The 57,671-nt window shown below is 64.3% G+C and carries 45 protein-coding genes and 1 pseudogene (1 of these 46 running past the window's edge); 30 read left to right on the plus strand and 16 right to left on the minus strand.

Annotation, left to right across the window (positions count from 1 at the left end):
* The 4 genes from D5687_RS05965 to D5687_RS05980 all read left to right on the plus strand — a co-directional run.
* Positions 1 to 1,451, plus strand: a 1,451-nt coding sequence (locus D5687_RS05965; protein WP_125198863.1) for an outer membrane beta-barrel protein, incomplete at its 5' end; no start/stop codon positions are given.
* A gap of 18 nt (positions 1,452 to 1,469) precedes the next feature.
* On the plus strand, positions 1,470 to 2,600 hold the full coding sequence (locus tag D5687_RS05970; protein WP_125198864.1) for an outer membrane protein: 1,131 nt from the start codon (positions 1,470 to 1,472) through the stop codon (positions 2,598 to 2,600).
* A gap of 289 nt (positions 2,601 to 2,889) precedes the next feature.
* Positions 2,890 to 4,068, plus strand: a complete 1,179-nt coding sequence (locus D5687_RS05975; RefSeq protein WP_125198865.1) for a hypothetical protein — start codon at positions 2,890 to 2,892, stop codon at positions 4,066 to 4,068.
* A gap of 127 nt (positions 4,069 to 4,195) precedes the next feature.
* On the plus strand, positions 4,196 to 5,356 hold the full coding sequence (locus D5687_RS05980; RefSeq protein ID WP_125198866.1) for a hypothetical protein: 1,161 nt from the start codon (positions 4,196 to 4,198) through the stop codon (positions 5,354 to 5,356).
* A 98-nt stretch (positions 5,357 to 5,454) separates the two neighbouring features.
* Here the strand turns inward: D5687_RS05980 and D5687_RS05985 are convergent, their stop codons facing one another.
* On the minus strand, positions 5,455 to 6,459 hold the full coding sequence (locus tag D5687_RS05985; protein WP_125198867.1) for a M48 family metallopeptidase: 1,005 nt from the start codon (positions 6,457 to 6,459) through the stop codon (positions 5,455 to 5,457).
* A gap of 11 nt (positions 6,460 to 6,470) precedes the next feature.
* Entirely contained in the window at positions 6,471 to 7,067 is a 597-nt protein-coding gene (locus tag D5687_RS05990) for a LemA family protein (RefSeq protein ID WP_125198868.1), read from the minus strand.
* Positions 7,068 to 7,311: 244 nt separating this feature from the next.
* Here D5687_RS05990 and djlA point away from each other — a divergent pair, with 244 nt between their 5' ends.
* From djlA to D5687_RS06005, 3 genes are all read left to right on the plus strand, one after another.
* Complete coding sequence (gene djlA, locus D5687_RS05995; RefSeq protein ID WP_125198869.1) at positions 7,312 to 8,094, plus strand: co-chaperone DjlA; 783 nt, start codon at positions 7,312 to 7,314, stop codon at positions 8,092 to 8,094.
* 30 nt (positions 8,095 to 8,124) lie between these two features.
* A complete protein-coding gene (locus D5687_RS06000) occupies positions 8,125 to 8,577 on the plus strand; it encodes a CopD family protein (protein ID WP_125198870.1) in 453 nt (150 codons plus the stop codon).
* Between the two features lie 379 nt (positions 8,578 to 8,956).
* The gene (locus D5687_RS06005; RefSeq protein ID WP_125198871.1) at positions 8,957 to 10,003 is read left to right on the plus strand and encodes a class I fructose-bisphosphate aldolase; all 1,047 of its coding nucleotides are present in this window, start codon (positions 8,957 to 8,959) and stop codon (positions 10,001 to 10,003) included.
* Between the two features lie 109 nt (positions 10,004 to 10,112).
* Here the strand turns inward: D5687_RS06005 and D5687_RS06010 are convergent, their stop codons facing one another.
* Positions 10,113 to 11,009, minus strand: a complete 897-nt coding sequence (locus D5687_RS06010) for a DMT family transporter (RefSeq protein ID WP_125198872.1) — start codon at positions 11,007 to 11,009, stop codon at positions 10,113 to 10,115.
* A 166-nt stretch (positions 11,010 to 11,175) separates the two neighbouring features.
* Here D5687_RS06010 and D5687_RS06015 point away from each other — a divergent pair, with 166 nt between their 5' ends.
* A complete protein-coding gene (locus tag D5687_RS06015; RefSeq protein ID WP_125198873.1) occupies positions 11,176 to 11,523 on the plus strand; it encodes a 4a-hydroxytetrahydrobiopterin dehydratase in 348 nt (115 codons plus the stop codon).
* A gap of 109 nt (positions 11,524 to 11,632) precedes the next feature.
* On the opposite strand, the gene D5687_RS06020 is transcribed toward D5687_RS06015, so the two are convergent.
* Positions 11,633 to 11,839 (minus strand): dodecin family protein, encoded by a 207-nt coding sequence (locus D5687_RS06020; protein WP_240031436.1) that lies wholly within the window; start codon positions 11,837 to 11,839, stop codon positions 11,633 to 11,635.
* 166 nt (positions 11,840 to 12,005) lie between these two features.
* On the opposite strand from D5687_RS06020, the gene D5687_RS06025 reads away from it, so the two are divergent.
* The gene (locus D5687_RS06025; protein ID WP_125198874.1) at positions 12,006 to 12,839 is read left to right on the plus strand and encodes a ZIP family metal transporter; all 834 of its coding nucleotides are present in this window, start codon (positions 12,006 to 12,008) and stop codon (positions 12,837 to 12,839) included.
* A gap of 23 nt (positions 12,840 to 12,862) precedes the next feature.
* Here D5687_RS06025 and D5687_RS06030 read toward each other — a convergent pair whose 3' ends face one another.
* The 3 genes and pseudogenes from D5687_RS06030 to trpB all read right to left on the minus strand — a co-directional run bounded on the left by D5687_RS06030 (position 12,863) and on the right by trpB (position 16,225).
* Positions 12,863 to 13,801, minus strand: coding sequence for a zinc transporter ZntB (locus tag D5687_RS06030; protein ID WP_125198875.1), 939 nt, complete (start codon positions 13,799 to 13,801; stop codon positions 12,863 to 12,865).
* 27 nt (positions 13,802 to 13,828) lie between these two features.
* Complete coding sequence (purT, locus tag D5687_RS06035; RefSeq protein ID WP_125198876.1) at positions 13,829 to 15,040, minus strand: formate-dependent phosphoribosylglycinamide formyltransferase; 1,212 nt, start codon at positions 15,038 to 15,040, stop codon at positions 13,829 to 13,831.
* Positions 15,033 to 16,225 (minus strand): annotated as a pseudogene (gene trpB, locus D5687_RS06040) (tryptophan synthase subunit beta). The gene purT and the pseudogene trpB overlap by 8 nt, the downstream one beginning before the upstream one ends.
* A gap of 242 nt (positions 16,226 to 16,467) precedes the next feature.
* On the opposite strand from trpB, the gene D5687_RS06045 reads away from it, so the two are divergent.
* From D5687_RS06045 to D5687_RS06055, 3 genes are all read left to right on the plus strand, one after another.
* A complete protein-coding gene (locus tag D5687_RS06045) occupies positions 16,468 to 17,769 on the plus strand; it encodes a PAS domain-containing methyl-accepting chemotaxis protein (protein WP_125198877.1) in 1,302 nt (433 codons plus the stop codon).
* 230 nt (positions 17,770 to 17,999) lie between these two features.
* The gene (locus D5687_RS06050; protein WP_158611777.1) at positions 18,000 to 20,369 is read left to right on the plus strand and encodes a diguanylate cyclase domain-containing protein; all 2,370 of its coding nucleotides are present in this window, start codon (positions 18,000 to 18,002) and stop codon (positions 20,367 to 20,369) included.
* Positions 20,370 to 20,618: 249 nt separating this feature from the next.
* Positions 20,619 to 22,991 carry a diguanylate cyclase domain-containing protein gene (locus tag D5687_RS06055; RefSeq protein ID WP_125198879.1) on the plus strand — a complete coding sequence of 791 codons (2,373 nt, stop codon included), beginning with the start codon at positions 20,619 to 20,621 and terminating at the stop codon, positions 22,989 to 22,991.
* Between the two features lie 23 nt (positions 22,992 to 23,014).
* Here the strand turns inward: D5687_RS06055 and D5687_RS06060 are convergent, their stop codons facing one another.
* On the minus strand, positions 23,015 to 24,208 hold the full coding sequence (locus tag D5687_RS06060) for an ammonium transporter (RefSeq protein WP_125198880.1): 1,194 nt from the start codon (positions 24,206 to 24,208) through the stop codon (positions 23,015 to 23,017).
* Between the two features lie 227 nt (positions 24,209 to 24,435).
* Here D5687_RS06060 and D5687_RS06065 point away from each other — a divergent pair, with 227 nt between their 5' ends.
* Entirely contained in the window at positions 24,436 to 26,439 is a 2,004-nt protein-coding gene (locus tag D5687_RS06065; protein WP_125198881.1) for a protein-L-isoaspartate(D-aspartate) O-methyltransferase, read from the plus strand.
* 317 nt (positions 26,440 to 26,756) lie between these two features.
* Positions 26,757 to 27,629, plus strand: a complete 873-nt coding sequence (locus D5687_RS06070) for an ABC transporter substrate-binding protein (RefSeq protein ID WP_125198882.1) — start codon at positions 26,757 to 26,759, stop codon at positions 27,627 to 27,629.
* Positions 27,630 to 27,640: 11 nt separating this feature from the next.
* On the opposite strand, the gene D5687_RS06075 is transcribed toward D5687_RS06070, so the two are convergent.
* Positions 27,641 to 29,104: a phospholipase D-like domain-containing protein gene (locus D5687_RS06075; protein ID WP_125198883.1), complete on the minus strand. Its 1,464-nt coding sequence runs from the start codon at positions 29,102 to 29,104 to the stop codon at positions 27,641 to 27,643.
* A 400-nt stretch (positions 29,105 to 29,504) separates the two neighbouring features.
* Between D5687_RS06075 and katG the strand changes: the two genes are divergently transcribed.
* Positions 29,505 to 31,724 carry a catalase/peroxidase HPI gene (gene katG, locus D5687_RS06080; protein WP_125198884.1) on the plus strand — a complete coding sequence of 740 codons (2,220 nt, stop codon included), beginning with the start codon at positions 29,505 to 29,507 and terminating at the stop codon, positions 31,722 to 31,724.
* A 124-nt stretch (positions 31,725 to 31,848) separates the two neighbouring features.
* Here the strand turns inward: katG and D5687_RS06085 are convergent, their stop codons facing one another.
* On the minus strand, positions 31,849 to 33,654 hold the full coding sequence (locus D5687_RS06085; RefSeq protein ID WP_158611778.1) for a Na/Pi cotransporter family protein: 1,806 nt from the start codon (positions 33,652 to 33,654) through the stop codon (positions 31,849 to 31,851).
* Positions 33,655 to 33,823: 169 nt separating this feature from the next.
* Between D5687_RS06085 and D5687_RS06090 the strand changes: the two genes are divergently transcribed.
* Positions 33,824 to 34,489 (plus strand): hypothetical protein, encoded by a 666-nt coding sequence (locus D5687_RS06090; RefSeq protein WP_125198886.1) that lies wholly within the window; start codon positions 33,824 to 33,826, stop codon positions 34,487 to 34,489.
* 111 nt (positions 34,490 to 34,600) lie between these two features.
* Here the strand turns inward: D5687_RS06090 and D5687_RS06095 are convergent, their stop codons facing one another.
* The 3 genes from D5687_RS06095 to D5687_RS06105 form a co-directional block, all read right to left on the minus strand.
* Complete coding sequence (locus D5687_RS06095; protein ID WP_158611779.1) at positions 34,601 to 36,667, minus strand: choice-of-anchor F family protein; 2,067 nt, start codon at positions 36,665 to 36,667, stop codon at positions 34,601 to 34,603.
* Positions 36,654 to 36,920, minus strand: a complete 267-nt coding sequence (locus D5687_RS06100) for a hypothetical protein (RefSeq protein ID WP_125198888.1) — start codon at positions 36,918 to 36,920, stop codon at positions 36,654 to 36,656. Before D5687_RS06100 ends, D5687_RS06095 begins: the two co-directional genes overlap by 14 nt.
* 369 nt (positions 36,921 to 37,289) lie before the next feature.
* Positions 37,290 to 38,540 (minus strand): YeeE/YedE family protein, encoded by a 1,251-nt coding sequence (locus tag D5687_RS06105; protein WP_125198889.1) that lies wholly within the window; start codon positions 38,538 to 38,540, stop codon positions 37,290 to 37,292.
* Positions 38,541 to 38,787: 247 nt separating this feature from the next.
* Here D5687_RS06105 and D5687_RS06110 point away from each other — a divergent pair, with 247 nt between their 5' ends.
* From D5687_RS06110 to D5687_RS06125, 4 genes are all read left to right on the plus strand, one after another.
* Entirely contained in the window at positions 38,788 to 39,789 is a 1,002-nt protein-coding gene (locus tag D5687_RS06110; protein ID WP_125198890.1) for a glutathione S-transferase family protein, read from the plus strand.
* Complete coding sequence (locus D5687_RS06115; protein WP_125198891.1) at positions 39,786 to 40,514, plus strand: pirin family protein; 729 nt, start codon at positions 39,786 to 39,788, stop codon at positions 40,512 to 40,514. The genes D5687_RS06110 and D5687_RS06115 overlap by 4 nt, the downstream gene beginning before the upstream one ends.
* A gap of 76 nt (positions 40,515 to 40,590) precedes the next feature.
* On the plus strand, positions 40,591 to 41,271 hold the full coding sequence (locus D5687_RS06120; RefSeq protein ID WP_125198892.1) for a hypothetical protein: 681 nt from the start codon (positions 40,591 to 40,593) through the stop codon (positions 41,269 to 41,271).
* Positions 41,264 to 41,482, plus strand: coding sequence for a hypothetical protein (locus tag D5687_RS06125; RefSeq protein ID WP_125198893.1), 219 nt, complete (start codon positions 41,264 to 41,266; stop codon positions 41,480 to 41,482). Before D5687_RS06120 ends, D5687_RS06125 begins: the two co-directional genes overlap by 8 nt.
* A 101-nt stretch (positions 41,483 to 41,583) precedes the next feature.
* Here the strand turns inward: D5687_RS06125 and D5687_RS06130 are convergent, their stop codons facing one another.
* Complete coding sequence (locus tag D5687_RS06130; RefSeq protein WP_125198894.1) at positions 41,584 to 42,528, minus strand: MBL fold metallo-hydrolase; 945 nt, start codon at positions 42,526 to 42,528, stop codon at positions 41,584 to 41,586.
* Positions 42,529 to 42,708: 180 nt separating this feature from the next.
* Here D5687_RS06130 and ppsA point away from each other — a divergent pair, with 180 nt between their 5' ends.
* The 9 genes from ppsA to D5687_RS06170 all read left to right on the plus strand — a co-directional run bounded on the left by ppsA (position 42,709) and on the right by D5687_RS06170 (position 54,812).
* Positions 42,709 to 45,102: a phosphoenolpyruvate synthase gene (ppsA, locus tag D5687_RS06135; protein WP_125198895.1), complete on the plus strand. Its 2,394-nt coding sequence runs from the start codon at positions 42,709 to 42,711 to the stop codon at positions 45,100 to 45,102.
* A gap of 95 nt (positions 45,103 to 45,197) precedes the next feature.
* Positions 45,198 to 46,310, plus strand: a complete 1,113-nt coding sequence (apbC, locus tag D5687_RS06140; RefSeq protein ID WP_125198946.1) for an iron-sulfur cluster carrier protein ApbC — start codon at positions 45,198 to 45,200, stop codon at positions 46,308 to 46,310.
* Positions 46,311 to 46,313: 3 nt separating this feature from the next.
* The gene (locus D5687_RS06145) at positions 46,314 to 46,784 is read left to right on the plus strand and encodes an HAD family hydrolase (RefSeq protein ID WP_125198896.1); all 471 of its coding nucleotides are present in this window, start codon (positions 46,314 to 46,316) and stop codon (positions 46,782 to 46,784) included.
* Positions 46,785 to 46,880: 96 nt separating this feature from the next.
* The gene (gene tpx / locus D5687_RS06150) at positions 46,881 to 47,378 is read left to right on the plus strand and encodes a thiol peroxidase (protein ID WP_125198897.1); all 498 of its coding nucleotides are present in this window, start codon (positions 46,881 to 46,883) and stop codon (positions 47,376 to 47,378) included.
* A gap of 116 nt (positions 47,379 to 47,494) precedes the next feature.
* Positions 47,495 to 48,412, plus strand: a complete 918-nt coding sequence (locus D5687_RS06155) for an ROK family protein (protein ID WP_125198898.1) — start codon at positions 47,495 to 47,497, stop codon at positions 48,410 to 48,412.
* 411 nt (positions 48,413 to 48,823) lie between these two features.
* Positions 48,824 to 48,976, plus strand: a complete 153-nt coding sequence (locus tag D5687_RS11270) for a hypothetical protein (RefSeq protein WP_158611780.1) — start codon at positions 48,824 to 48,826, stop codon at positions 48,974 to 48,976.
* A gap of 375 nt (positions 48,977 to 49,351) precedes the next feature.
* Positions 49,352 to 51,466 (plus strand): diguanylate cyclase, encoded by a 2,115-nt coding sequence (locus tag D5687_RS06160; RefSeq protein ID WP_125198899.1) that lies wholly within the window; start codon positions 49,352 to 49,354, stop codon positions 51,464 to 51,466.
* An 89-nt stretch (positions 51,467 to 51,555) separates the two neighbouring features.
* Positions 51,556 to 53,850: a 5-methyltetrahydropteroyltriglutamate--homocysteine S-methyltransferase gene (gene metE / locus D5687_RS06165; protein WP_125198900.1), complete on the plus strand. Its 2,295-nt coding sequence runs from the start codon at positions 51,556 to 51,558 to the stop codon at positions 53,848 to 53,850.
* Positions 53,851 to 53,927: 77 nt separating this feature from the next.
* Complete coding sequence (locus D5687_RS06170; RefSeq protein WP_125198901.1) at positions 53,928 to 54,812, plus strand: alpha/beta hydrolase; 885 nt, start codon at positions 53,928 to 53,930, stop codon at positions 54,810 to 54,812.
* 21 nt (positions 54,813 to 54,833) lie between these two features.
* On the opposite strand, the gene D5687_RS06175 is transcribed toward D5687_RS06170, so the two are convergent.
* Complete coding sequence (locus tag D5687_RS06175; RefSeq protein WP_125198902.1) at positions 54,834 to 56,081, minus strand: multifunctional CCA addition/repair protein; 1,248 nt, start codon at positions 56,079 to 56,081, stop codon at positions 54,834 to 54,836.
* Positions 56,082 to 56,190: 109 nt separating this feature from the next.
* Between D5687_RS06175 and D5687_RS06180 the strand changes: the two genes are divergently transcribed.
* The gene (locus tag D5687_RS06180; RefSeq protein WP_125198903.1) at positions 56,191 to 57,162 is read left to right on the plus strand and encodes a sigma-54-dependent Fis family transcriptional regulator; all 972 of its coding nucleotides are present in this window, start codon (positions 56,191 to 56,193) and stop codon (positions 57,160 to 57,162) included.
* A gap of 195 nt (positions 57,163 to 57,357) precedes the next feature.
* Here the strand turns inward: D5687_RS06180 and D5687_RS06185 are convergent, their stop codons facing one another.
* On the minus strand, positions 57,358 to 57,671 hold the 3' portion of the coding sequence (locus D5687_RS06185; protein ID WP_125198904.1) for a TonB-dependent receptor domain-containing protein. 1,738 nt of this gene lie beyond the right edge of the window; 314 of the gene's 2,052 nt are visible here — the last part of the coding sequence; the start codon falls outside the window, past its right edge; its stop codon occupies positions 57,358 to 57,360.

Here is a 57,671-nt window from a genome sequence, read left to right on the forward strand (position 1 = left end):
GACTCAGGCCTTGGTGCCCGCCTAACCAACCGTCCAACTTTTGGGGGTCAGTTCACGCGGGCGGTTTTCTTTTCTTCCCCCAGGTGACCGTCACCACGCTGTACGACACCAATATCTACGGCGTGAACGGGTCAGTTCCGATCATTAAGGAACAGGATCCACCTGCACCGATCGAAGACGAGACAGCGGATACCGTCGGCATTCTCTCGCCGAGCCTCGCGGTGCGCTCGGACTGGGACAACCACGAACTGAACTTCAACGCTGGGGCGGACTTGGCGCGCTATCGCGACAACAGCGACGAGAACTACGACGACTTCTGGCTCAACACAGACGGCCGCTACGACATCAATGCCGTCTCCAACGTGTTTGGCGGGCTGGGCTACACCCGGACGCACGAGGATCGCACCTCGCCGGAAGGGGCGGCCGGGGTGGAACCGGTGCAATACGACAGCCTGGATGCCCATGGCGGCTACGCGCGTCGTATTGGTCAGACCGTGTTGCGACTGGGCGCGACGGCGCAGCAACTGGATTACGAGAGCGGCATCGATGCAACTGGTGTGCCGATCAACCACGACGACCGTGATCGGGATATTTACGCCCTCGGTGCGCGACTGACCTACCTGCGCTCGCCGCAAATCCAGCCGTTCGTGCAGGGCTCGGTCGAGACCCGACGCTACGAGCAACTAACCAACCATTTCGAAACCACTGCTCTACCCGGTGAGGACGTTGACCGTGATTCGGACGGTTATCGAGTAGCGGCGGGCCTGGCTTTCCGCCAGGGCACAAGTCTCGATGGCGAGGTCTATGCGGGGGTGTTGCATCAGAACTTCGATGATCCTCGTTTCTCGTCGATCACGACGCCGGACATCGGAGCTCAAGTGAACTGGCAGGTTACGCCATTCACCAAGTTGCGTGGATCGCTCGATCGTTCGCTCGAAGAGACGACATATTGGGTAATGCCCGATGGGGTGCAGCCGATTTTTTCGTCGAGCTACCTCTACAGCCGTGCCGAGGCCAGTGTCGAGCACCGCCTCACGCCCCGCACGACCTTGTCGGCCCTGGCCTCCTATGGCCAGGTGGACTATCAGGAGGTGGATCGCACCGACGACCTGATCAGTGCCGGCGTCGGGATCGAGTACCGGCTGACGCGCAACCTGTTGCTGCAGTTCGACTACCGCCACTTTCAGCGCGACTCCGACTTCCGCGATCCGTTCAACGAGAAGCAAGATCAGTTCAACGGTGACCTGTTCGATGGCAATTACCAGCGAGACCAGTTCTACCTGCGTCTCAAGGCGTTGCTGTACCCGGTACGCGAGCCGGCGGTGGTCGCCGGCACCTTCTCCGGGCTGGCCGACACGCGTGGCTCGGGGCTCGGCGGTGGCTTCTACGCCGGTGCGCAAGCCGGCGTGAGTGGCTTGGCCACCGATACCATCGGGCCGCGTGGCGAGTAGGGCACTGATACCGCCACCATGGTCGGCAAGGGCTGGAACACGGGTCTGTTCGCCGGCTGGGGCCTGACCACCCGGAACAACTGGTACGGCGGCATCGAGATTGAAGGCGCGCGCAGCGGTGCCGACTGGGATCACTCCAAGAACAAGTCAACCAGCCGCACCTTTTCGCTCGACATGAACGACAGCTGGGGCGCGAGCCTGCGCGGCGGTCGCGTGCTGGCCAACGGGGCGTTGCTTTCCGGCCAGCTCGGCATGGTTCGCAGCGAATTCGATACCTTCTACCAGGCCAACGACGCCCCGCAGAACGCCGCAGACGACTCGGACGACCAGAACGGCACCCGCTACGGGGTGGGCGTCGACGTGCCGGCGGGCAAGCACCTGTTCTGGCGCATGGGCTACAGCATCACCGATTACGACGGCTACGATGTGGTCTACGACACCACGCCCGATGGCGTCGACCGGTTCGAGACACGTGAAGGGCTGTTCCGCATCGGTCTAGGCTGGCGCTTCGGTGGCCAGGACTACGCGCCGGTCGACCCGACCGAGGGAGATATCGGCGGCTTCTACGCCGGTGGACAGGTCGGCCATACCCTGCTCACCAGCGACCTCGACGCCGAGCATTACGACTCGGACGAGGGGCCGTATCGTTTGCAGGCCAGTTTCGGTAATGACGGCGCAAGCACCGGCGTGTTCGCCGGTTACGGCTGGCAGTGGGATCGGATCTATCTCGGCCTGGAACTGGACGTCGAGAACAGCGGCGCGGAATGGGAGCACGTGCGCGAGCCGACGGGCCGCCAATTCTCCGCCGAGCAGAAGGGTGGACAGGCGCTCTCCGCTCGTCTGGGCTACCAGCTGGACAACGGCACGCTGCTCTACGCCCGTTTGGGCAAGGCGCGCAGCCAGTTCAACTACCGATACCGCAAGGGCGAGAATCCCGATAACGACATCAACCGCGATGTCAGCGAGATCGGAACCCGTTTCGGCCTGGGTGCGGAAGTGCCGTTGACGCCCAATACCTTCGTGCGAATGGACTACAACCGCACGGACTACGGCGACATTGATTTCGCGACCACCCATGGCAACACCGACACGGTGAGCCTGGACAACGAAACCGACCAGTTCCGGCTCGGGGTGGGCTACCGCTTCTAGCTTGGGGGCGCTCCATTTTCCTGTGCGAAAAGAACCCCGCCGTCGAGCGGGGTTCATTGTTTTTGGGGCTGATCCGGGCGGTGGATAGTGGCGTTTGGACCCGCAAATGGCGTCCGCCGGACGATAAAATAACTGACTGATATGCTGTGATTTTATTCGATAGTAGGTTTGATAAATCGATATTGGTCTGGCCCGTAAAATTTGATCGGCTAACTACCTTGTACGAAGTAGTTTATGGGCATATAAGTGTATTGGGACAGCTGAGAAAGGAGGCTCCCTCTTACTGAACATGAAATCGCTTTTCAATACCAACCAGAAACGCTTGACCGTCAGCCTGGTGGCTGCCGGTGTGTTTGCCGTGCCCATGCTGGTCGGCAATACCTACACGCACAACCTGATGCCAATCTCGTCGGCCCATGCGGCCTCGGAACAAGGCCAAGGCGGCCAAGGGGCCGGTGGTGCCATGAAAGGCCAGGGCGGCATCGGTGGCGCTGGCGGCGTCTCCGGAGGCCAACAGAGCCTGGACGTCAACGACGTGCTGCGCGGCAAGGGTACCGGTGGCCGGGATGCCGGCATCACGGGTCGACCCGACGACAAGGGCCCGCCGGAAGGTGATGGACCGACTGGTGACATGGGCGGCGGCAATCCGAATGCCGGTACCACCAAGGGGGATCTCTACGGTGATCTCTACGTGGTGCTGCGAGACCCCCTCACCGGCGCGCCGATCCTTGATGACGAGGGTCGCCTGCAGTTCCTCGATGTCGATGGCAACGTGATCGCTTATGCATCGGATGATCCGGAAGACGAGGGATATACCGAGGTCGTCGATGAAACGCTGTTGCAGGAGGTCTCGTTTGACCGCCTGAACCTGGCCCGTTCGCCGCAGGCCGTCCTGAGTCACTCTCTCGACACGGCGCTCGAGACGATCGCCCTGGATGCCGATGGTGTGCTCGAGTTCGATGCCGCCGGTCGTGTGGTGATCGTGGATGCTGACGGCGTCGTCTACACGATCGATTCGCCGCTGGAAAACCTGGCGCTTTACCAGGATGCCATCGTGCGACTGAACGATGACATCGACGGGAACGAGACGTTCACCCTCGACCAGACGGACTCCCTGCTGGCCGCCGCGGCGAGCAAGTTCGGTACGGTGAGCCTCGACATGGTCGTCTACCTGAACACCATCCTTGGCCTCAACACGGTGACCGATGCGGGCACAACGGACTATGTGGACCTGACAAGTTTCACCTATGACCGTACCGATGCCTACACCAATCCGGATGGGACTCCTGTCGAGGTGACATACCTCTCCGACCCGGAGGGTGATGGGACTTACATCACCGTCACCGAGTCGCTGCTGGATGCGGTGTTCGACGGCGAAACCGCGACGGCTGACGGCGCCACGGGCTACGCCTTGTCGACGGACGACGCCCTGCAGGTAATCGAGTTCATCCACGAACCGATTCACTGATTCGCTTGGTGAGGTGGAATGGCTGGTAGCCATTTTCAAGGCCCCCGTTCCGGGGGTCTTTTTTTCGCCTCGACTCTCAAGCGAAGCGACCGATCAGTGCAGAAGGGCAATCTCCAGGGAGATTCACATGACTATCAATAATTCGTTCAAGAAAACACATCGCCCGTTACTCGCCAGTCTGGCCGTCGCCGGGCTCGTCTCCGGATCGATGCTCATCGACGCGGGCCCGCTCGCGCCGGTTACCGCCATCTCGACTGTTCAGGCCGCCGAGGGCGGCCATTCCAGCGGTGGTCGGGGCGGCTCGGCGGGCGGTGGCCACGATACCGGCACGACGCACACCGATGACGGTACCGATGATCACGCCGACAGCGACCACGGCAAGAAAGGCCCGGGTGGCAAGGGTGGTGCCGGCGGCAAGGGCGGCAAAGGCGGTGGCCACGCCGGCGCAGGCAGCCAGCAACTGGTCGACAGCGTGTTCCGCGGCAAGGGGCGCGACAGCCTCGACGCGATGCCAGGAACGTCGGGTCGAGGTGCGTCCGGCAAGGGTGGGCTGTACGGCGATCTCTACGTGATCCTGCGCAATCCGGACGGATCCCCCGAGCTCGACGACCTCGGTCGCGTGCAATTCCTCGATGCCGATGGGAACGTGATCGCGTACACCTCAGATGATCCGGATGCCGAAGGCTTTACCGAGGTGGTCAACGAGGCGGCGTTGCAGGAAGTCGAATTCGAACGGCTGAACGTGGTCCGGGCGCCGCCAACGGTGCTTGATCACTCGCTTGAAGAGGCACTGCGCACGCTTGCCCTGGATGCCGACGGCGAACTGGACACCGATGCCGCCGGCCGGCTCGTGGTGGTGGATGCCGCCGGCAACGAGTTCACCATCGACTCACCGCTGGCGAACCTCTCGCTCTATCGGGCGGCCCTGACCGATGGCAGCTGGACCCTGCAGGACGCCGCGGTGTTCCTGGGTAGTGCCTCGTCCAAGACCAACGGCATCACGACGGACACGGTCGTCTACCTGAACACCATCCTGGGCATCAACAACCCAGAGGACGGCTACTACGACCTGTCCGGGTTTGCCTACGAGCGCACCGGTGTCCACACGGGGACCGTTACCTACCTGACCGACCCGGATGGGGACGGCACCTATGTCGAGCAGACCGAGTCGATCATGGATGCCGTGTTCGACGGCACGGGGTACAGCGGCACCGGGGCCGATGCCTTTGCCCAGGCGGCCGACGATGCCCGGGCGGTGATCGAGTTCACTCACGAGCCGATTCACTAACAACGGCAATGGTCGGCGAGCCATCGCGTCTCGCAGGAGCGCCTTCAGGCGCGATGGTTTGACGGTGCCACCCGAATGTTTCGCGGCTGAAGCCGCTCCTATGGTGACGGCTGGCCCTCGAGCCGCCGAATCCGTTCGTCGAGCGGCGGGTGGGTGTCGAACAGGCGGGCGCCGCCGGCGCGGAACAGGAAGGCGTGGTTCATCTCCGCGGCGGCATCGGACTCCACCCGGGAGGAGGCGCCGCCCTTGAGCTTCTCGAAGGCGCTTTTCAGGCCGTCGGGATAGCGGGTGAACTGCACGGCCGAGGCGTCGGCGAGAAACTCGCGCTGGCGGCTGACGGCCGCCTGCAGGATGCGACCGAAGAACACGGTCAGCAGCCCCACCAGCGCGATGGCCGCCGCACCTGCCAGCATGGCGATGCGCAGGCGAGCGTCTCGCCGGCCTGGTCCGATGCCGACGTGGAACCACCAGCGGGCGACGAAGAACAGGAAGGTGAAACCGAACACCATTGCCGCCACGCGCACGGACAGCTTGATATCGCTGTTGGCGATGTGGCCGAACTCGTGGGCGACCACGCCGGCCAACTCGTCACGGCTGAGGTTGTCCAGCGCGCCCTGGGTCACGGCCACCGCGGCGTTCTCCGGCTTCGTGCCGGCGGCGAAGGCATTGATACCGGCCTCCCGGTCGAGCACGAATACCCTCGGCCGGGGCAGGGAGGAAGCGATCGCCATCTCGTCGACCACGTTCACGTACTGGCGTTCGGCCGGGCTGAGGTTGGTTTCGCCCGCGCCGGTGAGCTCGCGGCCGCCGAGCGACTGAGCCACCTTGGCGCCGTCCGAGCGGGTGAACCAGCGAAACAGGGTGACCAGGAGAATGCCACCGCCGGTCAGTCCGGCGGCCCAGGCAAACGCCTCCCACGTTGCATCTACCGGCATGCTGGACGGACCGCTGCCCTGAGCCGCCTGTGCCTGTTCACCCAGTGTCAGCCCGAGCCACATCAGCCCGCCCACGGTTGCGGCAGCGGCGAGAAGTAGCAACACGTACAGTCCGACCAGTATTCGGGTCTGTCGTCGGGCGAGGTCCTGCTGTTCGCGAAAATCCATGAGTTACCGGCTCAGAAGCTGACTTCGGGGGGCTTCTGGATGGCCTCGCTGTCCTCGAACTCCAGCAATTGGGCATCCTCGCCATGGCCGACCAGCTTGCCGATCACGACCGGCGGGAAGGAGCGGCGGTACTCGTTGTACTTCTGCACCAGGTCGTTGTAGGCCTGGCGGGAGTAGGCGACGCGGTTTTCCGTGGTGGCCAGTTCCTCGGCGAGCTGGCGCATGTTCGCATCGGCCTTGAGATCCGGGTAGGCCTCGAAGGTGGCGTTCAGTCGGCCCAGGCCACTGGTGAGCGCGGATTCCGCGCGGGAAAGCAGGTCCATGGTCTCGGGGTTTCCCGGCCGGTCATGCGCCGCGTCGACCGCCTTTTCGGCGGCGGCACGCGCCTCGGTGACCTCCTTGAGGACCGAGGCTTCGTGGTCCATGTAGCCCTTGGCCGTGTTGACCAGGTTGGGAATCAGGTCATGGCGACGCTTCAATTGCGTCTCGATTTGCGCAAAGCCGTTCTCGTACTGGGTCTGGTACGAGGTGAGCTTGTTGTAGAGGTAGATGACGTAGACGGCGGCGATCACGACCAGCGCGATCACGATCCAGATTTCGGTTCCCATGGCGGCTTCTCCTTGCTTAAGCGCGACGAATGGTCGCGGGCCGTTTGACCAGGATTGGATGGACCCGCACGAGTGTACTCGTCTCGCTGGGTAGTTGCGTGGCAGTCGAGAGTGGATCGGCTGGGTACACGGCGTTTGCTGGTGGCGAACTGCGGTTTCGGGAAAACAGGGCGGGGCGTTCGGCAGCAACGTCAATCGTCGGTTTTTGGCACACTGCACGCTTGGTTCACTGATGGGAACACGCATGTCCTGGATTGGAAAAGCGGTGGGGGCCGGGCTTGGCTTCTGGATATTCGGTTGGATCGGAGCGGGTATCGGGCTGTTGCTCGGGCACTTTCTCGATCGATTCTTCGGCCGGATCAAGCGGGTCGGTGGGCGGCTGCTCGAGGTGCAACAGACCTTCTTCGAGACGACCTTCACCGTGCTGGGTCACGTCTGCAAGGCGGATGGCCAGGTCACGCAGGCGGAGATTCGTGCCGCCGAGCAGATCATGACGCAAATGCGCCTGACCAAGGCACGGCGCAGACGCGCGATCGAGGCCTTCAATCGCGGCAAGGCCAGCGATTTCGATCCCGAACACATCATTCGCCGATTCGTGCGCGTTTGCGGCAGCCAGCCGACGCTGCTGCGGGTCTTTCTCGAGATCCAGATCCAGGCGGCGTTCGCCGATGGCCAGATTGCCCCGGCCGAGCGCGAGGCGTTGATGCGTATCGCCCATACCCTGGGCGTGTCGGATGCCGACTTTTCCCGGCTCGAGGCGCTGCTGGCGGGCCACTATCAACGTGGTCCGGGTGCGCCGACCACGGCCGCGGCCCTGGACAACGCCTACCAGGCGTTGGGGGTGGAGCGCTCGGCGACCGATCCCGAGGTCAAGCGCGCCTATCGAAAGTTGATGAGCGAGCACCATCCGGACAAGCTGATTGCCAAGGGGTTGCCGGATTCAATGGTCGAGTTGGCCAAGGAGCGCAGCCAGGAAATCCAGAACGCCTACGAGACCATCCGTCGGTCGCGTCAGGCCCAAGGGTAAGAGCCGTTTTTACAACGAAGGAGTGACGTGATGACCGGTTTATTGATGGTGATCCACCTGCTGTCCGCGGTCCTGTGGATCGGTGGTGTCTTCTATGCCTACGTGATCCTGCGCCCGTCGGTGGGGTTTCTTTCCGGCCCTGAGCGGGTCTCGCTCTGGGATCGGGTGTTTACGCGCTTCTTTCGTTGGGTGTGGGTCCTGATTGCCGCCCTGTTGATCAGTGGCTACGGGATGCTGTTCTCGGCGTTCGGTGGGTTCGGTTCGCCGGGCTACCTGCACGGGATGCAACTGTTCGGCTGGTTGACGATCATCGCGTTCGTCGTGCTCGCCTTCGGGCCGTATCGGCAGTTGCACATCGCGGTGGCGGCCGAGGACTGGTCACGGGCCGGGGAAATGATTCCGCGCATCCGCCGGCTGGTGCATATCATCATGTGGCTGGGCCTGGTGAGCATCGCGATCGGTGGGGGCGGCTCCTACCTGTAAGGCGGTGCGTCGGGCGAGCGCTGGTTTGAAAAACCGCCCGGCCAGGGACTATGGTCTCGGGAAACTCTTCACGATTCGATGACGTCTCTGCGGGACCTCCAAGGGCCCAGATGCAAGGCGCAGTCCGCCGTGAAGGGCCGTGGCCCTTTACAAGGGCTGCAACGCCGCAGATGGGCCCTTGGAGGCCCGCCCGGACGGGGCTCGCGGGTTTGTCCGCACTCGGCGTTACCGTCCCTCGACGGGCAACGAGCCCGTCTTCGGTCCGGCGCCTTGATTGCGGACAAACCCGCAAGCCAGAGATGCCATCGAATCGTGAAGAGTTTCCCTAGAGCGGTCACTTTTCACGACATGATTTCACACGGAATCAAGGAGTTCGCGCATGACTACCTATCGTCCCGAGAAAGCCGACGAGTTGATCAAGACGGCCAAGGCGATGGTCGCGCCCGGCAAGAGCATCCTGGCGATCGACGAGAGCAATGGAACCTGCAACAAGCGTTTCGAGGCCGTCGGCATTGATGCCACGGAGCAGAAGCGGCGCGAGTATCGCGAGTTGCTGCTGACCACGCCGAACCTCGAGGAGTACGTCAGCGGCGCGATCCTCTACGACGAGACGATTCGTCAGTCGGCGGCCGACGGCAAGTCGTTCATCGACGTGATGCGTGAGCGCGGCCAGGTGGTGGGCATCAAGGTCGATACCGGGGCCAAGCCGTTGGCCGGCTCGGATGGTGAGAAGGTCACCGAGGGCCTCGACGGCTTGCGCGAGCGCCTCGCGGAGTACTACGAGATGGGCGCGCGCTTTGCCAAGTGGCGGGCGGTCATCGCGATCGACACCGCCAAGGGCCTGCCGAGCCGCGGCTGCATCGAGGCCAATGCCCATGCCTTGGCTCGCTACGCTGCCCTGTGCCAGGAGGCCGGCCTGGTACCGATCATCGAGCCGGAGGTGCTGATTGATGGTGACCACGACATCGCCACCTGCGAGCGGGTCACCGAGGAGGAGCTCAACGAGGTCTTCCGTCAGCTTTATCACCAGAACGTGATGCTCGAGGGCGTGATCCTCAAGACCAGCATGGTGATCTCGGCCAAGAACGCCGCGAACCGGGCGGGCGTCGACGAAGTGGCCGACCGCACGGTCGAGACCCTCTTGCGCACCGTCCCGGCGGCGCTGGGTGGCGTGGTGTTCCTCTCCGGCGGGCAGGGCGTCGAGGAATCCAGCGCACATCTGAACGCCATGCACACCCGCCACGGCGATCATCTGCCATGGCCGCTGACCTTCAGCTACGCGCGTGCCATCCAGGGCCCGGCGCTCAACTTCTGGAAGGGCGAGCCCGCTAACGTCGAAGAGGCCCAGAAACGGGCCTTCACGCGGGCGAAGTACAACGGCCTGGCCAGTCTCGGCAAGTACAGCGAGGACATGGAAGGCGCCTGATTCAGGCAATCCGCACGGTCGACAAGACAATCCCGCCGATCCGGCGGGATTTTTTTGGTGCCAGAGAACGACCGGCTAACGAGCGACCAGGGCGTTCGTCGGCGCTTGCTCAGGGGTGGGCGTCGGCCGGTCGTTCGCGGATCACCACCAGGCCGGCGGCAATGATGATCAGCCCCCCGAGGATCGTGAACGCATCCGGCCACTCGGCGAAGATCAGCCAGCCGAGGATCGTGGCACCGAAGATCTCCAGATACTGCAGCGGGGCGAGCAGGCTGGCATCGCTGCGGGCGAAGGCCATCGCGATCAGCACATGGGCGAAGGCGGCGAGCACCCCGGCGGCGGCCAGCCAGAACCATTCGTGCGGCTCCGGCATGTCCCAGCGGGCGATCGACCAGCTGAGGCCCTGGCCCAGGAGCACGAAGCCCAGCATGATCAACGAGGCGGCGGCCCCCACCCAGAATTGCAGTACCAGCGCATCGCGGGGCCGAGGTGCGCTGGTCCAGGCCCGCGTCGCGGTCAGGTAGCCCGCATAGCAGGCAGCGGCGGCGATCGGCAGCAGGGAGGCCAGTCCGAAGGCGCCCCAGTTCGGGCGCAGGATGACCACGGCACCCACCAGCCCGCCGAGCACGCCGATCCAGCGCCTGGCGGTGATGCGCTCGCCCAGGAACAGGGCGGAGAAGATGACCAGGATCAACGGCTCGACGAAGAACAGCGCGATATTGTTGGCCAGTGGCAGGTGGGCCAGCCCCCAGAAGAGGAACAGGATCGAGGCGGCAATCAGTGCGCCCAACAGGAGATGGATCGGCCGCAGCCGTCCGCCGCGCCAGTACATGGCGACAAACGGCAGCAGGAAGAGGGTCTGGAACACGAACCGAAGCCAAGCGATCTCGCCCACCGACAACTCGGTCGACAGCCACTTGGCGATCGTGTCGGACATCGGGATGGTCAGAACGGCGAGGGCCATCAGGATCAGGCCCAGACGGTGATGATGTTGGCTCTCTGTCACGGTGCACCCATCGAACAGTTAGGTAGCTAAGCAAACTAACATGCTCTCGCAGATAAGGACAGCGATGGACGCGGCGGTACTCGTTGCCTACAGTCCATTGCGACGCCAGAAGCCCTTTTCCATGGCGCGGACACCCTGAAATTGAAGTCGATGAGGTCTTGACGAGATGAGCGAACTGGCCACGAATCGCTGTGAGGCATGCCGGGCCGATGCGCCCACCCTGGACGACAACGAGATCGCTGCACTGCAGAAGGAATTGCAGGATGACTGGCAGGTGATCACCCGCGACGGGGTACGACAGCTCGAGCGCGTGTTTCGATTTGACGATTTCGCGAGCGCCCTGGCCTTCACCAACGCCGTGGGCGAGATTGCCGAGGCGGAAGGCCATCACCCCGCGCTGCTGACCGAGTGGGGGCGGGTGACCGTCACCTGGTGGAGTCACAAGATTCGCGGGCTGCATCGCAACGACTTCATCATGGCCGCGCGTACCGACAAGCTCGCCGCCGAGCACTAGGTCACTTGCCTGTCTTGCAGACATTGCTCCTCTGCGCTTGTCTGGCCAGAAGAAAAAAACCGGCCCCGCTACGCGGAGGGCCGGTCTATCGGTCCGATCAACGTATCAATCAGTCAAGTTGGAACGTGATTTTGGCGTTGATGCGGTACTTGGTGATGCGGTTGTCCTCGACCTTGGCCTCGAAGTCCTTGATGTAGATCGACTTGATGCCGTGGACACTGCGGCTGGCATTGGCGATGGCCTGGTTGGCCGCGTCTTCCCAGGACTTTTCCGACTCCGCGAGGACCTCGACGACCTTCAACATGTCGTTGCTCATGGCTTCCCTCCTGCCTTGTACGTGGATGGATAACGCCACTAACAAGGGTAGATGGTGAATCGGTATCCTGTCAGAGGCAGTCGGGTCCTCGTGGCGCGGGCCCGACGTTCAACCTGACCCAAGCAAAGGCGATACATGTTGCCCAGTTCAGACCCGGTGAGTGGCGATGATTGACTGGTTTCTCACGCCGATCGACGCCTTCGTGAGCGCCTCCCCGGTCGTGCAGGCACTGATCGCCACGCTGTTCACCTGGGGCATGACCGCCGCCGGGGCGCTGCCGGTGTTCTTCACCGATCGCGAGAACCGTCGGCTGCTCGATGTGCTGCTGGGATTCACGGGCGGGGTGATGATTGCGGCCAGCTTCTGGTCGTTGCTGGCGCCATCGATCGAGATGGCCGCGGATCTGTCCGTGCCCGCCTGGTTCCCGGCGGCGGTGGGGTTCGCGCTGGGTGCGGTGTTCCTGCGCGGGGCGGATCTGATCCTGCCGCACCTGCATCTCAATGCCCCCATGCACGAAGCCGAAGGGATGCCGACGACCTGGCGGCGAACCACGTTGCTGGTCCTGGCGATCACCCTGCACAACATTCCCGAGGGGCTGGCGATCGGGGTGGCCTTCGGCGCACTGGCTTATGGTTTTGACAATGCCAGCCTCGGTGCGGCGGTCGCGCTGGCCATCGGCATCGGTATCCAGAATTTCCCCGAGGGCATGGCCGTAGCGATGCCGCTGCGCCGCGAGGGGATGAGCCGGCGAAAGAGCTTCTGGTACGGCCAGCTATCCGGCGTGGTCGAACCGATCGCGGGGGTGATTGGGGCGGCGGCGGTGCTGTTCTGGCAACCCATCCTGCCCTATGCGCTGGCCTTCGCCGCCGGGGCGATGATCTTCGTGGTGGTCGAGGAGGTGATCCCCGAGGCCCAGCGCAGTGGCCATGCCGATGCCGCGACGCTGGGTGTGGTTGGCGGGTTTATCGTGATGATGGTGCTGGACGTGGCCTTGAGTTGAATGACCTGGCCCGGATGCCAGGGCTAGAACCAACGCCTTCTCTTGAGCCAGAACCCTAGCCCGGCGCCAAGGGCGACGATCAGCAGCATCACCCACCAGAATCCCATCTCGGTCTCCACCCACGGCATGCCGCCGACATTGATGCCGAATAGCCCGGTGACGAAGCCCAGCGGCAGGAAAATCGCCGCCACGATCGACAGGATGTACATGCGGGTGTTGAGCTGATCGGACAGCCGCGTGAGTAGTTGCTCGTGGATCATGGCGCCGCGCTCGCGGGCCATGTCCAGGTCCTCAACCAGGCGCGTGAGCGCATCGGCCTGTTCGCGGACGCGACCGCGATCCAGCGAGGCGAGCAGCGGGCGGTTGATTGTCGAAAGGCGGGCCAGCGCGTCGCGCTGGGGTGCGAGGTAGCGGCGGATGACGATGATGCTGCGACGTATCTGGCCGATGCGACCGCGCAATTCGCGGTCGGCCCCCTCGAGCAGTTGTGCCTCGAGCTCGTCGATTTCCTCCTCGATCGACTCGATCAACTCGTCGGTGCGTTCGGCCAGGCCCTCGACGAGTTCCATCAGCAGTTCGCCGAGATCGGCAGGCCCGGTGCCTTCCTCGATCCGGTGCGCGATCCCCTCGACGGTGCGCAGCGGGGAGCGCGAGGTGCTGATCAGCCGATCGCCGTCGAACCACAGCCGCAGCGAGATCATGTCTTCCGGTCGGCTGCCCGCGTTTAGGTTGACGCCGCGCAGGATCAGCAGCAGGCCGTTGTCGTGCTCGACCACGCGCGGGCGGGTGTCCTCGGCGAGCAGGCTGTCGACCACCAGCTCGTCGACGCCGGCGTCCTGCTCCAGCCAGGCGCGATCGTCTGGGTCTTCCCAATTGAAGCGGATCCAGGTGCCGACCGGTTGCTGGTGTGGGCCGGCCTGGCCACCGCCACCATCGAGACGGATGCAGTCACGCGTGCTCATGGGTGCCTCTCCCGGTATCGCGATGGGTCACGGTTTGAGCTGGATCGAGCCGGCCGAGCGACGGGCACGCTCGCGTGCCTGCTCGATCGACTCGCCACGGGCCAGCGCCACGCCCAGGCGACGCTTGCCGGCCAGCGAGGGCTTGCCGAACAGGCGCAGTTCGGTGCCGGGTTCGGTCAGCGCGGCGGCCATCCCGGTCAGTATCGGGTGCGTGCTTTCGCCCTCGCGCACGATGGCGCAGGAGGCCGACGGGCCGCGCTGGCCGATCTCGTGGACCGGCAGACCGAGCATGGCCCGCAGGTGCAGGGCGAATTCCGACAGGTCCTGCGAGACCAGGGTCACCAGCCCCGTGTCGTGCGGGCGTGGCGAGACTTCGCTGAACCACACCTGGTCCTCCTTGACGAACAGCTCCACGCCGAAGATGCCGTAGCCGCCCAGCTCATCGACGATGGTGCGCGCGATCTCGCCCGCCCGTGCCAGCGCCGTCTCGCTCATCGGGTGGGGCTGCCAGCTTTCGCGGTAATCGCCGTCGACCTGGGTGTGACCGATCGGCGGGCAGAGGGTGATGCCGTCGCGATGGCGGACGGTGAGCAGGGTGATCTCGTAGTCGAAGTCGATGAACGATTCGACGATCACCCGTCCGCGTCCCGCCCGGCCGCCGGACTGGGCGAACTCCCAGGCGCGCAGTGCCGTGCTCGGCTCGCGCACCAGCGACTGGCCCTTGCCCGATGAACTCATCACAGGTTTGACCACGCAGGGGGTGCCGATCTCGTCGATGGCGGAAAGAAATTGCGCCTCGGTCTCGGCGAAGGCGAACCGGCTGGTCGGCAGGGCGAGGGCCTCGGCGGCCAGTCGGCGGATGCCCTCGCGATCCATGGTCAGCCGCGCCGCGCGTGCATTCGGGGTGACCACGAAGCCCTGTGCCTCCAGCTCGATCAGTGTCGGGGTGGCAATCGCCTCGATCTCCGGGACGATCAGGGCGGGCATCTCCTGGGTGATCACGCTCTTCAAGGCCGTGCCGTCGAGCATGTCGATCACGTGCGAGCGGTGCGCAACCTGCATGGCCGGCGCGTTGGCGTAGCGGTCGACGGCGATCACCTCCAGGCCCAGCCGCTGGGCCTCGATGGCGACCTCCTTGCCGAGCTCGCCGGCGCCCAGGAGCATCAGCCGGAGGGCCTCGGGCGAACCGGGGGCGCCCAGTTGCGCCGCGCGGGTGTCGATGCTGCCGTGATCAGCCATGGCCAAAGTTCTCCGTGACGTAGTCGATGTCCTTGTCGCCACGTCCGGAGAGGTTGGCCAGGATGGTGGTGCCGGGGTTCTCCCGGCCGAACTTCATCGCCCAGGCGATCGCGTGGGCCGATTCCAGCGCCGGGATGATGCCCTCGCGGCGCGAGATCTTGTAGAACGCATCCAGGGTCTCGTCGTCGCTGATGGCGTGGTAGTTCACCCGCCCGGAGGTCTTGAGGTGCGAGTGCTCCGGGCCGACGCCGGGGTAGTCCAGCCCCGAGGCGATCGAATGCACCGGCGCCGGGTTGCCTTCCTCGTCAGCCAGCAGCAGGCACTTGAAGCCGTGGATCATGCCGGGCTTGCCGAAGGTCATGGTGGCCGAGTGCTGGCCGAGCTCGGTGCCCTTGCCCAGCGGCTCGACGCCATGGAGCTGCACGTCGTCATCGTCGATAAAGCCGGCGAACAGGCCTAGGGCGTTAGAGCCGCCACCGACGCAGGCAGTGACGTGATCTGGCAACTCGCCGGTCATCTCCAGGTATTGCTCGCGCGCCTCGATGCCCATCACCGACTGGAAGTTGCGCACCATCTTGGGGAACGGGTGCGGGCCGACCACCGAACCGATCGCGAAGATCGCCTCGTCGGCCTGCGAGAGATAGCTCTGGAAGGCCGAGTCGACCGCTTCCTTGAGGCTGCGCCCCCCGAACCCACCGGCACCACGTTGGCTCCGAGAAGCTTCATGCGTGTGACGTTGGGTGCTTCCTTGGCGATGTCGATCTCGCCCATGTGGATCTCGCACTCCATGCCGAAGTAGGCCGCGGCGGTCGCGAGAGCCACGCCGTGCTGTCCGGCGCCGGTCTCGGCGATCAGCTTCTTTTTGCCCATGTGCTTGGCCAGCAGCGCCTCGCCCATGCAGTGGTTGAGCTTGTGCGCGCCGGAGTGGTTGAGGTCCTCGCGCTTGAAATAGATATGGGCGCCGACATCGGCACTAAGGTTGTGTGCGTAATAAACGGGGGTGGGGCGTCCCTGGTAGTGCTTGCGGATGTAGCGCAGCTCGTTGAGGAAGTCGGCCGATCGCATCAGGCGCAGGTAGGCATGTTCGATCTCGGCAAAGTGTGGCTCGAGCTCTGGTGGCAGAAAAGCGCCCCCAAATTCACCGAAGTAGCCTTCCTTGTTCGGAAAAGCCTTTAGATAGGACATTCAAACTTCCTGCCTGGTGATTGTGTTGCGTGCCTGCATGATCCAACGCCAGAGAAGCGTTGCCAAGTCCCCGGCATCCGGTCTGTCCCTTCCGTTTCGTGTTCGCCAGCGAACTCGGCACTCCCCGTGCTGGTGCACTAAGCTGCACATCGGTTGTACAAGACATGTACAATAACGATACAAAAACGCCGATCTTGACCCCCTGCATCTGTCGGGAGCGAGGCGGCCGGGAGGAATCGAAGATGTTCAATCGTCGTCTGCACAACGAACTGGCCGAGTGCCAAATCCAGCTGCGCCAGCGAAATGCCGTGTTGGATGCGGTGCGTGGCTCGGTCGCCTACATCGAGTTCAGCCCGGACGGCCACGTGCTGGACGTCAACGAGCGCTTTCTCGAGACGGTGGGCCGCTCGCGCGGCGAGGTGGTGGGGGCAAACCACCGCCTGTTCTGCGACCACGATTACGCCGAGTCGACCGCCTATCGACGTTTCTGGGACATCCTGCGCAGCGGGGAGTCGCACTCGGGCACGTTCCCGCGGGTGACGGCCGGGGGCGATCGTCTCTGGCTGGAAGCGACCTACTTCCCGGTCAAGTCGGCGGATGGCCGGGTCGAACGGGTGGTCAAGATCGCCTCGGACGTCACCGAGCGTGCCGAGGAGCTCCGTGAACACGAGGCGATGTTCAAGGCGCTGGATCGATCCATGGCGGTGATTTCGTTTACCCCGGACGGCACGATTATCGATGCCAACCGCAATTTCCTCGACACGGTGGGCTACACGAGCGACCAGGTCCGCGGCAAGCACCATCGCCTGTTCTGCGACGACGCCTTCTATCGCGAGCACCCGGACTTCTGGTCGGAGCTGGCCGGCGGGGCGTTTCGGTCGGGCAAGTTCCGACGTTTTCGTTCCAACGGACAGGAGGTCTGGCTGGAGGCGACCTACAACCCGATCCTCGACGAGGACGGGCGCGTGGAGAAGGTGATCAAGTTCGCAACAGACATCACCGAGTCCGTGCTGGCGGCCGAGCAGACACGCGATGCCTCGTCGGTCGCGTGCTCCACCGCGCAGCAGACCGCCGACATCGCCGCCCGGGGTGCCGATTCGCTGCGCACCTCGATCGAGACCTCGGAACAGATCCGCGAGTTGATTGCCGAGGCCAAGGCGGTGATCGGTAATCTCAACGATGAATCCAAGAACATCGAGACCATCGTCGCCACCATCAGTGCCGTGGCCGACCAGACCAACCTTTTGGCGTTGAATGCCGCCATCGAGGCCGCGCGGGCCGGTGAGCAGGGGCGCGGCTTTGCCGTGGTGGCCGACGAGGTGCGCCAGCTGGCCGCGCGCACCAGTGCCGCCACCGGCGAGATCGCCGAGGTGATTCGCGGCAACCTCGACTACACCGGCGATATCGTGCAGCGGATCGAGAACGCCAGCCGGGTGGCCGATCTGGGTCGAGAGCAGGTGCGCTCGGTCGAAGCGATTGTCGAGGAGATCCGCGAAGGCGCCTCGCACGTTCTCGATTCGGTGTCGTCCATCCCGCGCGGCTAGTCGATACCGGGTCGCGAACATCTCTGCATCCCCCGGGTCATGGTGACCCTGCCTTCCGGGCTGTTGTTGCCACCGAGTGCCTTCCGGTGAGTGTTGCAAAACGGCAGTGCGTTTGACTCGCACGAAAGTGGTATGGCGTGGTTCCTTTTAACGATGAACTATGCTCGGCCTTTGGCAACCACGAGCGATCACGGACGGAGTTTGCCGTTGCGCCATCCGGGAGGGATAGCTTGCCGATTCAAGAATCGATCGCGAGACGGAATGCGCGTCACTGGGTCACGCTGGTGTTGGGCCTTGTCGGTTATGGCCTGCTTGTATTGAGCTTTTGGCAGGGGTATCGGGAACTCGAGCATACGACCACGCAGAAGGCCTTGAGCCACCTGCATGCCGAATACGAGGCCTGGGCCGACTGGCAAGGGTTACTGGCCGACCAGATCTATGAGGATCGGCTGCAGCGAGATCAAGTCACGGACATTCTGGCCGAGGCTGCCAACACGACCGATACCAAGCGACATTCGTTGCTTCGGGAGCGCCTGTCCCACGCGCTCGAGGACCTTTACCCGCGCCTGCAGGAGAAGGGGGTCCGGCAATTTCACTTTCATCTGCCGGGTGCCGTCAGTTTCCTCCGTTTCCATCGGCCAGACCGTTTTGGCGATTCCCTTTGGGATGTCCGGCCCAGCCTGCGTCTGGTGAACGAGCGGAAGGTGCCCATCTCCGGTTTCGAGGAAGGTCGTCTCTTCAACGGGTTTCGGCACGTCTATCCCCTGTTCCACGATGGCGAGTTTGTCGGCTCGGTGGAGGTCTCGTTCTCGTTTCGCGCCGTGCTGGACCATCATTCCGAGTTGGATCACGGGCTTTATCGGCTTTTGGTCGACCGGGCCCTGGTCCGCAAAAGGGGTTGGCAGGAGCAAACCTCCAAAAACTACCTGGCATCGGGGCTCAATTCACAGTTCGAGGTCGACTTATATGCCGACCTGGTGTCCCTTCCCGATCTCACCCCTCCTGAATACGCATGGCTCGTCGACAGCCTGCCTGCTTACGACCAGCAACTTGCCTCTAGGGTGCAGGCGCGCATGGCCGAGTGGGAGGCGTTTGCCCTGACCGTGGGCCAACCGCGGCCCTTGGTGGTGTCCTTTCTACCGATCCAGACCATCGGGGGAGAGTGGGGAGCGTACATCGTGCGCTATGAACAAGCGCCCGGGATGGGGCGTGAATGGGGTTACCTGTGGTTCAAGATCCTGTTCACGGGTGTACTTCTCTTGGTCGCTATCGTGCTGGTGGTAAACCTCGACCGGCGGGAGACGCGTTTCGCGCGCGAGCGGGAGGCGCTGCTGGCCTCGCTCCAAGAGCGCGAACAGAGCCTCAAGGAGGCTCAGCAATTGGCTCACGTCGGTAACTGGGAATTTCGGCTGCCCTCGGGTCAGGTTCAGTGGTCGGATGAGATATATCGGATATTCGGTTACGAACCCGGCGAGATAACACCAAGTTACGAGCGTTTTCTCGAGGCGGTTCACCCCGCCGACCGGGAACGCGTCCGGGCGGCGATCGAGGGCGCGCTGACCAGCGGAATACCCTACAACGTCGAACACCGCATTTATCGCAAGAACGGCCGTGTCCGCTACATCCAGTCCCGGGGGCAGGCTGAGCCAAAAACCTCTCCCTGTCGCCTTTACGGGACCGTCCAGGACCTTACCGCGCGCCGCAAGGCCGAAGAGGAGCGCCGTCAGGCCGCGGCCATCATCGAATCCACCCACGAAGGGATCATGGTGACCGACGAGAATGGGCTGATTCTCCGGGTCAATCCCGCGTTCACCGACTTGACGGGTTACGCCCCGGATGAATTGATCGACCGCCCTGCGTCAAGCTTGTGTGTGGACCAGCCCGGGGAATTGCGTTGCGAGGATATCTGGAAGGAGCTCGAGCGCGACGGGGCCTGGGAGGGCGAGATCTGGCAGAAACGCCGAAGTGGCGAGCCGTTGCCCATGCGTGTGTCGCTCACGTCGCTCAGCTCGGAGTGGGGGGCAACCCATTACGTGGGAGTGCTTACCGACATCTCGTCGTTCAAGGCGCGCGAAGCGGCGATGTGGCGGAGTGCTCACCATGATGCGCTTACCGGCCTGCCTAACCGGGTGTTGCTCCGTGAGCGGATGTCGCGAGCCATCAAGGAGGCCCGGCGCCACGGCGACCTGGTCGGTCTGCTCTACATCGATCTCGATGAGTTCAAGCCGGTCAACGACACCTGGGGGCATGACGCGGGTGATTATCTGTTGTCTGAGGTGGCCAATCGGATGCAGGGCGTGATGCGCGAAACCGACACGGTCAGCCGGTTGGGTGGTGATGAGTTCGCCGTGTTGATCGCTCGCCCGACGACAGATGACGATGTCCAGACCGTGGTAATGAAGCTCCGGGACGAGCTGGGGCGCGCCGTGGTCTGGCGTGGCCACGATCTCAAGATCAAGCCGAGTATTGGGGTGGCGCTCTACCCGGACGACGGTGAGACCGCAGAAGAGTTGCTCAAGGTGGCCGATCGTGCCATGTACGAGGAGAAACGGCGTCACAAGCAGGCCGAAGAATCGGGGGCGTCCGAGACTCGTCGTTAACGTGAGGCGACATCACGCTTACCTGGGCTGTGCCGGTGGCGTTTTTTGCCGGTTTGTTCGGGTGGTCGCGAGTTCGCCCGATTGTAGTCGTGAGCGGTGTCCTAAAGCGCCTGGAGGCGGACACCTCGTCGCTGCCCCGACCACGTCCGGTGTCGGTTCCGGTTTTGTGGGCATGTTATAAATTCGCTTGTATTCCCTCCTCCCGATACGAGCTCTGGATGAGGGGCGTTCATCAACCACGGACGACGGATGCCGCAGACTCAAGCACCCATCAGGCGCCTCTACCTTCGCCACGCGCTGGTTTTCCTGACCGTGCTGGTGGGGTTTTCCGTGCTGGTGTGGACGTTCACCGACTCACACCGTGAACTCAAGCGTTCGCTCGGCAAGGAGGCGTTGAGCCACCTCGTCATGGAGTACGACCTCCTCAAGGGCTACCAGCGCACGCTGGCCGAGGAGGTGGTGATCGCTCACTTGCGCGCACCGGCTGTGGTCGACCTGATGCACCGTGCGGCTACCACCGAGGATCAAGCCGAGCTCGCACGGTTGCGTGAGCAATTGCATACCCGTCTCGTGCCTGCCTACGAACGGATGAAGGGCAACGGCTTTCGCCAACTTCACTTTCACCTGCCCGGTGCGGTGAGCTTCCTGCGCTTTCACTTGCCGGGGTCGTTCGGCGATGATCTCTGGGACGTGCGCGCCGGCTTGCGACTGGTCAACGAGACCCGGCGCCCGGTCTTCGGTTTCGAGGAAGGGAGGGTGTACAACGGCTTCCGGCATATCTACCCGTTGATGCACGCGGGCGAATTTGTCGGTTCGGTTGAGGCCTCGTTCTCGTTTCGCACCTTCCTGATGCATCACGTCGACCCCGATGCCAGCCTTTATCGCTTGATCCTGCCGCGCTCGCTGGTCGATTCGACGGTCTGGGGCGAGGCCCGCGAGCGTTACTACGCGAGCACGCCGCTCCCCCCGGAGTTCTTGCGTGACCAGGAAGCCGACCCCTTCAACAATCCCGGGTTGTTGCCACCGGCGGGCAATTGGACCTCAGACGAGATTGACGCCCTCGAGGCGACTGTTGCCGAACGCGCCGCCGGGAAATTGGCCGCGGGGCGACCGTTCTCGCTGGTTTCACTGGACCCAAGCCCGGTGGTTATCTCGGCCCTGCCAGTTGAGAACACGCTGGGTGATGCCTCTGCGTGGGTCTTGCGTTACCAGCGCGTCCCCGAGGTGGCGACGTCCTGGCGTTGGATGTGGCTGAAGATAGGTGTTGCGCTGGGGTTGCTGCTGCTGGTGCTGGGCACGTTGCTGGTGCTCGATCGCCGCGATTATCTCGGCGATCGGCTGCGAGCACGTTTGCTGGCCGATCTGCACGACGAGCATCAGCGGCTCGAGCAGGCGCAATGGATCGCCCGGCTCGGCAGTTGGGAGTCGGACGGGCCGGAGGGCGAGATCCAGTGGTCGGACCAGATTTACGACATCTTCGGTGTCTCGCCGAATACCTTCCGTCCCACCCACGAGTCGTTCATGGGGCTGGTGCATCCGGCCGACCGCGAGCGCGTCGAGCAGGCCACACGTCGTTCGTTTGCCACGGGCGCACCGTATCTAATCGAGCATCGCGTCCTGCGCCCGGACGGGGAGGTGCGGCATGTGATGGAACGGGGCGTGATCGAGGTCGGCGAGGACGGTCGACGGCAGATGATCGGTACGGTTCAGGATGTCAGCGAGCAGCGCGCGCTGGCGGAGACCCGGCTGGAGTCCGAGGCAATCATCGAGTCGGCCCACGAGGCGATCTTCGTCTGTGACACCAAGGGGCATCTGCAGCGTTGCAACGCATCGTTCCTGCGCCTTGCCGGCGTGGACCAGACCGAGGCCAAGTCGTTGACGGTCCGCACGGTCTTTCGGGCGACCGGCCGGGAGGATGGGGTCGATTTCGAGGCCGCCTGGCGCGAGGCCCGCGAGCAGGGTTATTGGGAGGGGGAGCTGTCGTTGATCGACCGGCAGGATTCGGACACCCCGGTCCGGCTATCGTTGACCGCCTTGACGCTCGACTGGGGCGAATGGCGAATGGTGGGGCTGTTCAGCGACATCTCCGACATCCATGACCGCGAGCAGCGCATGTGGCACCGCGCCCATCACGACCCGCTGACCGGCGCGGCCAATCGGGTGCTGTTCTACGAGCGCCTCAATCGGGCGATTGTCGAGGCCGAGCGTCATGGCGACCTGGCGGCAGTGCTTTATCTCGACCTGGATGGTTTCAAGCCAATCAATGACACCTACGGCCACGATGTCGGCGACCACATGCTGGTGACCCTCGTGCGCCGGTTGCAGGAGGCGACCCGCGAGACGGACAGCGTCGCCCGCCTGGGTGGCGATGAGTTCGCGGTACTGTTGGTGCGCCCGACGGATGCCGACGATGTCCGAAAGGTGGCGCAGAAGCTGCGCGACGAGGTCGGGCGGCCTGTGCTGGTGGAAGAGGGCACGCTTCGCGTGGCGGTCAGCATTGGCTCGGCGGTCTATCCGGCGGACGGCGTGACCGCCGATGTCTTGCTGCAGGTAGCCGACGAGGCCATGTACCAAGAAAAGGCCCGACGACGCCAAGACGCAGCCGGGCCCGACTTGAGCTGATCCCGAGCGGAACCAGCGATCGATCAGCTGCCGTTGGGCGGCGTGGCGCTGATGCGGTGGATCGACAGGTCGGCCCCCTCGAATTCCTGCTCCTCGGTCAGGCGAATGCCGACGCTGCGCTTGAGCAGCCAGTAGACGAGAAAGCCGCCGGCTAGCGCGATAGAAACGCCCACCGTGGTGCCGATCAACTGCGAGACCAGGCTTACGCCGCCCATGCCGCCGAGGGCCTCGAGCCCGAAGATACCGGCGGCAATCGCCCCCCAGGCACCGCACAGGCCGTGCAATGGCCATACGCCCAGGACGTCGTCGATCTTCCAGCGGTTCTGGGTGACGATGAAGGTCGCGACAAACATGGCACCCGCGATCGAGCCGATCGCGAGCGCACCGAGCGGGTGCACGATGTCCGAGCCGGCGCAGATCGCGACCAGACCCGCCAGCGGCCCGTTGTGGACGAAACCCGGGTCGTTGCGACCGACGAACAGGGCGGCGAGCACGCCGCCGACCATTGCCATCAGCGAGTTGAGCGCCACCAGCCCCGAGACCGCCTCGACCGACTGGGCGGACATGACATTGAAGCCGAACCAGCCCACGGTGAGTATCCAGGCGCCCAGCGCGAGGAACGGGATGCTCGACGGCGGGTGGGCCGCCATACCGTTCTTGCCGTAGCGCCCGCGGCGCGCCCCCAGTAGCAGCACGGCGGCCAGCGCGATCCAGCCGCCCATGCCGTGCACCACCATCGAGCCGGCGAAGTCGTGGAAGCCCGCGCCGAAGGTGGATTCCAGCCAGCCTTGCAGGCCGAATCGGCCATTCCAGACCATGCCCTCGTAGACCGGGTAGATGAACGCCACGATCAGGAAGGTCGCTGCGAGCACCGGGTAGAATTTGGCCCGCTCGGCGATGCCGCCGGAGATGATCGCCGGGATGGCCGCCGCGAAGGTCAGCAGGAAGAAGAACTTGACCAGCTCGTAGCCGTTGCCGACGCTGAGCTCGGCGGCCGCGGCGTAAAAGTCCATGCCGTAGGCGATCGAGTAGCCGATGAAGAAGTAGGCGATCGTCGCGACGGCAAAGTCGCCGATGATCTTGACCAGGGCGTTGACCTGGTTCTTCTCGCGCACCGTGCCCACCTCGAGAAAGGCGAAGCCGGCGTGCATGGCCAGCACCATCGCCGCGCCGATCAAGAGAAAGAAGGTGTTCGCACCGTCCTGAAAGGTTTCCATCGAAGTCTCCCGTCTGAGTTGTTGCCTGCACCATGAGCAGGAACCGTTCCATGGCCGCATGCCGCATTACGGGGCACTCGCCCCACGATGATTGCCTATCTCTGGTGCAGTGATGCCCATGGGCGCACAACCGGGGTGCAAGGCACGCGGCCAAGCACTGTTCGGCCGTGCATTGACTAAGCTCAGCTGACCTCGTGTTCCATGACGGTTCCCGACGGGGGTGACCGATGACCGATCCAGACCAGAAGGCCCGTCGCGAGACGATGGTGGACAATCAGGTGCGTGCCCGGGGCGTTCGATCGCCGAGGGTGCTCGAGGCGATGCGGCAGGTGCCACGCGAGGCGTTCGTGCCAATGGATCTGCGCGAGTTCGCCTACGACGACACCGCGCTGCCCATCGCCGCCGGTCAGACCATCACCCAACCCTGGATCGTCGCGATGATGATCGAGGCGCTCGACCTCAAGGGCGGCGAGCGGGTGCTCGACGTCGGTACTGGCTCGGGCTACGCCGCGGCGGTGCTCGCGCGGATCGCCGGTGAGGTGTACAGCATCGAGCGCATCGGCGAGCTCGCAAAACAAGCGAGTCGCGCACTGCTCGACCAGCGGCTTGTGAATGTCGAGGTGCGTGTGGGTGACGGGTCGCTGGGCTGGCCTGAGGCCGCGCCCTTCGATGCGATCATGGTGGCCGCGGCGAGCCCCAACGTCCCCGACGGGCTCAAGCGCCAGCTCGCGGTTGGTGGACGATTGGTGATCCCGGTGGGCCCAGACGAAAGCGCACAGGAACTGGTGCGGGTCACGCGTCTGGGCGAAAACGAGTATCGCCACGAAGACCTGGCCGATGTGCGATTCGTCTCCCTGCTGGGTGAGGCGGGTTGGGACGAGGCGAGTGCGCGTCCACGGCGGGGGTTCGGGCGGCGCGCGATCTCCGAGCGGGATCGGTCGTTGAGTCGCCGTATTGCCGACGTGGCCGAGGGGTTCGAATCGGTCGACGACCTGCCGCTCGCGGGCCTGCTGGATCGCATCGGCGCCTCGCGACTTGTGCTGATCGGCGAGGCCTCGCATGGCACGTCGGAGTTCTATCGGGCCCGGCAACGGATCACCCGGGCACTGATCGAGGAGAAGGGCTTTGATTTCGTCGCCATCGAGGGCGACTGGCCCGACACCGCCCGCATCGATCACTACGTGCGACACGCGGAGTACCCGCCTTCCGAATGGACCGCCTTCGCCCGGTTTCCCACCTGGATGTGGCGCAACGAGGAGGTGCGCGGGTTCGTCGACTGGTTGCGCGAGCACAATGCCGATCGGGCGCCCGCCGATCGTGTCGCCTTTCACGGCCTGGACCTTTACAGCCTCTACAACTCGATTGCGGCGGTACTGGAATACCTCGACGACGTTGATCCCGAGGCCGCGGCCGTTGCCCGGGAGCGCTACGGATGCCTGACACCGTTCGAGCCCGACCCGGCCGACTATGCCCGGATGTCGCTGAGCCCGGGCTATGTCGGCTGCGAGACCCCGGTGGTCGAGATGCTGCGCGACCTGCAGCAACGGCACCGCCAGTACGCCGAGCAGGACGGCGACCGCTTCCTCGACGCGGTACAGAACGCCCGTCTGGTCGCAAATGCCGAGGAGTACTACCGCTCGATGTTCTACGGCTCGCGCAGTGCCTGGAACCTGCGTGATGGCCACATGTTCGAGACCCTCGAGGCACTGCTGGCCCATCACGGCGAGGGCAGTCGGGGCGTGATCTGGGCACATAACTCGCACGTGGGCGACGCGCAGGCCACCGACATGTCGCGCCGGGGCGAATTCAATATCGGCCAGCTGTGCCGGGCGCGTTTCGGCGATGCCGTCTACTCGATCGGTTTCGGCACCGACACCGGCACGGTGGCGGCCGCCTCCAACTGGGACGAACCGATGGAGATCAAAACCCTCCGCCCGGCACTGCCCGACAGCTACGAGCGTCTCTGCCACGAGAGCGGCCGGTCCGGTTTCCTGTTGCCGTTGGGGAGGGGCGGTGACGCCCAGGTGCGCCAGGGCCTGGCCGAGCCACGCCTGGAACGGGCGGTCGGGGTGATCTACCGCCCGGAAACCGAGCGTGCCAGCCACTATTTCCACGCCGAATTGCCCGCGCAGTTCGACGAGTACATCTGGGTCGACCGCAGCCGCGCGGTCACGCCGCTCGACAGTCGGGAGCTCGAGGGTGCCCCCGACACCTATCCGTTTGGTATCTAGACTGCACGTCGGGTTTTACGTCATCAGGAGACAGCATGAAATCGATCGAACTCGGACTGGAGTGGTTTGTTAAGGAAACTCTGCACGAATGCCATGCCACTCTGGCTTGGCGAGTCGTTCGTGATCAAGGCGCGATGTCGCCGGCGTGCCGGTGGCCACGTCAAGACATCGCAACGCGGAGCACGGGCGACTCGCCAAGCCCCGCAGGGCGCGCCTTGAGCCGGGCACCTGCTACGTTGTCGTCCTTGGAAAGAGAATGACTCTTCCGCGGCGGACGAACGCCTTGCATCTGCCCGGCTCAAGGCACGCAGAGCGGTATGGCATTCGTGCAGAGTTTCCTTGACCCCGACCGCCTGCCGTTCATCGCCGGCATCGAGAAGGGCTGGTTTCGCGATGCGGGGCTGGATCTGACGTTGATCGAGCCCGAAGGCCACTATGACGGTCTCGCGGAGGTCGCCCAGGGCAAGCTGGCGTTCGCCTGCAACGAGCCACTGTACATGATCGACGAGGCGCGCCCGGGGCTGCGGGCGCTGGGGTGTTTCTTCGAGACCGAAGGCGGGGTGATGCTGACCCCGGAAGGCGAACAGGCACTAAAGCGCGGCGAGACGATTCGGGTGGCCTCACCGGTGGCCGGCGAGGTGACGGATGATCTCGCCCGTTTGATCGTCGCGCGCTGGTGCGAACGCGAGGGTATACGCTTCGAGTCGTCGCAACTGCAGATCGAGGCGGCCGGTTTCGAGCACCTGAAGAACCTGCAGGCGGGCTTCCAGGGAGCGTGGCTATGTTTCGCAAATTTCGAAGGGGTCGAGGCCCGCGAGCTGGGCGTGGCCGCGCGATTGATCTCGAGCGTCGAGGTGGGGCTGCCCAACTTCTCGGCGCTTGAGTTGTTCACCGGCGAGGCCTTCCAGCGGGAATATCCCGAGGTGATCGAGGCGGTCACGCGGATCGCCTCGGAAGGGGCAACGCTCTGCCGCGAGGACCCCGACGAGGCAATGCGGCTGTGGTACCGCCACAGCGGCGAGGCGCAAAGCGACCTGATGGACGCGATTGTCCTCGATACCTGCTACCGCCTGGTGGCCCCGGTCGTACCAGACGCCGAGCGCTGGCGGGAGATGTGGCAGCAGTTCCAACGCCTGGGCCTGTCCCAGGTGGATCAAGCCGGCTACGAGGCGATGTTTTCCCCCGTCTGACCCGGTGACCCTCAGAACGTCGACAGGCCCGTCGCTTCCATCAGGCGGTAGCGCCAATAACGCCACCGCGAGTCATCGGCGTACTCGGTGAAGGGCAGGCTGTGGCGTTCGCCGTTCTCGTTGGACCAGCGGGTATCGAAAAAGCGGCTCGCGGCCTGCAGTGCCGGGTGGCCGGCGGGGGCCTGCCAGTCGACGTTGGTTTCCATGTTGAAGTTGTCGAGATTGCGACGGGTGAAATTCGCCGAGCCTAGTAGCAGACGGGCCGAACCGTCGGCCTTGTGATGGAGCAGCAACTTGCTGTGACACTGCTCGCCGTCGGTATCGCACCAGCGCACCTCCATGCCTGCGCGATGGAGCTCCATGCCGACCGGGCGATTGGGAATGCCGCTTTTCGTTCGCCCGAAGGCGTCGTGGTTCGGATCGAGCAGGGCGCGCAGTTTCACCCCGCGCTCCGCGGCACGCTTGAGCGCCTCGATCACCTCCCGATGCGCAAGGTAGAACATCGCCAGGTCCAGCCGCTCGCCGGCCTCGGCTGCTTCGATGATCGCCACGGCGGCTTCACGGATGCGGGCCTCGGTGAGCACGCGCAAGCGCCCTTCGTTCACATCAAAATAGTCCCCGCGGGGCGGCGAGGGCAGGGTGAAGGCCCGCTCGGCCCCCGACAGGCTTGCCGCAGCCTTCTCCGTTGACAGCAGGTCCAGGGCCGCGGGACCGGCAAACCGCAGCGCCACGTTGCCGTGACGGCTGCTCGCATCGTGCGGATTGGCCGAGGTGACCAGCCCAATCCAGTTTTCTCCCCGGTCGGCGATCACGGTCTTGCGATGGTTGGCCTTGAAATTGAGCAGCCGCATCCACGCATCGAAGGTCGAGGCGCGGTCCTCGGCCAGGGGGTTGGGTAGCCAGCCGGAGCCGGGCTCGCTCTCAAGCCAGCGGCAGCATAGTCGCCATAGACCGGACCACAGGGCATTGGGATCACGTAGTCGGTCCAGGTCGGTGGTGATAACCCGCACGCCGGCAGAGCGCAGTCGTTCGAGGTGATCGGATTCGATGCTGCCGTAAACGGTGTTGACCGGGTCGGTAATCAGCACCGTATCGAAATCCGTCTGGCGGCGCTGCTGCTCGACCAGTGCCGTGGTCAGTTCGGCCGAAAGCGGGCGATGACCGTCGCTGGCCTGGCCGGCGAAATCGTTGAACAGGAACATGTCGAGCACGAGCAACTCCCGCGCCCCGGCCACCATGTCCGCTATCGCATCAAAGATCTCCTGGTCGCTGACGCGTTTGCCGTTGGGGGCGGTGTAGGTGGTGTCGGCAAGGAAGGTCACGTCCTCTGCCGGCACCCACGGGGTGGCGACATCGAGCCCGCCCGGCATCGGCTTGTAGACGTGCCAGGTGCCGACGATCAGCCAGGCGAGCAGGCCGATCGACAGCAGGACCATCAACGTGCGTTTGCCGGGGCGGTAGCGGTTATGACGCATGGGGTTGTGCTTCGGGATGGGGCGGGAGTGTCGCGTGGCCGTCGGGTTGGCCGGTCGCTGCCTGGAATCCTACACGCAACGCGTGGCGCGGCGCAGGTGAATGCACCCCAGGTATCGCCGCGACGCACCCATTGAAGCGGCGGGAGAGGTGATAGTCACTCGCTATTAAAGTGCGGTGAAAAATCAATTTGCAGCGGGTGCGTGGGGAGCCTAAGTTGGTGAACTGACGCCAGTGTCGTGAGGCACCCATCGAATGACGCAGGCGGGAAGGCGTCGGACGGATGGTTGTAGGCATAGCAGTTTTCCCGGCGGGTTCGCTCGCTGGGACATTTCGCATGAGCGAATCCGGAGAGCCGGCCGTTGAACGGTTGGCTTCCGCCGAGACCACGAGGAGAAGGAAATGGGCGAGAACGCGAACGCAGGCAAATGTCCGGTAATGCACGGCAGCCGTACCAGGATGGGCGGTGGCGGCGGTGGCGCCACGGATTGGTGGCCGAACCAGCTCAACCTCGGCATCCTGCATCAGCACACCCCCGTGTCGAACCCGCTGGGCGAGGATTTCGATTACGCCGAGGAGTTCAAGAAACTTGATCTCGAGGCGGTGAAGAAGGACCTGGTCGACCTGATGAGCGACTCGAAGGAATGGTGGCCGGCCGATTACGGCCACTACGGCCCGTTCCTGATCCGCATGGCGTGGCATTCGGCAGGCACCTACCGTACCGCCGACGGCCGTGGCGGCGCATCGACCGGCAATCAGCGCTTCGCGCCGATCAACAGCTGGCCGGACAATGCCAACCTCGACAAGGCCCGCCGCCTGCTGTGGCCGATCAAGCAGAAGTACGGCAATAAGCTCTCCTGGGCCGATCTCTACATCCTTGCCGGCAACATGGCACTCGAGTCCATGGGGCTCAAGACCTTCGGCTTCGGCGGTGGACGCAAGGACATCTGGGCGCCGGAAGAGGACATCTACTGGGGTGCCGAGGAAGAGTGGCTGGCCACCAGTGATAAGCCGCACAGCCGTTACTCCGGTGATCGTGAACTGGAAAACCCGCTCGCCGCCGTGCAGATGGGCCTGATCTACGTCAACCCGGAAGGCCCGGACGGTGAACCCGATCCGCTCGCCTCGGCGCACGACATCCGCGAGACGTTCGAGCGCATGGCGATGAACGACTACGAGACCGTCGCCCTGACCGCCGGTGGCCATACCTTCGGCAAGGTGCACGGCGCCGGTGATGCCGCGCACGTTGGCCCGGAGCCGGAGGCCGCGCCGATCGAGGAGATGGGCTTTGGCTGGAAGAGCAGCTATGGCAGCGGCAAGGGCCGCGACACCATCACCAGTGGCCTGGAGGGGTCCTGGACACCGACGCCGACCAAGTGGGACATGACCTACCTCGACGTGCTGTTCGGTTACGACTGGGAACTGACCAAGAGCCCGGCCGGCGCTTGGCAGTGGAGGCCGAAGAATCTCGCCGAAAAGGATCACGCCCCGGATGCCGAGGACCCGAACAAGCGGGTCGGCATCATGATGAGCACCGCCGACATGGCGATGCGCGAGGACCCGGAGTACCGCAAGATCGCCGAGCACTTCCACAAGAACCCGGAGGAGTTCGCCGATGCCTTCGCCCGGGCCTGGTTCAAGCTCACCCACCGCGACATGGGGCCGAAGGACTGCTACCTCGGCCCGGACGTGCCGGACGAGGACCTGATCTGGCAGGACCCGGTACCGCCGGTCGACCACGTGCTGATCGACGAGCAGGACGCCGAGGAGCTCAAGGCGGCCATTCTGGACAAGGGGCTGACCGTGCGTGAGCTGGTCTATACCGCCTGGTCCTCGGCCTGCACCTTCCGCGGCTCGGATAAGCGCGGCGGGGCCAACGGCGCACGCATTCGCCTGGCGCCGCAGAAGGATTGGGAGGTCAACGAGCCCGAGCAACTCGCCCGCGTGCTCAAGACCCTCGAGGGCATCCAGAAGGAATTCAACGACGCGCAGTACGGTGGCAAGCGCGTGTCACTGGCCGACCTGATCGTGCTGGGTGGTGCCGCGGCCATCGAGCTGGCCTCCTGGGATGCCGGTTACCCGGTCGAGGTGCCGTTCGCGCCGGGTCGTGCCGACGCGACCGACGAGCAGACCGATGCCGATTCCTTCGACCCGATGAAGCCCGAGGCCGACGGGTTCCGCAACTACCGTCGCGCGAAGTTCACCGTCTCCGACGAGGAAATGCTGATCGACCGCGCCCAGCTGCTGGGCCTGTCGGCTCCCGAGATGACCGCCCTGGTCGGCGGCCTGCGGGTGCTGGGCGCGAACCACGGGGAGAGCAAGCACGGCGTGTTCACCGAGGAACCGGGCACCCTGACCAACGATTTCTTCGTCAACCTGACCGACATGGACACGGTCTGGAAGCCCACCGAGGCGGACGAGGACATCTACGAGGGGCGTGACCGCAAGACCGGCGAACTCAAGTGGACCGGCACGCGCGTCGACCTGGTGTTCGGTTCCAACTCGCAACTGCGGGCGATCGCCGAGGCCTATGCCCAGGACGACGCCGGCGGGCGGTTCGTGCATGGCTTCGTCGCGGCATGGAACAAGGTGATGAACGCCGGACGTTGCGATCTGAACTGACCGAGGGCAGCGGCGGGGTCGGCGGAGATCCCCGTCGGTCGACGCCTGAATCGCCAAGGCCATCGATCCTCGGATCGGTGGCTTTTTTTGTTGCCGAGAAAGGAGCGGGCCGAACGGCCGGTGATTAGCCAGGCGATCTCGGTTGGGTCTCGTCGGCTTCCGAAGAGCCCGTCGGGTATGCCGGCCCGGTGGGTGCCTCCTGGTCCTCGGTGGCCGACGGGGTCGGGGCCCCGGTCATCTCCATCACGGCATCGTCGCGATAGGTGTCGGTATCCTCGACGCCACCGGCTTCGTCCTGGTGCTGGTAGAGCTGCTTGCGCAGCCGGCGGGTGTACTTGGCGGCCTTGTAGGCCTGGTCGACGATGCGCCGGACGTGGCTCAGTTCGTCCAGTCGGGCGACCATCTGACGTACGGGCAGCCGGTCATCGGCACCGGCGCGCAACAACAGCGCCTTGAGCGACTGATAGTCGTCGGCGAAATCCTTGATCGCCCGCTTGATCGGCTTCATCTCGAAGCCCTCGGTGTCCGGGTCGGCCAGGGCAAGGAAATGCGCGGTCTCGCGCCGGAATTCGGTGAGTGCCTCGCTGATCGCCGGGTCCGTGGGGGTCGACAGCGTGGCCTCGAGCTTCGCAACCTCTTCGACGTGCTCGACGATATCGCCGTAGTAACGGCCGATGCGCATGGCCAGGGGAAAGCCGTCGGCAATCGAGGCGGGTATCTCGCCATACTGGGCCCGGTTGCTGAATTCCGCGGTGGCGAGGATCAGCCGGTCGACGATCGCGCGGTCACGGCGCAGGCGCTCGATGGCCGCCGAGCCTTCCATGCTGATCACGTCGCGGGCGCCCCGACGGGCGATCTCGCCGATGCGTTTCAATTCCATGTTCAGCGCGTCGAGAGCCAGGTCCGGCGTACTGGCGATGTTGCGGTCGAGATGGCGCGGTTGGCCTTCGTCCTCCTCGGCGCTGCGGAATCGGCGTTCGAGGAATTTGACTAGCCGGGGCGTCAATGGCCAGAAGATCGCCATGCCCAGCAGCTTCGTGGTGGTATGGAAGATGGCAAGCGAGGTGGCCGGCCCCGGCTCGAGGCGCATGAGCTGGGCGGCGTGTGCGACCAGCCAGAGCAGGGCGGGCAGCCCAACGAACGCCACGATGCCGACCACCACGTTGAACAATACGTGGGCCATCGCGGCCCGTTTGGCCGAGGACGTGGCGCCGATGACCGCGAACAGGGCGGTGGAGGTGGTGCCGACGTTCGCGCCGATCACCATGGCGGCAGCCGAAGTCAGCGGGATCAGGCCGGTGCCGGCCGCCGTGAGCGTGATGGCGAGCGACGCACTGGAGGAATTCATCACCACGGTCATGATCACGCCAATGGCCGCGAACATCAGCAGGCTCCACACACCGTTGCCGGTATGCGCTGCCAGATCGAATCCCTCGCCGAAATCACCGAAGCTCGCCTTGAGTACATCCAGGCCGAGAAAGAAGATGCCGAAGCCGGTGAGCGCGTCACCGAGGTAGGCGCGCCGCTTGCCCTGACCGGTGACGCGCAGCAGCATGCCGATGGCCACGGCGGGGAGGGCCAGGGCCTGCAGGTCGACCTTGAAGCCGACGATCGCCACCAGCCAGGAGGTGGCGGTGGTGCCGATGTTGCTGCCGATGATCACCCCGACGGCCTGGAACAGCGTCAGCAGCCCTGCGTTGACGAAACCGACCGTGGCAAAGATCACCGCGGAAGACGATTGCACCACCGCCGTGATGCCGATGCCCGAGATGATCCCGCGCGGGGTGGTGGCCGTGCCACGGGCCAGTATCTCGCGCAGCGCGTCGCCGGCGGCGACCTTGAGGCCATCCGTCATCAAGCGCATGCCCAGCAGGAACAGGCCGACGCCGCCGAGGAAGGTGAGTGCCAGATGGAGATTCATGTCGTTCATGATAGCCATCTGCCGTGGCGATGTCGGTGGCCGAGGTCACAGCTGTCGCGAGCAAGGCTGGCGGGCAGGCCGGGTGCTAGACTCCGATCCCCGATTTCACCACCGTGATCGGCTGGGCGTCCGCCAATCCACGGGCGGCCAGCCGATGGTCGAGCCCGAGAGGTTGTCCATGCCCCGTCGTACCGTCCTGATGCCCCTGCTGCTCGCCGGCATGGGCCTGACCACTCTGCTTAGCGGCTGTCAGGCCGAGGTCGAGGCCGAGCTCGAGATCGGCGATATCCTCGAGCGCGAGACCCATGGGCTGTTTGCCACCAGCAAGGTGCGCACCGAGGATTGCGACCGCGGCAGTCGCAGCGTCGAACGCGAGGGCAGCGCGGGCTGGACCACCTGGGTGCTTTCCGGCGTATTCCCGGACACGCGCTATCGCGGTTGCCGCGAGCTCGAGGCGGGGGCCGAGACGACATTTCGCAACATGATCGTGTTCGATGCCATGCCGGGCGAGGCCTTGAGCGGCCTCTCGCACGTCAATATCAAGCTCCACGAGCAGACCCTGTCGGTGGGTTTGCCGCCGTACGTGCAGGGCAATATCGAGCGGGTTCAACGACAGGTGGGTCTCGAAACAATGCCAACCGTGACCGCGCGTATCGAGTTGATAAACAACAGTGATACGTCATTTGGGTATCGTCTGGCCAACTACTCAGATGATGGATCAACGAGTTGGGGTGAACGTCGAGAGTTGCCGGAGAGTTCGCGGGTGACGCTGGAATTCCCCACGATGATGGCTGACAAGGTATTGAAGGGTGCGAATGCCCCCCTGTTGAAAATCGATCCCTGATCCTTGGCAGTTCATCGTTATTGAAATTTTGGCAACGACGAGTTGCTTATTGACCCATGAAAAAAGCCCTTGCCTGAAGGCAAGGGCTTTTCGCTGGGATCGGTAAACGATTCAGAAGTGCATGGTGATGCTCACGCTACCCCGGTGCTCGTCGTAGTCATCGTTCGCGAGCGTGCCGTCGTAGTTGACCGACACGGTCATCGGCTGCCCCCAGCCCGTGAAGCCGGCATCCAGACCGACGCCAGCGCGGACGTAGTTGTCGTCGCGGCCGTCGATTGGCGTGGAGAACGGCAGGGTGCCGCCGGTGAAGTTCGTCCCGACCGTAGTGCCCTCATCTTCCAGTTCCTTGACCCAGTGGAGTCGGGCGTTCGGTTGGATGAAGCCACCGTTGTCGAGCGCGATCGGCATGGCGACTTGCCCGCCGAGCCAGATGGTGCGTGACTCGAAGTCCATGTCCTCGACGGACATTGAGAGCACGCCTGCGCCGTTTTCTTCGTAGCCGTCGACCTCGAGGTCGAGGTACTGGAAACGGGCGCTCGGACCGGCGATGAAGCGACCAATCTCGAAGTTATAGCCGCCATCGAGGGTGAAGCTCTTCTGCTTGCCGTCGGTGCTGCTCTCGGCCAATTCGTTGTACGTGCCGAAGGCGATGCGGCGATCGTTGTCGTAGTCGAGCCAGGAGTAGCCGAATACCGCGTCGGCAAACAGGCCGGTCGCGCTGCCGTAGGAGCCATAAATCATCGCGGTAGTGCCGTCGACATCCAGGTCGCCCCGGTTGTCGTTGACGCTTCCCTCGTTCTCACCGTAGCCGATAGCCGCACCCACGCGCGTCTTGTCCGTGACGCGGTAATCGCCGCCACCGGTGAGTGCGTAACCGTTGTAGTCGGCGCCGGCACCGTTGGTGGTGTTGTCGATGTCACCGGTGGAGACCGAGCCGGAGAAGAACACCGAGAAGCGTTCTGTAATCTCCATGCTGTTGCTACCGCCTGTGCCCGCCATCAGGCCGGCAAGGCCTTGTGCGGAGGAATCGGAGGAGGCCAAGCGGACAGCGCTGATGTCCTCGACCGACGTGGCGCTGGCATTCATGTTGCCGCTGGTGGTGCCGGCCGGCATGACCATGCGCCCGTTGTTGAGGTGCTTGAGCACCATCTCGATCTGGTCACGTCCCATCAGGAAGGACTGGGTGCCGAAATTGCGCAGGTAGCTCGTGCCCGCGCGTTCCAGCGCAGTCTGCTTCTCGGCAACGGTGCCAAGCCCGTTGATCTCGGCAATGACATTCGCGAACTCCGGATCGGCGTTCATGAACACGATTTCACTGCTGTCGAGCGACGAGGCTACTGCGAACTGGTAATCCGAGCCGGCCGCTTCCACGATCGGGTTAAACAGAGGGATGAAGCGCATGGTGAACTGCCCGTCGAGCACGCCGACGTCGATCGGGAAGTTCATGTTGATGTTCGACATGTCCTCGACGTCGCCTTCATAGGTGCCGACGTAGGCATCACCCATTGCCGCTTTGGCATCAGCGATGCGCTGGTCTACCTCGGCTTGCGTAAGGGTGTCGCCGTTCTCGTCCAACCAGGTGTCGCTGCCGGGTGCCTTCCAGACGAGCAGGTCATCCTCGGATGCGGTGTCGGTGTCTTCGATGAACAGGCCCGTGGGAACCTGGCTCCGGTCGAGGATGGAGTCACCTACGATGCGGAGGTAGTCGGGGCCGAGCGCTTCGGTCATGTTCGCGAAGGTCACGGTATCTCCGTCGACGCTTACCGTGAGCTGGTCATTATCTTGGTCCGTGTCGAAATAACCTTCTTCGGGGGAGGGCTCATCGGCGGTTTGGGCGCAACCATAGCCGAACAGGCCGCAAGGAACGTTGGCGCGGGTTTGCAGGGTGCCTTCTTCCGTGATGCCCACGGGGAGATCGGACTGGCTGGCCGGGGTGAAGTTTGCCCCAGTGCCAGTACCCACTACGACCTTGAAGCCCGTGATCCGCGCACCGGTCTGGTTGGTGACCTTGCCGATGTTGTTGTAAACCGTGGGAGTCGGGTCGGCGGTGGCAGCAGTCGTGAAGACGGCGTCGAAGGCACCCCTTCCCGTCAGGTTGGTTTTGTAGCGCTTGCTGGAACGGGGTTCCGCAGCGCAATCCGTGGTGTCGGTAAAGGCACTGAGGTCACGGCTGGACATTGAGACAGTTGGCCGACACGCTGCCGCCGCCGACGATTCCATCAACCGCATCGTAGTTGCTCGGCTCAGGCGTGACGGCCTTGATCCCCGGCTCCATCAGGCCGTCATCTTCATCAACCAGGAAATAGCCATCCCCAGAGGAGTAGTCCAGCTTGAGAATCTGGTCTGCCGAGGCTTGGGCGCCCCACGCGGCGCAACCCAGCGCAATGCATGCTGACAGGGTGCTGCGGCGGAATGATTTGATTGTTTTCATGATCCTGTGACTTCCCTTGTTTCATGAATTAAAAGAAACTCGTAATTGCTCTTCTTCTTATGTGTCTCATCGTGGACCCAAAATCACTTATGTGCCTATAGAATTGTTTCGTGATAGTTGGCGAACCGCTTATGCGTAAAGGAAACGCCCGATGGCGGGGCGTGAAATGCCCTAATTAAGGGGCGAATATGACGTTTGCGTGACAGTGCGCCACGCAAACGGTCAATTTTTCGCTTTTTGGTGTGGCCTGCCGACAACACGATGAAGTGAGCTTTTCAGCGCTGCATGGACGACCGTGCGCCACGAAAGTGGCGCGGGGTGGAAGTCAGGGTATGGCCGTGGCGTTTTTTCGGTTCGGGCGGGGGATTATCAGCGGGAGCATCCGGTGGGCCGTTCACCGCTGGGGACTTCATCGCGGAAGGGGTGGCAGCGGCGCGGGATCAGGTGCAGGTCGGCCAGCAATGCGCAGGTCAGCGAACGCCGGCGGCTTTCGGGGTAGAGCGCGCGGTAGAGCATGATCTTGAGGGTCACGAACGCCCCCAGCACGATGCCGCCCAGGGCGATCAGACTGCCCAGCGCCAGGGTCGAACTGCCCGAGAGCCCCTGGCCGACCGAGCAGCCCATCGCGATGATCCCGCCGGCGCCCATCAGCAGCCCGCCGATCGAATAGGTGCCGAACTGCGACCAGGCGCGGAATCCCTGCAACCGGAAATGGCCACGGATGACCGCCCAGACGCCGGCGCCAACGATGACCCCGAGCATCGCCACGATGCCGAAGGTGACTAGCCCAAGGGCTGGTGATTCGGCCAGGCGCAGCACCTCGGCTGCCGGCGCGACGAAGCTCAGCGACTGGGTGCCGGTGCCCTTGGGCGGGTCGAAGGCCAGGGCGGCCTCGCTCATCAGGGACTGCCCCGCAGGCGAGCCGGTCCACAGCCAGCCGGCGGTGATCACCAGGCCGATACCCAGCCCGCCGATCACGTCCGCGCGACGCATGCGCTGGGCGTGGTCCATCCGCCACAGCCAGACAATCAACCCGGCGGCCACCACCAGGGCCGTGGCCAAGCGCCAGTGTTCCAATGAGCCGCTCGGGCTGACGCCTGCGAGCAGGGCGCCCAGATCCTGATGGCCGATCGAGACGGCCTCGAAACTCAACTGCGGCCAGGCCAATGTCTGGTCGACGAACCAGCGTGCCTCGGGCCAGTAGAGCAGCCCGGCGGCGGTCACGCCCACCACGGCGTACGCCCACAGCGATTTCATGTCCCCCTGGCCAATGTTGACCAGCGTCTTGGTGGTGCAGCCCCCGGCCAGCACCATGCCCACCCCGAACAGCAGCCCACCGAGCAGGTAGCGCAGCCACGGAAACTCGGCGGCACGGTAGTTGACCCGGGTCTGATCGAGATCGAATACCCCGCCGGCCTCGAGCAGGGCAACGCCCGCGACCGCGACCGCGATCGATAGTAGCCAGGCGCGCATCCGTCCCGGATCGCCGGTCAGTACCCAGTCTGAGACGGCACCCATGTTGCAGTAACGGGTGGCCGCGGCGATGGCGCCAAAGGCCAGTCCGATCAGCGCGGCACCGGTCAGGAGGGTTAGCCAGGGATTGTCGAACAGTAGGGGCATTGAAGACGTGTCACGAAGGGTAAAAAGGGTGTCCGGTCATGGTAGGGCGAAAAGCACGTCAGGGCGTTGTTTTTGCCACAGAATCTCGTGATCGGGGCATAAGCCGGCCATCCATGGAGGTCGAGTTTGATGTTGGGATATCGAATCAAAGGTTTCGAATAGTTCGACAACGTCACCGGAAACCTGGTCCATACTCCGGCGCTTGATATCGGGCAGGGCCCGGTTGGACGCGTTAATGGAGGAAGCGATGAGTTTGCTTGTCGAGGGGAAGCTGCATACCGACTGGTTCGAGTCGGAATCCGAGGGCGGCGAGTTCGTCCGCAAGGATTCGATGTTCCGTCACTGGATCACGCCGGATGGATCACCGGGGCCGACTGGGGAAGGTGGTTTTCCCGCCGAGGCCGGGCGTTACCATCTCTACGTCTCGTATGCCTGCCCCTGGGCGCACCGCACGCTGATCTTCCGGGCCATCAAGGGTCTGACCGACCTGATCAGCGTCGACGTGGTTCACCCGCACATGCTGGCCGAGGGCTGGCACTTCGGTGACTTCCCCGGCGCTACACCCGACAGCCAGATGGGCGCGCACCACCTGCACCAGCTCTACACCCGTGCCGATCCCAAGGTCAGCGGCATCGTCACCGTGCCGGTGCTCTGGGACAAGCAGCGTCAGACCATCGTGAACAACGAGTCTTCCGAGATCATTCGCATGTTTAATTCGGCGTTCGACGATCTCACGGGTAATCGTGATGATTACTACCCGGCCGGGCTGCACGAAGCGATCGACTCGATCAACGCAATTGTCTACGAGAACGTCAATAACGGGGTCTATCGTGCCGGGTTTGCCACGGCTCAGGATGCCTACGAGACGGCGTTCGATCGCTTGTTCGAGACGCTAGATGAACTGGAGGCCCGTGTGGCCAACCAGCGATATCTGGTGGATGAGCGGATCACCGAGGCCGACTGGCGACTTTTCACCACCCTGGTGCGCTTCGATGCGGTCTACTTTGGCCACTTCAAGTGCAATCGGAACCGGCTGACCGACTTCCCCAACCTCTGGGCGTTCACACGCGAGCTTTACCAGTGGCCCGGCGTGGCCGAGACGGTGCGCCTCGATCACATCAAGCACCACTATTACGTCAGCCACGATTGGATCAATCCCACCAGGATCGTACCGCGTGGGCCAACGATCGATTTCGACCAGCCCCATCACCGGGGCCTTCACCGTGACGAGCGCGAGGTATTGCTGTGAGTATCGAGATTTGGGATGCCACCGTAATGGCCGAGGGGGCCGGTGCACGGGTCAAGCGGCACCTGCCGTTGCCGGTGTTCATGAACTTCGACCCGTTCGTGATGTTCGATCACTTCGAGCTCGGTGCGGGCACGGGCTTTCCCGAGCACCCGCATCGCGGCTTCGAGGCGATCACCTACTTGTTCAGTGGAGAGATCGAGCACCGCGACAACCTCGGCAACGTGTCGACGGTGGGCCCGGGTGGCGCGCAACGATTCACGGCCGGGGCGGGGATCGTCCACTCGGAGATGCCCTCGGTCGAGGAGACCACCAGCGGTATCCAGCTGTGGGTGAATCTCCCCCGTCGATTTAAGGCCAGCGAGCCGTCCTACGAGGAAGCCCCCGCCAATACGGTGCCCGAAATCGCCTTCGACGGCGGGCGCGAGCGGCGCATCGCCGGCGAGGGCGGCCGGGTGACCTTGAAGACCGACGCCCTGTATCGACACGTCCTGCTGGATGCCGGCGGTCGTCACGCCATCGACTTGCCAGGCGGATGGCGGGCGATCGTCTACCTCAAGGACGGCGCGGTGCGGGTCAATGGGCAGTCACTCTCCCCGGCGCAGGCCGCCTTCCTCGACGGCGAGACGCGAATCGATCTCAAGGCCGGCGAGAACAGCGAGGTGATGGTGGCGGCCGGGCATCCGCACGGCGAGCCGATCCGTCAGCGCGGGCCGTACGTCGATTAGCGTACGTCTGACGTTGGCGCGCGTTGCCGCCGCGTGTATGGCTGGGTAGCATGGCCATTTTTTGGACGGACATTCCATGAATCAACGTTCCATCGTGGCCCTGACGGGCTTGCTGCTGGTGGTCTACGCCGCCTGGCTCGTCTACCTGGGTCTCGTGCTGCCGCCTGCGCGCGCCGATGCCATGTTCAGTGAAACGGGCTGGTTTGAAGACCTCAGCGCCGTGTTCTGGCTGGTTCTTGCCGCGATACTGCTGTTCGCCAGGCCGATCGGGCTTGGGTGTCGGATTGGTATGTCCGTGATCGCCGCTGCACTGGCGGCCCGGGAAGAGGGCTGGCACAAGAAGTTCACCACCGACAGCCTGTTCAAGTCGGACTATTACCAGATGGCCAACGTGCCCATGGCCGAGAAGCTGATCGCGGGTGCCGTCGCGGTGGGACTGACGATCACGCTGATCTGGCTGCTGGTGCTGGGTGGGCGCGAGGTGTTCGCCCGCGGGGGGTGGCGTCGTCCCTGGGGATGGCTGGCCCTGTTCGCGGTGGCGATCTCGCCGATTCTCAAGGCGGTTGATCGCGGCCCATCGATCCTGCGGGTGCAGTTCGACATCACCCTGCCGGAGAATATCGACATGGTGATGCTCGCCTTGGAGGAGGGCATGGAATCGGCCTTGCCGGTGCTGTTCCTGCTGGCCCTGGTTCTGTACCTGATGGATCGCCGCTCCGGCGGGACCACGCCCGCCGCGGATCGTGCCCATGGGTGAGGGACCGGGCGCCGATTTCCGCTGCGGCATCGTGGATGTGCTGGAGGCCGCGGCGTTGCACAAACGGCACGCCGAGGTACAGATGGATGGTTGCTGGCGGCGCGTTCGGGTGATCGACGTGGTTACGGATCACGGCGAGGACTGGGTGGTCCTTCCCGGGGGTGACCGCCTGGCGGTAAGCCGGATCGAGAAGGCTCGCCCGGAGCGGTAGAAAGTACGGGGTGAGGCAAGGCACGAAAAAAACGGGGCGCGATGCCCCGTTTTTTGTTGCCGACGCCCGCCCGATGCGACCGGGGGCGCTTGCGGTTCGCCCTACATGCCTTCGAACAGGATGAACGTGCGGTTCATGTTGGTGCGATGCCAGCTGTCGTAGTGCTCGAGGTGCTTGAAGGCCTCGAGGTCGTCGTTGGCGTTCATGACGTCGCTCATGGCCTCGAAGTTGCGGGCCGCCTCGCCGACGGTGTTGACCAGGAAGTCGTAGTAGTCGCCGCTGTCGCGTCGCGCCCGTTCCATGTCACTGACGCGGCCATGGCCCGGGACGACATGATCGGGGTCGGTTGCCTCGAGTCGGGCGAAGGCTTCCAGCCCGTTCCGCGGGTTCGACCACGGGTGGATGCCCAACATGCGATCGACGTAGACGAGGTCACCGGTGAACACCACGTCGCTTTCCGGCAGGTAGGCCATCGCATCGCCGGGGAAGTGGGCGTTGGTCAGTGAGAGTTCGATCTCGGTGCCACCGAGCGTGATGCTCGCGGACTCACCGTCGAGGACCCGGTCGGCATAGGCCGGTTTGGTGCCATCGAAGCGCTCGCCCAATGCCTCGGGCAGGCGGCCTTCCATATGCTGCTCGGCGAACGCCTTCTGCGACTCGACGGTCTGCTCGAAGGCGATCACCTCGGCACCCTGTTGTTGGAAGTAATCGTTACCCAGCCAGCGGTGGTCCTGCACGCCGATGTTGACCACCCAGCGAATCGGCTGGTCGCTCACCTTGGCGACGGCGCGCTCGATGTACGGGCCGCTGAAGGCGCCCGGGCCGGCATCGATCAGGATCACGCCCTCATCGGTCACAATCACCCCGTAATTGGCGTTCATGCCGTGGTTCTCGTAGGTGCGGGCATCGGTCGGCCCGATGATCGCGTACACCGAGCCCGTGACCGGCTCGGCGGTCGGCTGGTAGACGGTTTCGCCAGCGGCATGGCCGAGGGTGGTGATCAGCAGGGCCAGCGTGACGGCGAGCAGGGCGGTGAGTCGTTGCATGGGTTTCTCCGGTGACGGGGCGGCCAAGTATAGATGCGTGTGACCGAATATTGGGGGAAAGGTTCCCGCAACGAGGCCCCGGCCGGTGCTAAGCTCGATCCAGGTCCATCTCAAGGGCCATCGATAGGGCGATGGTCACGCGATGTGGGGCGGCCGGAAACGATCAAGGGAGAGGCAGTAATGCGCTTTGTGCGGCGATTTTCCGAACTGGGTATGAACGACGTGGCCACGGTCGGTGGCAAGAACGCCTCACTGGGTGAGATGGTGGCCCAGCTGGCGGAGCGCGGCGTGCGGGTGCCGGATGGCTTTGCCACCACCGCCGAAGCCTATCGCCATTACCTCGAGCACAACGATCTGACCGACCGGATCGGCGAGGTACTCGGTTCGCTCGATACCAACGACGTCACCGCGCTGGAAAAGGCCGGACTGCAGATCCGCGGCTGGATTGCCGAGGGCGAGATGCCGGCGGACCTTGCCGAGGAGATCGTCGCGGCGTACCGGGAACTGGGTCGGGAGTACGGCGAGAACACGGACGTGGCCGTGCGCAGTTCGGCCACCGCCGAGGATCTGCCCACCGCGTCGTTCGCCGGCCAGCAGGAAAGCTATCTCAATATCGCCGGCGAACAGGCCCTGATCGACAGCATCCGCCACGTGTTCGCCTCGCTGTTCACCGACCGGGCCATCTCCTACCGGGTGCACCAGGGGTTCGACCACATGGCGGTGGCCCTGTCGGCCGGGGTGCAGAAGATGGTGCGCTCGGACAAGGCCGCCTCGGGCGTGATGTTCACCATCGACACCGAGTCGGGCTTTCGGGATGCCGTGTTCATCACCGCGGCCTACGGACTGGGCGAGAACGTGGTGCAGGGGGCGGTCAACCCGGACGAGTTCTACGTCTACAAGCCGATGCTCAAGGACGGGCTGTGCCCGATCGTCTCGCGCCAGCTGGGCGAGAAGGCGATCCGCATGATCTACACCGAGGATGCCCGCCACGGTGCCTCGACCCGCAACGTCGACGTGCCGCTCGAGGAACGGCAACGCTTCGCGATCACGGACGAGGAGGTGCTGACGCTGGCCCGCTTTGCCGTGGAGATCGAGCGCCACTACAGCGAGCAGGCCGGCGAATTCCGTCCGATGGACATCGAGTGGGCCAAGGACGGGGACAGCGGTGAGCTGTTCATTCTCCAGGCCCGTCCCGAGACGGTCCACTCGCAGCGCGAGGCCGCCACCCACGCCACCTACCGGCTGGAAGAGCGGGGCGAGGTGCTGGTTGAAGGCAAGAGCGTCGGCGAGCGCATTGCGGCCGGCCGGGCGCGCACGATCGAGTCCTCGGCGGAAATGGCCAAGCTCGACGATGGCGAGATCCTGATCACCGACATGACCGACCCGGACTGGGAGCCGATCATGAAGCGGGCCGGTGCGATCGTGACCAACCGGGGTGGACGGACCTGTCATGCGGCCATCATTGCCCGCGAACTGGGCATCCCGGCGATCGTCGGCTGCGGCGATGCCACCGAGCGGGTGCCCGACGGCGAGGAGGTGACCGTCTCCTGCGCCGAGGGCAGCACCGGGCATGTCTATCGCGGTGTGTTGCCGTTCACGGTGGAGCGGCTTGATCTGTCGGGGACCGAGACCACACGAACGGACCTGATGATCAATCTCGGCGATCCCGAGCAGGCCTTCCGGCTGGCCTCGCTGCCGGCGGCCGGGGTGGGGCTGGCGCGACTGGAATTCATCATCAACAACCGCATCGGGATTCACCCGCGGGCGTTGCTCGAATACGACCAGCTGGATGCCGAAACGCAGGCCGAGATCGACCGACATACCGTGGGTTTCTCCGATCGACGCGAGTTCTATATCCAGAAACTCGCCGAGGGCGTGGGCACGATCGCGGCAGCCTTCCATCCAAGGCCGGTGATCGTGCGCCTGTCGGACTTCAAGTCGAACGAGTACGCCGCGATGGTCGGCGGGGCGGGATTCGAGCCGCACGAGGAAAACCCGATGCTCGGGTTCCGCGGCGCGTCGCGTTACTACGCCGAGTCGTTCGCCGAGGCGTTCCTGCTCGAGTGCGAGGCCCTGCGCCGGGTGCGCGAGGGGATGGGCCTGACCAATGCCCAGGTGATGTTGCCCTTCGTGCGCAGCGTTGAGGAGGTCGACCGGGTGCTCGCCCTGATGGCCAAGGCGGGGTTGGAGCGCGGGCGGCACGACCTCAAGGTCTACCTCATGTGCGAGATCCCCGCCAACGCGCTGCTCGCCGAGGAATTCCTCGAACACGTCGATGGCTTTTCCATCGGCTCGAACGACCTCACTCAGCTAACATTGGGGGTCGATCGCGATTCCTCCCTGATCGAGGGGCTCGACGAGCGCAACCCGGCGGTGTTGAAACTCATGGCCATGGCGATTGCTGCCTGTCGCGCGCAGGGCAAATACATCGGGATCTGTGGCCAGGCGCCCTCGGATTTCCCCGAGATCAGCGAGTGGCTGGTCGAGCAGGGCATCTCGAGCCTGTCGCTCAACCCCGACAGTCTCCTGCCCATGCAGCAGACGGTGCTCGAGGCCGAGAAACGTCTGGCATAACCAGACCGAATTGGTCCGATTTTGCTACTCTAGGGGGTCCTGCCGGCTGTCGCGCCGGTTCAGCGCCAAAAGAACCAAGCGGAGTGACGAGATTGATGGGCCTGTTCGGCAAGAAGCGCAACGCGAACGACGAACGAAACGCCGAGATCCAGCGTGCGGTGGAGGCGATTCACGATCCCAATAACGACCAGACTCTGGCCGAATCGGGGGCGGTCGAACGTGTCGAATGCGGCGACAAGTCGTGCCAGATCGATATCGTGCTCGACTACCCGCCGGGCGACTGGGAGGCCGAGTTGACCAGTCGGGTTCGTGAGGCTGTCGCCAGCGTTGATACCTCGCTCGCCCCCGCCGTCACGGTGGCCTTCGTCGCCCCCGAGGGCTCGGCCCTGCACGGCAAGCCCCTGCCCGGCGTGAAGAACATCATCGCGGTGGCCTCGGGCAAGGGCGGCGTGGGCAAGTCGAGCACCAGCATCAACCTCGCCCTGGCCCTGGCCGCCGATGGCGCGAAGGTGGGGCTGCTGGATGCCGACATCTACGGCCCGAGCCAGCCGCGCATGTTGGGTAGCAGTGAAAAGCCGCGCCAGGTTGACGACAAGTCGATGGCCCCCGTCGAGGCCCATGGCCTGCAGACCATGTCGATCGGTTATCTGGTCGACGAGGAATCGGCGATGGTATGGCGTGGCCCGATGGTGACCTCGGCCCTGATGCAGTTGCTCAACGACACCCGCTGGGACGGCCTGGATTACCTGATCGTCGACATGCCGCCGGGCACGGGTGACGTGCAGCTGACACTTGCGCAAAAGGTGCCGGTAGCTGGCAGCGTGATCGTGACCACGCCCCAGGAGATTGCCACCCTGGATGCGCGCAAGGCGATCACCATGTTCAACAAGGTCAACGTGCCGATCCTGGGCGTGATCGAGAACATGGCGACCCACGTCTGTTCGAACTGCGGTCACGTCGAGGCAATCTTCGGCGAGGGTGGCGGTGAATCGATCGCCCGCCAGTACGGCACCGAGCTGCTGGGGCGTCTGCCCCTGGACCTGCGGATCCGCGAGGATCTGGATGCCGGCACCCCGACGGTTGCCAAGGACCCGTCCGGCGCCCTGGCCAGCACCTACCGGCAGGCCGCGCGGCGCCTGGCGGCCGGCCTCGGGCGGGCAGTGCGCTCGCAGGAACAGACTGGACCGGAAATCGTCATCGAGGAGTAAACCATGCTGGAAATCACCATCCCCAGTCGGGGCGTCCTGCACCTGTCGCATCTGGTGCTCGACTACAACGGCACGCTGGCGCTCGACGGCGCCCTGGTCGAGGGCGTGGGCGAGCGTCTGCGTGAACTGGCCAAGCACGTCGATGTCCACGTGATCACGGCCGACACCTACGGTGATGTCGAAGGGCGACTGGTGGATTTGCCGGTGACGCTCTCGACGCTGTCCGATCATCTTCAGGATGAAGCCAAGCAGCGTTACGTACGTACCCTCTCGGCCCGTGAGTGCGTCACCATCGGCAATGGCCGCAACGATGCCCTGATGCTGGCCGAAGCCGTGCTGGGTGTCGGCGTAATGCAGCCCGAGGGACTCTCGCGCCACGCGCTGGATGCCTGCGACGTGATCTGCCCGGACATCAACAGCGCCCTTGATCTACTCTTGAAACCCAAGCGGCTGATCGCGACGCTACGCAACTGACAACCCTCGACGACGCGGCGCACTGCCGTTCGCGTTTCAACGATTTCGACAGTCATTTCTGCCAGTTCAGCTGGCTCAAGAGAAAGGAGGCAATCCATGTCCCAGGTCACATTCAAGGGTACGCCCGTCAACGTTGCCGGCAAGCTGCCGTCCGTGGGTGACAAGGCGCCCGCGTTCTCGCTGACCGCGAGCGATCTCTCCGACAAGGGGCTGGAGGCGTTTGCGGGCAAGAAGAAGGTGCTGAATATCTTCCCGAGCCTGGATACCGGCACCTGTGCCAAATCGGTGCGCGAGTTCGATCGTCGTGCCGGTGAGCTTGGCGATACGGTGGTGCTCGGTATCTCCATGGACCTGCCGTTTGCCCAGGGCCGTTTTGCCGAGGCGGAGGGGCTGGATAACATCGCCATGTTCTCGGCCTTCCGTCACCCGGAATTTCTCGACGATTACGGCGTGCGCATCGCCGATGGTCCCCTGGCGGGCCTCGCGGCACGCACCGTGGTCGTTCTGGGCCCTGACGACACGGTGCTTCACGTCGAGCAGGTCGGCGAGATTGCCGATCAGCCGGATTACGAGGCCGCCCTTGGCGCGCTTTGATCCGAGTCAGACCGCGTCCGGCCTCGACCGGGCGTAGATTCAGGCCCGGTACGTGGACGGATGTTGATCCGCTTCGCGGCCGGGCCGCTGTCTTTCTGGAGCAGGGGAATGATGCGATGAGCAATCGACTGGGCGTCGACCTGGGCGGCACCAAGATCGAAGTCGCGGTGCTTGACCCCGACAACCACATCCGCTGGCGGGAACGTGAACCCACGCCAAAGGGTGACTACGCCGGAACGGTCGAGACCATGGCCGCGCTGATCGAACGCGCCGAGCGCGAGTGCGGTCGGGCCGACGGCATTGGGGTGGGTACCCCCGGCACGATTTCGCCGCGCACCGGTCTGATCAAGAACGCCAACTCGGTGGTCCTCAACGATCGACCGCTCAAGGCGGATCTCGAGGCCCGTCTTGGGCGCGAGGTGCTGATGGCCAACGACGCCAACTGCCTCGCGTTATCCGAATCCGCGGATGACGGGGCCGCGGCGGGCGCTGATTCGGTTTTCGGCGTGATCCTCGGTACCGGCGTGGGTGGCGGGTTGGTAGTCGATGGCAGGGTTCTGGTCGGACGCAACGCGATTGCCGGTGAGTGGGGGCACAACCCACTGCCTTGGGCGGAGACGGGTGAGTCGCCCGGGCCTGCCTGCTGGTGTGGCCTCAAGGGCTGCATCGAGCAATGGCTTTCCGGGCCGGCATTCGAGCGCGATCACGCCGAGCGCACTGGCGAGTCGCTTGGCGGTGAGACCATCGTGGCCCGAGCGCTGGCCGGAGATGACGCGGCCAACGCGAGCCTCGCTCGTTACGAGATGCGGCTGGCCCGCGCACTGGCGCACGTGATCAACCTGTTCGATCCGGACGTGATCGTGCTCGGAGGCGGGATGTCGAACGTCGAACGGCTCTACCAGAAGGTGCCGCGGCAGTGGGACGAGTTCGTCTTCTCCGACCCGATCACCACCCGGTTGGTGGCGCCGCGCTTCGGGGATTCCAGCGGCGTGCGTGGGGCGGCGTTCCTAGGGAAACACTGCCCGGTTCGATGACGTCTCTGCGGGACCTCCAAGGGCCCAAATGCAAGCCGGCCCGAAGGGCGAGGGTTCACGGACGAACCCAGCGATGCTGCAGATGGGTCCTTGGAGGCCCGCCCGGACGGGGCTCGCGGGTTTTCCCGCACTCGGTTTTGCCGTCCCTAAAGGGGTAACGAGCCCGTCTTCGCTTCGGCGCCTTGATTGCGAACAAACCCGCGAGCCAGAGATGCCATCGAACCGTACAGAGTTTCCCTTTTCCATTGGCAAACGCCTGCGCTGACGCCGATTTCCGGTGGCCAAAAGGGGTTGAGGAATACTGCAGTGATCTACTGGGTTGATAGGTGCATAAGCAGGGTCTAAATTCGAAGCCATGACCTGGCCTGGCCCAAGGCGGTCATGCGATCAAACAATCGGAGGTTGATTGTCATGGACATTGAACTGCAAATCGTGCTTATCAGCATCCTCGCCATGATCGGCATCGTCGGCATGCCGTTGGCAGCGTTCTGGATGCTCTGGAAGAGGTCCGGCGATGCCAAGCACGCCCAGGAAGAACGGGAGCACCGACATCAGCACAGTTGATGCTGACATGAAAAAAATTCCGGCCGGGGAGGTTGAGCGCCTCAGATCTTCCGGGCCACCTCAATCAAGATCATCGTTTCCGCTATGAAGCGATAAGGCCGGCGCCCTTCTTAGGGCGCCGGCTTTTTCATTTCCACGGTCGGCAAGGCGTCCCGGCTCCGGTAGTCAGGCTAACGGTGATGGCGGCGCTCTGAACTAGACTCCTTCATGGGGTTATTCGCATAAACAGGGAGATCGGTGGTGGGTAGTTTCCACGTCGGCCGGTCGGCCGGATATCAGCAGGAAACGGAGCCGACCTCTTTCGGTTCCCAGCCCCTTTTTGCCCGGCTGAAACGGATTCTTCCGCCCCTCGCCGCGGGCTTTGTGGTTAGTGGCGTGTTGCTAGCGACCATCTGGGTGGTTGAGCGCCAGCTCACAACCGCCGTCTTGCAGGCCGACCTCGACGACCTGGCCCAGATCCGAACTCGTATCGAATCCCAGCTCAACCAGGCCTCCAATGTCTCCGATGGGGTTGGCGCGATGATTGAAGTCAACCGTGGACTGGATGAACCCAGCCTGCGGTCCGTTGCCGAGCGGATGCTTGAACGCACACCGGTCATCCGGTCGATCGCCATTGCGCCGGACAATGTGATCCAGGTCAGCATCCCGCTGGAAGGCAACGAGGCCGCCATTGGCGTGGACCTCGCCGCCCATCCAGTGCAGGGGGTGTCGTTGCGCCGGGCCATGCAAAGTGGCGAACCGGTGCTCGGTGGCCCATACGAACTGATTCAGGGCGGCTACGCGGTTATTCATCGGGTTCCGGTGTATTTCGATCGCGATCAGGACGGGGCAGACGAGTATTGGGGCGTGGTTTCCACCCCGATCGACGTGATGCGCTTGTTCGAAGCGGCCGGGGTATCGGACGAACTGACGGAAGGCACGCTGGCCGTGCGTGGGATGGATGGCCTTGGAGCCGAAGGAGCGGTTTTTCTCGGTCACCCCGAGATTTTCCGTCAGGAAAATACCCTGAGAACACCGGTGATCGCCCTGGACGGGCGATGGCAGCTCGCCATGCAGCCCAGCAAACCAAGCACGATGGTCACCTGGCTGACTCGAATCGCCGAACTCGTGGCCCTGATGGCCGGGCTGCTGGTGATGTGGCTCGCCGTCCGCTGGCAGGCGCAACAACGACTGATGGTCGACTCCGAACGCTTGCTGCGCGATGTCACCTCGAACGTCAGTGACGCGGTATTCCGCACGGATGGGGCGGGGCAGTTGATCTATGTCAGCCCGGCCTATGAGCGCATGATCGGCCGTCCTGCGCAGGGGATGATAGGGGCGCCGTGGCTGAATCTGTTCCCCGAGGACGAGCGACGGCCGATCCGTGAGGCCACCGAGCGGATGCATCAGTCCGAGCAAGTCCCATTCGGTCCCTCCCGCCGAGATCGGGTGGTATTGACGACTCGTGTGATGCGAAGCGACGGGGTAGAAGCCCCGGTCGAGGTGCGGGTCGAGCCGGTAACCGCGGCGTCGTACGGGCAAGCAGGTCTGGTCGGCACCCTGACCGATTTGTCGGATCGGCAGGCCTTCGAGCAGCTGGAAGGGCTGGCGACAGCGGTGTTCGAAGGCGCAGGGGATTCGATAGTCATACTGGATCGCCATCGCCGGGTGCTGGCTGTCAATCCGGCCTTTGAGCGTCTGGTGGGCTTGCCGTCCAAGGCCCTGGTCGGCGAGCGGCTGACCACCCCCGAGGTGCTGGATAAAAGCCGGCGGCGGCTCGAGTCATGCCTGCGTGGGCTTAGACAGCGGGGCCGCTGGAGCGAGGAGTTGGCTTGTCGGCTGCCCGACGGCCGGGAGCGTGTTCTGGGCTGGTCGGTGGACCTGATTCGTGATGATCGCCAGCGCGTGAGTCGCTACGTCGTCGTGCTGAGCGATGTCACGACCCGGCACCGCCGCATGCAGGCCATGCATCATCGTGCCCTGCATGATCCGTTGACCGACATGCTCAACCGGTCCGGTCTCGAGGAGCGGTTCGAGCAGGCGCGCCTGCACGCGATTCGCGAGGGCACGGGTATTGCCTTGGCCTTTGTCGATCTGAATGGATTCAAACCCATCAACGACACCCTCGGGCACCACGTTGGTGACCAGGTGTTGCGCGAGGTCGCCCGGCGTCTGTCTGGCGTCGGTCGGGGTGAGGACATCGTCGCCCGATTGGGGGGCGACGAGTTTGTGATCGCCTTCTACGGCGTGCGTAACGACGAGGACGTACTTCGATTGGGCGACTCACTACTCGAGTCTCTGCGGGAACCCATGATGCTCGATGGGACCACTCAGCTGGTTCACGTCCGCGCCTCCATCGGTTTTGCCCGCTTCCCCGACGATGCCGACACCCTCGATGGCCTGACGAGGCGGGCAGATGCCGCCATGTACCGCGCCAAGGAAACCAAGGATGACACCGTCGTCTTCCATCGGGACCTGGTTAACTCACCGGGGTCGCCTGATAATGAATGAAACTAATTAAATGGTCGAATAAGGCGACAAAAAATGCATGTTGCATTCCGATAGGGTGAATCCATCACCCGAAACACAGAGGAATCGACATGCCGGTTGCGAGCACCTACCCCGTCACGCACACCCTGGGTTTCCCCCGGATCGGGCGCGACCGCGCCCTGAAGTGGGCCCTGGAGCGCTATTGGCGCGGCGAAACGGACATCGACGCACTGCAGCAAACCGCACGTCAGGTGCGGGCCGACTCACACCAGTGGTACCGCGAGGCCGGCGTAGGGCGACCGGCCTGCGCTGATTTCACCTTCTACGACGGCATGGCGGACCTCTGCCTGCTGTTCGGGCAAGCGCCTACTCGCTTCGGCGACCTGCCCAACGATCTCGATTCGCTGTTTGCCCTGGCTCGGGGGGAGCCGTCCGAGCAGGGCAATCTCGCGCCGTTGGCGATGACCAAGTGGTTTGATACGAACTACCACTACCTGGTCCCCGAACTGGATGCGCAGCGCCCGTTCCGACTCGATGCCGATCGGCTGCTGAGCCAGATTCGCGAATCGCTCGCCGATGACCCGGCCAGCAAACCGGTGCTGATTGGCCCACTGACTTTCCTTTGGCTAAGCGCCGGTGTCGATCGCGACGCACGCTTGCAGCGCGCCCCGGAGCTGGCCGATGCCTACGCCACGCTATTGAGCGAGATCGCCGCTCTCGGGGCGGAGTGGGTCCAGCTCGATGAGCCGATCCTGGGGCTGGACCTTCCAACGGGCTGGCTGGCGGCATTCGAGCCGATCTATCACCGCCTGAAGACACCTGGGTTGCGCCTGATGTTGGCGAGTTACTTCTCGCCGGTGGATGGACGTCTGACCTTGTTGGCCAACCTGCCCGTGGATGGCGTGCACGTCGACGTATCCGCCGGGGACGACCTCGAGGCCCTCGCGGATCGATTGCCGGGATTCAAGGTACTCTCCGCGGGCGTGCTGGACGGCCGATCGATCTGGCGGGCAGATCTGTCGGCACTGCTCGATCGACTTGAGCCACTCCATGAGCGACTGGGCGAGCGCCTGTGGCTGGCCCCTAACTGCTCGCTGTTGCACCTGCCGCTGGATGCCGGCGAGGAAACCGATTTGCCGCCTGCGTTGGCTGCAAACCTGAGCTTTGCCCGACAGAAGCTCGGCGAGCTGTCATTGCTGGCGCGTGGCTTGGCCGAGGGCCGCGAGGCGATCGCCGAAGCGCTCGAGGCGACTATCACGGCGCGGCAACAGCTGGAGGCATTGAATGGCCGTCGGGATGCGCAGCGTCGTGATCGGTTGGCCCGATCGCTTGCCGAAGAGCCGGCACGGGCTCGTCCGTATGTCGATCGCGCGAAGGCGCAGCAGGCGCGATTGAACCTGCCGATCCTGCCCACCACGACCATCGGTTCGTTCCCGCAGACCGACGAAATCCGGGCAACACGCCGCGCGTATCGCCGCGGGGAAATCGATATTTCTGCCTACGAGCAGGCGATGCGCGTGGCGATCGCCGACACGATCCGCGAGCAGGAGACCTTGGGTCTGGACCTGCTGGTGCATGGCGAGCCCGAGCGCAACGACATGGTCGAGTACTTCGGCCAGCAGCTCGAGGGCTTTGCCTTCACCCGCACCGGCTGGGTGCAGTCCTACGGCTCGCGCTGCGTCAAGCCGCCGATCATCTGGGGCGACGTGGCGCGTCCCCGTCCCCTGACCGTGGACTGGAGTCGGTATGCGCAGTCGCTCACCGATCGGCCGGTCAAGGGGATGCTGACCGGTCCGGTCACGATGCTCTCGTGGTCGTTCGTGCGCGATGACCTGTCCTGTGAAGAGGTCGCGTATCAGCTTGCCGCGGTGCTGCGCGAAGAGGTCGCCGACCTGTGCGCCGCCGGCATCGCCGCGATCCAGGTCGATGAGCCGGCGTTTCGAGAAGGGCTGCCGCTACGTCGTGCCGGCTGGGATGGCTATCTCGACTGGGCGGTGCGTGCCTTTCGTTTCGCCACTGCGGTGGCGCCGGATGACGTCCAGATCCACACCCACATGTGTTACAGCGAGTTCAACGACATCATCGCGGCGATCGCCGCGTTGGACGCCGACGTGATCACCATCGAGACGACGCGCTCGAACATGAAGCTGCTCGATGCCTTTGCCGAGTTTGAGTATCCCAACGAGATCGGCCCGGGCGTCTGGGACATCCACTCTCCATTGGTGCCGAGCGTGGCGGAGATTGGTGACCGGCTGCGGCTGGCACTGGACAAGGTGCCAGTGGATCGCCTGTGGGTGAATCCCGATTGCGGCCTCAAGACACGCGGCTGGGAGGAGGTGAGGGCTGGGTTGCAAAACCTGGTCGCTGCAGCGCGCGACCTGCGGCGCGAGTCCCGCTGCGAATAAAGCGACTCACGCACGCGTGGCGGGGTCTACACTCGGCGCACCTTGAAGACAGTGCGCCATCACCCCGGAGCCACCTCGTGAAGCGATTTCTGACGGTATTTACCGCCGCGACGGTCAGCCTGCTGAACCTGACGGCTTGTTCCGGGGCGAAGGTGCTCGAATCACTCGCGCCCAGTGAGTCGGTCATGGTGACCAAGGACGTGGTCTTCGATGCCGAGCGCGACCTCGCGCTGGACGTCTATCGCCCGGTCGACGCCCAGGGGGCACCGCTGGTGGTGTTCTTCTGGGGCGGGAGCTGGCAGACGGGGGATCGCTCCACTTATGCCTTCCTCGGTAGGACGCTGGCCAGTCGGGGATTCGTCGTGATGATTCCGGACTATCGCGTCTACCCCGAGGTGCGCTACCCCGATTTCCTGTATGACTCGGCCCGGGCGGTGGCTTGGGCACGGGCGCATGCCCACGATCACGGTGCCGATCCGGCACGCCTGTCACTGATGGGACATTCGGCGGGGGCCTACAACGTGGCCATGCTGGTGACCGACGATCGCTACCTTGAGGCAGTCGGCGGCGCGCGGGACTGGGTTACGTCCTGGGCGGGGCTTGCCGGGCCCTATGATTTCCTGCCGCTAAATGATGCCGAGCTCGAACGCATCTTTGAGCCTGCCGACCCACTTGAGTCGAGCCAGCCGATCAACTGGGTGGACGGCGAAGTGCCGCCGACGTTGCTGGTGGTCAGCGACGATGACCCGGTGGTCGACCCACGCAATACCGAGCGGATGGCCGAGCGACTGGAACGGGTCGGCGTGCCCGTCGAGCTGTTGCGCGTCGACAATCTGCGTCATGCCGGCGTGGTGGTCAGCCTGTCGAACGTATTCCCCTTCGACGACCGGGTCCTGTCGACGGTATCGCGGTTTCTCGGCCGGGTGCCGCCGACCGGGCCGGCGCAGGCAATGAGCGAGTAAGGTCCAGCGGCCTCGACTTGCTTACTGCGGGCGGGGCAGTTCGGCGACCGCCCGGATGCGTTCGCGCCTTAGGGCCTCGCCCAGCGCCTTGCCCCGAATCCCCTGTTCAAGCAGCGGTTGGGGCGAAATCGTGGCCACCGTCTCACGCACTCGGCGTAGCCAGTCCCCCTCCGGGTAGTCGACCGATTCCTTGCCGGGCTTGCCGCGCGAGTCGGCATGACAGACGGTCAGGATGTCCTCGAATCGCTCCGGGCGCCGCAGGGCGTCGAGCTCGTCGATGAGGTCGACCAGGGTGCTGTCACGCATTTCCAGGGCGCGATGAATCCGGCCGTGCTGGGCGGTGACGGTCAGGGCCAGCTCGCGAATCGCCTTGGGGGTGCGCAGGCGCTCGCACAGGGCCCGTGTCGGCTCGACGCCGCGTCGTTCGTGGCCAATATGACGGGGCCATTCCTCCGGGGGCGTCAGTGCCTTGCCCAGGTCGTGGCAGACCGCGGCAAAGCGTACTCCGATCGAGTCGCTCAGGTCGGCTGCCGCATCCAGTACGAGCAGGGTGTGGATCCCTGTGTCGACCTCGGGGTGGTATTCCTTGGGCTGGGGCACGCCGAACAGCGCCTCGACCTCGGGAAACGTCTCGACCAGGGCGTCGACCTCGTGGAGTACGGCGAAATAGCGTGAGGGTCGTTCGGTTCCCAGTGCCTTGACCGTCTCCGCCCAGACGCGCTCGGGAACCAGATCGGCAAGCTCCCCGCTGGCACTCATCTGGCGCATCAGCGAGGCAGTCGACTCGGCGACCTCGAATCCATGAGCGCCCAGCTGGGCGGCGAACCGCGCCACGCGTAGCACGCGTAACGGGTCCTCTACAAAGGCGGGGCCGACGTGGCGCAGCCGGCGGGCCTCTAGGTCCTCGCGACCACCGAACGGATCGACCACCTCGCCGTTCTCACGCATGGCCATGGCGTTGATGGTCAGGTCGCGCCGGGCCAGATCATCCTCGAGGGTGACCTCCGGGGCGGCATGCACCGCAAAGCCGTGATAGCCGCGTCCCTGCTTGCGTTCGGTGCGGGCCAGCGCGTATTCCTCGCCGGTCTCCGGGTGGAGGAACACGGGAAAGTCCGCACCGACCTGGCGAAAGCCACGGCTGAGCATCTCCTCGGGCGTGGCGCCGACGACCACCCAGTCGTGGTCGACCACTTTTCGGCCGAGCAACTGGTCACGCACGGCGCCGCCGACGATGTAGCACTCGAGGTTGTCGGTGACCGTATCGGACATCGTATCTCCGGGTGATTGAGTCAGGTTTTGGGCGGCAAAACTGGCTTTATCGTGACGGCCGGTAGCGGTAGACTGGGCGCCATTCCCGTCACGTTATGGACAGATCGCCATGAACGCGAACCCCTATCTTGAGGCATTGCAGAGCCAGTCGCCACGTTTCGAGTCCACGCTGCGCAGCATCGGTCTGGTCGCGGCGACCGAGGCGACGGTGCTGATCACGGGTGAGACCGGCACCGGCAAGGAGCTGGCTGCGCGCGCGATCCATGCCGGCTCGCCGCGTGCCGCTCGTCCATTGGTCACAGTCAATTGCGCGACCATCCCCGACGAGCTGGCCGAATCGACCCTGTTCGGTCACCGTCGCGGGGCGTTCACCGGGGCGCTGGCCGACCAGGCGGGACTGGTCGACCAGGCCGACGGTGGCACGCTGTTTCTCGACGAGCTGGGCGAGCTGCCATTGGGCCTGCAGTCAAAACTGCTGCGGCTTCTGGAAAACGGCGAGACGCGCGCCGTGGGGGAGACCGGCACGCGTCGGGTTGACCTGCGCGTGGTGGCGGCGACTCACCGGGATCTCGCCGGCATGGTCGAGGCGGGTGAATTCCGAGCCGACCTCTATTTTCGCCTGGCCGGCGTGCCGGTCGAGCTGTTGCCGCTGCGTGACCGTCAGGGTGACGTCGACTGGTTGTTCGCTCGTTTCCTGGAAGAAAACGCCGCTCGCAATGAGGTGGCGATACCTCGTCTGACGGCACGCGCTACCGGGGTGTTGCGTCGTTACCGCTGGCCGGGCAATGTTCGCGAGCTCAAGCAGCTGGCCGAGCGGCTGGTGATCTTCCACGCGGGCGGCGTGGTCGACGTCGAGGCATTGCCGACGGCGATGCGATCGGCGGCGCAGAGCGAACGCGGGGGTCCGCTTGCGCCGGGTTTCGTGCTGCCGGAAGGCGGCGTCGATCTCGAGGCCGTCGAGAGCGATCTCCTGCGCCAGGCCCTTGCTCACACCGGCGGCAACAAGTCACACGCCGCGCGCCTGCTGCACCTCTCGCGTGACACGTTTCTTTATCGTCTGAAGAAGTTCGCCATTGAATAGCACCTGACGAACGGACCTCGTCTCGAAACTAAAGGCCCCGTTTCAGCACCGTCTGAGACGGGGCCTTTGCGTGGCGCCGTTGTGATTGGGAGTGGTCGTTGGTGTCATCGCCCGCCCCGTTGCGCCAAAAAAAACGGCAGCCGAAGCTGCCGCAAGGCCACGCCGAGGCGTGGCAGTCTGGAGGTGGAAAGGTAATCAGAACGTGGCGGTGAGGCGTGCCCAGACCGTGCGCCCCGGCTCGTTGATCCGGCTGGTCGGGTCACCAAATGCGCCGCTATAGACCCGGTTGACGTGCTGGGCGTAGGTCCGGTCGAAGACATTGTCGACTCCGGCTTCCATTCGCCAGTTACGGGTGATGTCGTAGCCCGCGTTGAGGTCGAGCACGGCATATCCGGCCGTCTCTGTAGTGTCCAGTCCGCTCTGTTCGTCGGTGGCCTCGGCGCGACCCGCCCAGCGTAGGACCACGGCGCCATCCAGCGCCCCTCGTTCGGCGCGCACCCCGAGGTTGC

The sequence above is a fragment of the Guyparkeria sp. SCN-R1 genome (assembly GCF_003932495.1).
Classification (GTDB): Bacteria; Pseudomonadota; Gammaproteobacteria; order Halothiobacillales; family Halothiobacillaceae; genus Guyparkeria.

What these genes read in the sequence shown, in the direction of transcription:
- D5687_RS05975 (WP_125198865.1), top strand. Translation starts at nt 2,890, where the DNA reads ATGAAATCGCTTTTCAATACCAACCAGAAACGCTTGACCGTCAGCCTG.
- tpx (WP_125198897.1), top strand. Translation starts at nt 46,881, where the DNA reads ATGTCCCAGGTCACATTCAAGGGTACGCCCGTCAACGTTGCCGGCAAG.
- D5687_RS06060 (WP_125198880.1), bottom strand. Translation starts at nt 24,208, where the DNA reads ATGGAAACCTTTCAGGACGGTGCGAACACCTTCTTTCTCTTGATCGGC.
- D5687_RS06030 (WP_125198875.1), bottom strand. Translation starts at nt 13,801, where the DNA reads ATGAGCACGCGTGACTGCATCCGTCTCGATGGTGGCGGTGGCCAGGCC.
- apbC (WP_125198946.1), top strand. Translation starts at nt 45,198, where the DNA reads ATGGGCCTGTTCGGCAAGAAGCGCAACGCGAACGACGAACGAAACGCC.
- D5687_RS06090 (WP_125198886.1), top strand. Translation starts at nt 33,824, where the DNA reads ATGCCCCGTCGTACCGTCCTGATGCCCCTGCTGCTCGCCGGCATGGGC.
- D5687_RS06005 (WP_125198871.1), top strand. Translation starts at nt 8,957, where the DNA reads ATGACTACCTATCGTCCCGAGAAAGCCGACGAGTTGATCAAGACGGCC.
- metE (WP_125198900.1), top strand. Translation starts at nt 51,556, where the DNA reads ATGCCGGTTGCGAGCACCTACCCCGTCACGCACACCCTGGGTTTCCCC.
- purT (WP_125198876.1), bottom strand. Translation starts at nt 15,040, where the DNA reads ATGGCTGATCACGGCAGCATCGACACCCGCGCGGCGCAACTGGGCGCC.
- ppsA (WP_125198895.1), top strand. Translation starts at nt 42,709, where the DNA reads ATGCGCTTTGTGCGGCGATTTTCCGAACTGGGTATGAACGACGTGGCC.
- D5687_RS06105 (WP_125198889.1), bottom strand. Translation starts at nt 38,540, where the DNA reads ATGCCCCTACTGTTCGACAATCCCTGGCTAACCCTCCTGACCGGTGCC.
- djlA (WP_125198869.1), top strand. Translation starts at nt 7,312, where the DNA reads ATGTCCTGGATTGGAAAAGCGGTGGGGGCCGGGCTTGGCTTCTGGATA.
- D5687_RS06100 (WP_125198888.1), bottom strand. Translation starts at nt 36,920, where the DNA reads ATGAAAACAATCAAATCATTCCGCCGCAGCACCCTGTCAGCATGCATT.
- D5687_RS06020 (WP_240031436.1), bottom strand. Translation starts at nt 11,839, where the DNA reads ATGAGCAACGACATGTTGAAGGTCGTCGAGGTCCTCGCGGAGTCGGAA.
- D5687_RS06125 (WP_125198893.1), top strand. Translation starts at nt 41,264, where the DNA reads ATGGGTGAGGGACCGGGCGCCGATTTCCGCTGCGGCATCGTGGATGTG.
- D5687_RS06055 (WP_125198879.1), top strand. Translation starts at nt 20,619, where the DNA reads ATGCCGCAGACTCAAGCACCCATCAGGCGCCTCTACCTTCGCCACGCG.
- D5687_RS06130 (WP_125198894.1), bottom strand. Translation starts at nt 42,528, where the DNA reads ATGCAACGACTCACCGCCCTGCTCGCCGTCACGCTGGCCCTGCTGATC.
- D5687_RS11270 (WP_158611780.1), top strand. Translation starts at nt 48,824, where the DNA reads ATGGACATTGAACTGCAAATCGTGCTTATCAGCATCCTCGCCATGATC.
- D5687_RS06120 (WP_125198892.1), top strand. Translation starts at nt 40,591, where the DNA reads ATGAATCAACGTTCCATCGTGGCCCTGACGGGCTTGCTGCTGGTGGTC.
- katG (WP_125198884.1), top strand. Translation starts at nt 29,505, where the DNA reads ATGGGCGAGAACGCGAACGCAGGCAAATGTCCGGTAATGCACGGCAGC.
- D5687_RS06095 (WP_158611779.1), bottom strand. Translation starts at nt 36,667, where the DNA reads ATGTCCAGCCGTGACCTCAGTGCCTTTACCGACACCACGGATTGCGCT.
- D5687_RS06015 (WP_125198873.1), top strand. Translation starts at nt 11,176, where the DNA reads ATGAGCGAACTGGCCACGAATCGCTGTGAGGCATGCCGGGCCGATGCG.
- D5687_RS05980 (WP_125198866.1), top strand. Translation starts at nt 4,196, where the DNA reads ATGACTATCAATAATTCGTTCAAGAAAACACATCGCCCGTTACTCGCC.
- D5687_RS06025 (WP_125198874.1), top strand. Translation starts at nt 12,006, where the DNA reads ATGATTGACTGGTTTCTCACGCCGATCGACGCCTTCGTGAGCGCCTCC.
- D5687_RS05990 (WP_125198868.1), bottom strand. Translation starts at nt 7,067, where the DNA reads ATGGGAACCGAAATCTGGATCGTGATCGCGCTGGTCGTGATCGCCGCC.
- D5687_RS06045 (WP_125198877.1), top strand. Translation starts at nt 16,468, where the DNA reads ATGTTCAATCGTCGTCTGCACAACGAACTGGCCGAGTGCCAAATCCAG.
- D5687_RS06000 (WP_125198870.1), top strand. Translation starts at nt 8,125, where the DNA reads ATGACCGGTTTATTGATGGTGATCCACCTGCTGTCCGCGGTCCTGTGG.
- D5687_RS06065 (WP_125198881.1), top strand. Translation starts at nt 24,436, where the DNA reads ATGACCGATCCAGACCAGAAGGCCCGTCGCGAGACGATGGTGGACAAT.
- D5687_RS06145 (WP_125198896.1), top strand. Translation starts at nt 46,314, where the DNA reads ATGCTGGAAATCACCATCCCCAGTCGGGGCGTCCTGCACCTGTCGCAT.
- D5687_RS06180 (WP_125198903.1), top strand. Translation starts at nt 56,191, where the DNA reads ATGAACGCGAACCCCTATCTTGAGGCATTGCAGAGCCAGTCGCCACGT.
- D5687_RS06110 (WP_125198890.1), top strand. Translation starts at nt 38,788, where the DNA reads ATGAGTTTGCTTGTCGAGGGGAAGCTGCATACCGACTGGTTCGAGTCG.
- D5687_RS06070 (WP_125198882.1), top strand. Translation starts at nt 26,757, where the DNA reads ATGGCATTCGTGCAGAGTTTCCTTGACCCCGACCGCCTGCCGTTCATC.
- D5687_RS05985 (WP_125198867.1), bottom strand. Translation starts at nt 6,459, where the DNA reads ATGGATTTTCGCGAACAGCAGGACCTCGCCCGACGACAGACCCGAATA.
- D5687_RS06155 (WP_125198898.1), top strand. Translation starts at nt 47,495, where the DNA reads ATGAGCAATCGACTGGGCGTCGACCTGGGCGGCACCAAGATCGAAGTC.
- D5687_RS06175 (WP_125198902.1), bottom strand. Translation starts at nt 56,081, where the DNA reads ATGTCCGATACGGTCACCGACAACCTCGAGTGCTACATCGTCGGCGGC.
- D5687_RS06075 (WP_125198883.1), bottom strand. Translation starts at nt 29,104, where the DNA reads ATGCGTCATAACCGCTACCGCCCCGGCAAACGCACGTTGATGGTCCTG.
- D5687_RS06085 (WP_158611778.1), bottom strand. Translation starts at nt 33,654, where the DNA reads ATGAACGACATGAATCTCCATCTGGCACTCACCTTCCTCGGCGGCGTC.
- D5687_RS05970 (WP_125198864.1), top strand. Translation starts at nt 1,470, where the DNA reads ATGGTCGGCAAGGGCTGGAACACGGGTCTGTTCGCCGGCTGGGGCCTG.